The sequence below is a fragment of the Salirhabdus sp. Marseille-P4669 genome, assembly GCF_900240405.1.
Classification (GTDB): domain Bacteria; phylum Bacillota; class Bacilli; order Bacillales; family Alkalibacillaceae; genus OEQK01.
This window is the reverse complement of the sequence record NZ_OEQK01000002.1, coordinates 403,700-461,370: the sequence shown is the minus strand read 5'-3', so window position 1 is coordinate 461,370 and position 57,671 is coordinate 403,700. Positions and strand designations below refer to the sequence as shown.

Below are 57,671 nucleotides of genomic sequence, written 5' to 3'. Positions count from 1 at the left end.
GGTTCCGGAAATAATTGATCAAAACGAATCCCATCTTGGGCATGACGGATCTGTTTCATGATTTGTTCCATTCTTTCTTGAATCGGAATTTCTTGACGATGAACCCTTGTTTCAAGTGGTTGCTCCCATTTTTTCCGTTGAAAAAGCTTTTGCAAACTACCAATCAAATCAAAAATCGTTACCTCTCCATTATTTTCAACTACGATTTCTGTAGACTTGAATCTAGATAAATCAATAGGCGGTCTCGTATAAATATGATTTGCTTCCAACTCTCGATCCTTTAAAGATTGTGCTGCCTCTTTATACTTCCGATATTCTACAAGTCTTCTAACTAGGTCTTCCCGTGGATCCTCTTCGTATTCCAAATCGTCTTCTTCAATTTCTGGATTTGGCAGTAGCATCTGACTTTTGATTGCTAATAAAGTTGCAGCCATTACTAAATACTCACTAGCAATATCTAACTCTAATTGCTGCATCGTATGTATATAGAGCATATACTGTTCAGTAATCTGTGCTACTGGTATATCGTAAATATCAATTTCATATGAGTTAATTAAATGTAAAAGTAAATCTAATGGTCCTTCAAAAGCGTCTATTTTAACTTTATATACTTCGGTCATGACTCAAATCCTCTCTAACACCCAACAGAAAAAATATAGAACTGTTTATATTCGCCCATACAATTATAAACCACACAACATAACGTAGTACTGTAAGATTACAAAAGAAGATAACTATTTATTTAAAGGAGGATTTGCAAATGGGTTATGCTTATGGAGGCGGATTTGCGTTAATCGTTGTATTGTTTATATTATTGATAATTGTTGGAGCTACTTGGGGTTATGGCTACTAAATCCCAGGTAATGCGCTAAGCATATCCATGCTTAGCGCTTTTCTACTATTATAATATACCTTATATGATAAACTAAAGGGGAATTTTTAGCCAATTGGATAGAATTTCACACAAATAGGAGGATTTGGGATGTACGACAAAGCATACATAGAATATTTGGCACACTTTCATGGAACTCGTGATTATTTTGAATGTCATGAGGTTTTAGAAAAAAGATGGATGATGGACAGACCACTAGACCGTAATTCTATTTTTGTTGCTTTCATTCAATTAGCAGTTGCATTATACCATCAAAGGCGAGGAAATGATGTTGGTGCTCTGCGTTTACTCAAAAAAGGAATACAGAAATTTGAAATCCATGCATCTCAAGTAGCTTCTTACGGATTAGATCGAGATGCGTTCTTTGTATTGCTTTTCGCATTAAAAGAGGAGATGAAGTCTTGTCAGCCATATCAAAGTATACAATTGCCCATTCAAGACAAAAAATTAGAGCGTCTTGTTCAGAATTATTGTAAAAACCTTAGTTGTGAGTACCCTTCTATCAGCAATTTACATAATACAGACCTTGTCCATAAACACATCTTAAGAAAAAAGAAAAACGCTAAATAAAAAATTATCTAGCGTTTTCATAATCCTACTTCGTTACATTTTTTAACAAAGCCTTCTGTATTCTCATTTGCGCAAATGACATAGTCTTGACTATATTGAGTATAAATGGCGTCAATCATCTTTTTGCCAACACCTTGATTTCGATAAGATGGATTAACTGTTATATGCTGAATGACAACCTTGTTCTCATCGTCGATTCGAACACCAATAGCACCAAGCAACTCTTCCTCTTTCCAGAGAAATAATTGCCAATCTGGATTTGTTTCATATTCTTTTATCGTATGTGTTAATTTCCGGACATCTTTTTCATCCGGCATAAAAGAAAGTAACCCCATCGCTATTTTCTCAAAACTTTTTTTATATCTAATTAACATATAACTCCCTCTTTATTTGAAAACGAGACAGTCTTTAATCCTATGTCATCGTTTCCCTAAATTACGATCATCCAAGATTTTATTCCTTCATAGAAAGAATAAAACTCAATTCTATCATTATATATGAACAACAGCTATTGTTTATTATTTCCAATTTTTTGATAAACAAAACATACGATTTAGAAATTTATGCGATAAAAAACCAATAAATAAATCCCCAAGCTAAGCTTAAGCCTAGAATAATAAGAAATAATAGAATCTGCTTCTTTCTCATTATTATATTACCCCCAATAAGAAAACGTTTAATTAACTTACCCTAATAATTATAAAGGCTTTTTATCTTTATGCAAATTTTTCTTTTTGAACAACTCCAAACAGACATAACCGTCTGATTTTTTCTCTCCTATTTTAAATGGAATGATATTAATACTTGCTAACCACACATTAAAGAGAAAAGCAATATAAAAAATCTCTAAATCTATCAACAAACAAATCAAACCGAATACGATATTAAATATGGGTCCAGTAACTGAAATCAAGCAAAGTTCTCTTTTTGTATATGTATGCTCACGCTCATGTAAGGTGTGACCACCAATAAAAAACAACGTATGCACCAGGACGCGAAAACGGCCCCCCTGTAAGGAAAAGATTGGCTTCCCTGTTCCGATTGAAAATAGAATCCGATCCGAATGAACGAGATACGCCCCAAAAGCATGGCCCAATTCATGAAAAGTTATGGACAAAGGTGCTACAATAAACAAAAATAGGAATAATGTCCCCATAACAACCCCCTAACCATCCATTCGAATAAATAGAGGGAGCATGGTTGTAGGCTCCCTCTTATCGTACTAATTAAGCTTCAAATACCTTTACTTCCTTCATAACATCTCCATTAGACATTGCTTTTACTGTATCCATTCCAGATGTCACTTGACCAAATACAGTATGAACGCCGTCTAAATGAGGTTGTGGTTCATGTACGATAAAGAACTGACAAGAACCTGTATCTTTACCAGCATGCGCCATGGAAAGAGTTCCTTCAACATGACGATGAGGGTTTCCTTCCGTCTCACACTTAATTGTATATCCTGCTGAGCCAGTACCAGTACCTAGAGGACAGCCACCTTGACTTACAAACCCTGGAATAACACGGTGAAATGTTAATCCATCATAAAATCCCTCATTCGCTAGTTTTTCAAAATTTGCTACTGTGCCTGGAGCCTCGTTTGGAAACAAATCAAATTCCACTTTATCTCCAGATTCCATTACGATATATCCTTTTTTAGACATGTTAAGTCCTCCTTTATGTACAAATCAAAATAATCATACCATTATTATTACAGGAAAGTAAAATTTCAATAACTGCATAACAATAGCCAATTATAACAAGAAAATGCGGACTAAAATCAAGCTATGACTCTAGTCCGCACGTTCCCCATCTATACTATTTTTCATAAGGAATATCTAATCTTGTTAACTCATCAAATCGTTCTCTTTTTATAACTAACTGATCTTTTCCATCCTCAATAAAAACAACCGCCGCTTTTGGAAATCGATTGTAATGACTTGCCATGGAGTATCCATAGGCTCCGGTAGAACGTACTGCTAATATATCACCTGATTCAATTTCAGGGACATCGATATCCCAAATAAGCATGTCTCCTGATTCACAGCATTTTCCTGCTATCGATACTGTTTTCTCAATTGGTTTGTTCATTTTGTTAGCGACCACTGCATCATATTTTGCATTATATAAGGCAGGGCGAATATTGTCTGTCATTCCACCATCAACAGAGACATACGTACGTACATTTGGAATTTCTTTAATAGAACCAATTGAGTATAAAGTCATACCAGCATCACCAACGATTGCTCTTCCTGGTTCAATCCATATTTCTGGAATAGGCAAATCATGCTTTGTTGCCTGTGCTTTTACTTCATTAACTAATGACTCCACATATAGTGCAAGGGGCTTTGGCTCATCTTGTTCTGTATATCGAATACCAAATCCACCACCTAGATTTAAAACTGTAGGAACAAACCCATATTTGACATTCCATTCATGCAAAGCCTGATATAATTTTTGAACAGCCATTATGAAACCTGTCGTTTCAAAAATTTGTGAGCCGATATGACAGTGAAGTCCATTAATTTGTATATAGTCACTGTCCATTAGCTGAAGGAGCGCTTTTTCAGCTTGACCATTAGAAAGATCAAAGCCAAATTTGGAATCCTCTTGTCCAGTTAAAATGTAATCATGCGTATGCGCTTCAATACCAGGGGTTACACGAATTAATACATTCATCTTCTTATTTGCTTTTGCTAATAAGTGGTGTAACAAATCGATTTCATAAAAGTTGTCCACTACTATACAGCCAATATTGTTGTCTATAGCCATTTGTAGCTCTTCCATAGACTTATTGTTTCCGTGCATGTGTATTTTTTCAACCGGAAAATCAGCTTGAAGTGCCGTATACAATTCTCCTTGTGATACGACATCTAAGCTTAGACCTTCCTGTTTGGCTACTTGTAACATCGCAATGGATGAAAATGCCTTGCTCGCATAAGCAACTTCAAAGGTAACACCTAATTTTTTAAAGGTCTCCACAAATGCCCTAGCATTTTCTCGAATTTTATTAACATCATATACATATAAAGGTGTTTGGTACTTTTTCGTTAGTTCTATCGTATCAACACCACCGAATTGAAGATTGTTCGCATGTTCCGTCATACTATTCACCATTCTATTCAACCCCTGTATTTAATTGTATCTTCTTCATTCATAAGTTTATTACGTTAAATCTTTAACCGATTAAACTATTTTAACACAAAAGAGTTGCAATATTCATTAAAAATAAGGAATAAAAAGAGGCAGTTTTTCACTGCCTCTTTTGTTTATTGTAGTTTTAACTTAACACATAGAGAATTTTGATTCAATAATACATGTTTCTTACGGTTGTCGATAGTCATTTTGCGGTTTAACAATTCCTGGTCTACGTTTCGATAATGGAACAGATACTCGAAATAGGATTTGGACCATCCCATGTAAATCAAATGGAAGGAATGGCCACATGTATGGTGTGTTAAGAGATTTTGTTGCTACTAGTAAAAGCACAAACAGCGTCGAGCCAATGATAAATCCGTTCACACCCCAAAAAACGGTAATTAATAGTAATACCGTTCGTGCAATTTTATTTGCAACGCTTAATTCATAGCTTGGTGTTGCGAAAGCTCCTATGGCACTTATGGAAACATATAAAATCACTTCGGGCATAAACAAACCGACATCAATTGCAATTTGACCAATCAGTACTGCTGCAATTAACCCCATTGCAGTCGAAAGTGGGGTTGGGGTATGAATAGCGGCCATGCGGAGAAATTCAATTCCAATATCAGCCATAAGAATTTGTAAAAAAACTGGAATATTCCCTTCCTCATTCGGTCCTATAAATTCCAATCCTTGTGGTAATAATGTTGGATCCTCAACAAACAAAAACCAAAGGGGCAATAAGAATATAGATGCAAGTACTCCTAGGAAACGAATCCACCTTACGAATGTTCCAATAGCTGCAGATTGACGATATTCTTCTGCATGCTGAACATGATGAAAATACGTTGTTGGAGTAATAATCATACTTGGGGAAGTATCGACCATTAAAATAACATGCCCTTCAAATAAATGTGCCGATGCTACATCTGGTCTTTCCGTATACCTTACGAGTGGAAATGGATTAAATCCTTGGCTAATAAAAAATTCCTCTAATGTTTTATCGGCCATCGGCATCCCGTCAATGTCAATTTGCTCCATTTCGTTTTTTAACAATTTTACGAGTTCTGGGTTAGCCACGTCTTGAAGATACATTAAACATACATCCGTTTTGGAACGTTCCCCAACCTTCGTAATTTCCACTCGAAGTCTTTCATCACGTATTCGCCTTCTCGTTAATCCTGTATTCTCAATAATATTCTCTGTATATCCATCACGGGAACCACGAACTACCTTTTCTGTATCTGGTTCTTTCGGTCCACGACCCGGGTATTGACGAACATCTACAACTAGAGCTTCACTTACACCATCTATAAAAATAACAATTAAACCAGATAATAATTGATCAACCGCCTCATCCATATGCTTTACTTCTGTTACTTGTTGATGGACAAGCCGATTATAGACAATCTCTTTTAGTTTTTTCACATTCGATTCTTTATCGTTTATTTCAACGAGCATTTTAATAATTTGTACGATTACCGATGTATCACATAAACCAGTTAGATAGTATAGATGAACGTCTTTTTTTAAAATTTCGAGTTGGCGAAAACCAAGATCAAAGGATACACCAACCCCAACCCTTTCCTTCATATACGATTCTATTTCTTTAAGTGAATCTGGAACCTCTATTTTCTGTGATGTAGCCATAAACGAAAAACCCTTTCCATCTCTTATCCTTTTGGTTTAAAAAATACTGCAACTAGAAAGCCAAACAAGATTGCGGATGCAATTCCTGCTGATGTTAACTGGAAAATTCCAATAGCTAAACCAACAACACCGTGATCATCCGTGCTAGCTTGCTCCATTGCACCATGCAATAAGGAATGGCCAAAGCTGGTAATTGGAACGGTTGCACCAGCACCGGCAAATTCAATTAACTTATCATAAATATTAAAACCATCTAAAATAGCTCCTATGACAACAAAAGAAGACAATACATGTCCTGGTGTTAATTTTGCTATATCCAATAGTAATTGACCTATTACACAAATTGCTCCTCCGACAACAAAAGCCCAAACATAAATCACGATGATGTCAGCTCCTCTCGCATCAGCACCACACTGTGTGCAATACAAGGTATTGTTTCTTTTTGTTGAATCATTGTTGGACTATGCAGTGCACCTGTTGCAACAACCAATACCTTGGAAAGATTTCCTTTACGAAGCTCTGAGAGGATATGTCCATACGTAACAACTGCTGAACAAGCAGCACCACTCCCTCCAGCAAATACTGGTTGGTCACTATTGTAGATCATCACACCACAATCATTATGCACCTCATCAATGTTAATACCATCTTCTTTTAACATATCTTTTAGTACAGGACTGCCCACTCGTGAAAGATCACCTGTTAAGATTAAATCATAGTCATTAGGAGTTCTGCCTAAATCATTTAAATGGGTTTTAATTGTGTCATAAGCTGCAGGCGCCATCGCCGAGCCTAGATCAAAGGGATCTCCCATGTTATAGTCCATTATTTTTCCAATTGTTGCACTTTCTATTCGGATTAAACTCGGATTTCTAGAAACGAGCGCACTTCCAGCACCTGTAATCGTAGTTGTTGCCGTTTTAGGCTTTTGCCCACCATATTCCGTAGGATAACGAAATTGTCTTTCAGCAGTTGCATTGTGACTACTTACTGCCGCAATAGCATTATTAATAAATCCACCATCAACTAATGCACTTGCTACTGCTAATGTTTCCATCGATGTGGAACAAGCACCAAACATCGTTAGTATTGGAATTTGTAATGCTCTTCCTACATAATTAGTAGAAACATTCTGATTTAGCAGGTCTCCACTTAACATTAGGTCAATTTGATCTTTTTGTAGGTTTGCCTTTTGCATGCACAATTCAATTGCCTGCTGTAAAATTCTTCTTTCTGCCTTTTCCCAATTATCTTCATGGCAATGAAGCTCGTCATAAGTAATATCAAACGTTTCACTTAAAGGCCCCTGTGCTTCCATTGGTCCAGCAACTGTAGCAGATTCATTTAAGTATATCTTGTTTTCATAAAACCAGGATTGAATACCACGTTTTCTCAAGCTATTTGACCTCCTACATCACTGAGTTATTAACAAGCGAATAATACCAACGATATAAGCTGAAACGGTACCAAAAACAATAACCGAGCCCGCTAGTTTAAACATATTGCTACCAACACCTAAAACCAATCCTTCGCTTCTATGTTCTAGTGCTGCACTTGTTATTGCATTAGCGAATCCAGTAATCGGTACTGCAGAGCCTGCTCCTGCAAACTGACCTAATTTATCGTACACTCCAAATCCCGTAAGTAGGGAAGAAATTAATATCAAAGTAGATGCTGTTGGATTAGCTGCATCCTTTTTACTAAAGTCAAATACATTCATATAGAAATCCATTAGTAGTTGGCCAAATACACAGATTAGACCACCTACAACAAAAGCCTTTAAGCAATTAATTAGTAGATTCGGTTTTGGCTGATAGGGTTTAACAGCTTGTTTGTAATTTTGAGCAGTAAATTTTTTACCCATTTTAAATCCCCCTATTTATTTAACAAATACAATCCATTGAAATAGTGATCCAACTATTTTTCCAAATACAATCGCCATTAAAAAAATGAGCATTTGGCTTTCCATACCAATTCTTTTCGTAAGAAGGGGAAATACATTTAATACTTCCGTAAGCGCCGCAGCTAACATGCCAATAAATACGCCGTGAAATAGTCCCCATATCATTTCAAAAACAGCTGGTAAATGGAGTACCATCGCGCTAAATGATAAAAGTGTTCCAAACATTGCTCCGGCAATAACGCTAAACTCATAATACTGTATGGAATGTAGCGTTTTACTAAGTTGGACTAATCTTGGAATGATACCTAACACAGTTAAAAATGCGACAAATCCAGCACCGACCATAAGCCCAGAAGCGAATCCTATTATCGCCTCTAGTAGTTTAATCATCATTTTTATTTTTACTCATTTCATTTTCATGAATAATGACATAATGGTCTAAGTTTTGTTGATAGTTATGGATTTCTACTTCTAACGGGCTCGGTTCTTCATTAATTCGCTTTTTGAATACATGATTAAAGAACAAGATCATACCTAATCCTAACCCAAAAGAATAAGGAATTTGTAACCATAAAGGGTATGCTTCTGTTTTTCCTGTCAACATGAAATGTAACTTTTGTTGAACTTCCTGCATACTTACATCATAGTGAAAATTCATAATCGCCATTCCACTACCAATAAACAATAGAACCCATATAAACGATACGATGAATAGTTTCGGTTTCTTTTTTTGTGGAGCGATATAAGCAATGGTTTGATTAGGACCAACCGTTTGCACATCCAGATTTGGATGCTGAGACCTTATTTTTTCAATAACGGAAAAGACATCTAATACGACAATGTTTTTATCCTCTTCTTTTACTTGATAAATAAAGCTTCCTTCCAAAAGATTTTTCCAATGTTCATTTGCTGATATATACGCAATATCTTTAAGTAAGAGCTTTTTACCTTTTGGAATTTTTATTTTGTTTTTTAGCCTTAAGTAGATTTGATCCCCCATCTATATCCCTCCCTTAAAGACTTGTTTTACTTATTATGTGTCATGCAGGTTTTGTTCATGCAAAAAGGGTGAGGACTACTTTTTTAAAAGTAGTCCTCACCCTTTAAAGTAATTTTACGTTTTTAGTTGATCTCGAATATTATCCAATATTTTCTTTTCTAACCTAGAAACTTGAACTTGCGAAATATCTAATCGTTCTGCAACTTCTGATTGTGTTTGATCTTTGAAATATCGCAAATATATGATTAAACGTTCTCGTTCATCTAACGTACGTATTACCTCTTTAAGGGCAATTTTATCAAACCATTTAGAATCATCATCTGACATCTGATCTAATAACGTTATCGGATCCCCATCATTTTCATAAACGGTTTCATGGATAGAATGAGGCGATCTGGAAGCCTCTTGAGCAAAAACAATATCTTCAGGAGTAATCTCCAAAGCAGTTGCCAGCTCCTGAATAGACGGAGAGCGTCCGAGTTCCTTTGTTAATTCATCTCGCTTTTTACGAATTTTATTACCAGTTTCTTTAAGAGAACGACTAACCTTTATACTACCATCATCACGAATAAATCGTTGAATTTCACCGATAATCATAGGAACCGCATAGGTTGAAAACTTTACGTCATAGGATAAGTCAAATTTGTCAATTGATTTTAGTAAACCAATACAACCAATTTGAAATAAGTCATCCGCATCATATCCACGATTTAAAAATCGTTGAACGACAGACCATACGAGTCGAGTGTTTTTTTCCACTAACCTATCTCGTGCAGTCTGATCCCCTTGCTGACTATCAAATATCAATTTTTTTACTTCTTTATCAGACAATTGCTTATCCTTCTTGGACTGCTTCAAATCCACATCCATAGACATATCCCCTTAACTACACAAGGTTTGACGCTTTTTTAAAGTATTTTTTCAATCGTACGGTTGTACCCATTCCTTTTGCGGATTGAATCTCAATTTCATCCATGAAATTCTCCATAATGGTAAAACCCATCCCAGAACGTTCTAATTCCGGCTTAGAAGTATATAAAGGTTGTTTCGCTTCTTCTAAATCATCTATACCGATACCTTCATCCTTTATTTCTATATCCACAAATTGATCTTCTATCACACAATGGACGTACACTTTGCCGTCTGGATTATTTTCATAGCCATGTATAATTGCATTCGTAACAGCCTCTGAAACTACCGTTTTAATTTCCGTTAGTTCATCCATGGTTGGATCGAGCTGTGCTACAAAAGCAGCAATTGTTACCCGAGCAAAGGATTCATTTTCACTTAGCGCCGAAAATTCTACACGCATCTCATTTCTCATGATGCCACCCCCAAACTTTTCAGCGCATTTGCTTCATCCTCTGCCAAACGGACAATTTTAAATAATCCTGATAGTTCAAACATCCGTTTTACAACTGGGGAAACAGAACAAACTACCATCTCTCCACCGATTTCTTTTAACTCTTTATATCTACCTAAAATAACACCCAATCCAGAACTATCCATAAAACTTAACGTTTCCATATTTACGACAACATCTTTAATATCCGCTTTTTCCATTTCCTTTTGCCACTTTACTTTTAAACTTTCAGAGGTATGGTGGTCCAATTCTCCTGAAAGTCTAACTAATAACACATGATTTTTACTTTCAAAATGTACAGAAAGACTCAAAAGTATATGCCTCCTTTTTCTTATGCTACATTCGAGTCTTTCTACTTTTCCTTTACATTTTCCTGCTTGTTGACAAAAGTAGTGTGATTTCGTCGATAATTTTACTCATCATTTTTTACGATTGACTAAAATGTTTCATCGAACGCTTCATTAAAGTCCAAATACCCGCTTGTTCTACATTTTGTTGGACAACTAATGGGGTTTCAGATACTACCTTTCCGTTAACCTTTACCTTTAATGTACCAACCTGTTGGCCTTTCTTAATTGGTAGAGTTAGGTTTTTATCGTATTCAATAACCTCTTCCATATCACTAATTTCTTCACCATTTTTTATTAAAAGGGATACTTTGTCTTCTGTTACTACCTCTATTTTTTCATTTTCAGCTCGTAGCAGCTTTAGGTCATCTATAGTTTGATGTCTTTCATATACAGGCTTTGTATTATATTGGGAGAATGCATAATCTAACATCTTTGATATGTCTGTATTACGCTTCTTTGTCGTATCTACACCCATTGCTACCGCAATCACACGCATATCCTCTCGTTTCGCTGTAGCTGTTAAGCAATATTTTGCTTCACTTGTATAACCAGTTTTCAATCCATCTACACCTTTATAAAATTTGACTAGCTTATTTGTATTCACTAACCAAAACTCATCTTCTGTCCCTTTTCTTAAATAATCTTCATATATGCTCGTATATTTTGTAATCTCTTCGTACTTTAATAATTCTTTCGCCATCATTGCCATGTCGTGTGCTGTACTATAATGATTATCTGCAGGAAGTCCAGTTGTATTTACAAAATGCGTATTTTTAAGACCAAGATTTTTTGCTTTTTCATTCATCTTTTGAACAAATGCTTTTTCACTACCAGCTATACGCTCAGCTAGTGCAACAGAAGCATCATTACCTGATGCAACAGCTACACCTTTCAAGAGATCTTCAACTGTCATCTCTTCCCCAGCTTCTAAAAAGATTTGGGATCCTCCCATTGAAGCTGCGTATTCACTTACTCTCACTTTTTCATCCAATTTGATTTTTCCGTCTTCTAAAGCTTCCATAATTAAAATTAACGTCATTATTTTCGTCATACTTGCAGGAGGAAGTCTGTCATTGGATTTCTTTTCATATAAAATTTCTCCTGTATCTTTTTCAATCAAGATAGCCGACTTGGAATTTTCAGCTATATCCATTTGCTCTGTAGACTCTTCAGCATTAATAGGAAGAACTACAAATGTAAATAATAAACATTGTAATGAAATGAATGTTGCAATTTTCTTCATTAGTTTCCCTCCATTCCTATTGCTACATATTTTTTCCATGATTGCTTAAATTTATAAGTAATAAAGTGGATTATTTTTGGAATTGCATAAGATGGCGTCATGGCACCTATTACAAATTGCTATGTAAAAAGCTGTTTTCTTCGTTTTCATACTGTTTACAAAAAGTATTTTCCTGTTTAAATTAATCTCCCCAAATGAAAAAGCTGCAGGAAATCATAGATTTCCTGCAGCTTTTTATTAAAATTTATTGTTTTACAATCTCATGGATAAGTTTTGGTGGTTCCACCTTATTGGTCGTAACGGTTATATTGTTGTACAGCTTTTGTTTAATTGCTTCTACGTCGGGTTGGTTTGCATAAATTGTTATCATGGATTCACCTTTTTGAACAGGATCACCAATTTTTTTATTTAATACAAGTCCAACTGCTAAATCAATTTCTGATTCTTTTGTTGCACGTCCAGCCCCTAAAAGCATTGCAGCATTCCCAATTTCATCAGCTACAATTTCTTTAATATATCCATCTTCTTGGGCTTCTAGCTCAAATTTATACGAGGCTTGTGGGAGAAGATCTGGATTATCAACAATTTCTTCATTGCCCCCTTGGGATTTTAGGAAGGTTTTGAATTTATCCAGTGCTTTTCCGGAACGAATACTCTCTTCAAGCTTTGCTCTAGCATCTTCTAATGATGATGCTTTACCCGCTAAATAGACCATTTGACTACCTAATGTTAAGCTTAATTCCGTTAAATCTAAAGGCCCGTTCCCACTTAAAGTCTCAATCGCTTCTTTTACTTCTAGTCCATTACCAATCGCTCTGCCTAATGGTTGACTCATATCACTTATTACAGCCATCGTATTTCTTCCTACTCGATTACCGATAGACACCATTGCTTGTGCTAATTCTTTCGCGTCCTCTATATTTTTCATAAAGGCTCCTGCCCCAGTCTTTACATCTAGGCAAATAGCATCAGCACCTGCTGCAATTTTTTTACTCATAATGGAGCTTGCTATAAGGGGAATTGAGTTGACAGTTGCTGTCACATCTCTTAAGCTATATAGTTTTTTATCTGCTGGTGTTAAATTTCCCGACTGGCCAATGACGGCAACTTTGTTTTCGTTTACAAGTTTAATAAATTCCGCATTGTCTATTTCAACATGAAAGCCTGGAACAGATTCTAATTTGTCAATCGTACCACCAGTATACCCAAGCCCTCTGCCGCTCATTTTAGCAACGGGAACGTCTAAAGATGCAACTAAAGGCGCGAGTACTAATGTAGTCGTATCCCCTACTCCACCTGTAGAATGCTTGTCTACTTTAACGCCCGCTATAGAGGATAAATCAATTGTATCCCCAGAGTGGACCATAGCCATAGTCAAATTTGCTCTTTCCTCTTCTGTCATACCTTGAAAATAAATGGCCATACAAAAAGCACTTGCTTGGTAATCAGGTATATCTCCTTTTGTATAACCCGTTACAAAAAAATCAATTTCTTCTTTTGTTAATTCTTTACCATCTCGTTTTTTTGCAATAATATCATACATTCTCATATTGGGTTTCCCCCTATTTATTCTTCAGGAAGTGATTGAACAACATCTTTTACGAAATTTAAAAAGTCTTGTTTTACTTTCTCAGTCGTTTCCATAACCTCATCGTGCGTTAAAGGCTGATCTAAAATTCCAGCAGCCATATTCGATATACATGAGATACCTAATACCTTTAAACCAGTGTGATTTGCTACGATAACTTCTGGTACAGTGGACATACCAACAGCATCTCCACCTAGTGTACGGAGCATTCGTATTTCGGCTCCTGTTTCATAAGAAGGACCTGTATTACCAACATACACCCCTTTTTGAATGGAAAGGTTTAATTTCTTTGCACTCTTTTCCGCGTGTTGAATGAGACTACGATCATACGCCTCTGACATATCCGGAAAGCGCGCACCGAAAGTTTCATCATTTGGTCCAATTAATGGATTGTTTCCCATCATATTAATATGGTCTGTAATAATCATTAAATTGCCAGGCTCAAAGCTTTCGTTAATTCCGCCTGCAGCATTGGTTACAATGAGCTTTTCCACACCTAATTGCTTCATAACACGTACCGGAAAGGTTACTTGCTCCATGGAATACCCCTCGTAATAATGGAATCTTCCCTGCATCGCAACAACTTGTTTTCCTTGTAATGACCCAATTACTAATTGCCCTTTATGTCCAGCAACAGTGGATTTGGGAAAATGAGGTATTTCTCCATAAGGGATTTTAACCGCTTCTTCAATTTCATCCCCTAAAACACCAAGACCAGAGCCCAAAATCAAACCAATATTTGGTGTTTTTCCTGCTAATTTTGATTCAATGTACGATTTTGCTTCTTGTATTTTTTGTGCGTTCATTTTTTTGCTCCTAACTTATAGATCTTTTAAGAAACTTTCTCCGTATTTTGGCATTGTGACGCCATAGTTTTCTGCAACAGTTGCTCCGATATCAGCAAAGGTTTTACGTTGTGCTAATTCTTTACCTTGTTCAATACCTTTATAATAAACGATCAAAGGTACAAGTTCTCTCGTATGGTCTGTTCCGTGATGCACTGGGTCATTCCCATGATCGGCCGTAATAATTAATAAATCATCGTCTTGTAGCTTTTCTAAAACCTCTGGTAAACGCTGATCGAAAGCTTCTAATGCTTCGCCATAGCCTTTTGGATCGCGACGATGTCCATATTTTGCATCAAAGTCCACTAAGTTTAGAAAATTTAACCCTTTAAAGTCCTTATCCATTGAAGAAACGAGCTTATCCATTCCATCCATGTTATCTTTCGTACGGATTGCTTCTGTAACCCCTTCTCCATCATAAATATCCGAGATTTTACCTAAAGCAATAACATCTAACCCTGCATCTTTCATTTCGTTCATAACGGTACGACCAAACGGCTTTAAGGCATAATCGTGACGATTGGATGTACGTTCGAATGCACCAGGTTTACCGATAAACGGACGAGCAATAACACGTCCTACCATATACTTATCATTTTTCGTTAATTCTCTTGCAATTTCACAGATCCGATACTGTTCATCAATGGAAATGACTTCTTCATGAGCAGCAATTTGAAGAACAGAATCTGCAGAAGTGTACACGATAAGTGCACCGCTTTCCATATGTTCCTCGCCTAACTCATCTAGTATAGCTGTTCCAGAAGCAGGCTTATTTCCAATTACTTTCCTGCCTGTTTTCTCTTCTAACTCTTTCACTAAGTCCTCAGGAAATCCATCTGGAAATGTTTGAAATGGTGTTTCTATGTATAAGCCCATAATCTCCCAATGTCCTGTCATGGTATCTTTACCATTTGATGCTTCCCGCATCGTAGTATAATGTGCCATCGGTGTAGATGCCTTTTCAATTCCTTTAATTTCTCTTATATTACTTAATCCTAATTTCCCCATATTTGGCATTTGAAGACCATTCATATGCTCCGCTATATGTCCAAGCGTGTCTGCGCCTTTATCGTTAAATTTATCTGCATCAGGAGCTTCACCAATCCCTACTGAATCCATTACGATTAAAAATGTTCGATTAAATTTTTTCATCTGTAAATCCCTCCTATAGTATGACTTTCCCTATTTCTTCTCTTAGTATGTATGGACAATATATCATGATTCGATGGCTTTTGCGTTATGCTCTTGGATGAAAGTTTTTATAGACATCTTTAAGTCTTGCTTTTGTTACATGAGTGTAGATTTGAGTAGTCGAAATATCAGCATGACCAAGCATCTCTTGAACAGCACGCAAATCCGCACCATTTTCCAGTAAATGCGTCGCGAAAGAATGTCGTAGTGTATGTGGTGTTAATTCTTTTTTGATCCCTTTATCTTTTGCAATCGCTTTTAATATTTTCCAAAATCCTTGTCTAGACATTGGTCTACCATGATGATTTAAAAATACAGCTTCTTCCCTTTTCCCTTTTAACAATTTGCTGCGGGAATGTTCTAAGTAATTTTCAATGGCTTTTTGAGCATGTGATCCTAAAGGAATAATTCTTTCTTTAGACCCCTTACCAATACAGCGAACAAACCCCATTGTTAAATGCATATCATTCATTGTTAAGGATAACAATTCCGAAACACGGAGTCCTGTCGCATAAAGAACCTCTAACATCGCTTTGTTTCGAATCCGCAATGGATCGTTACCGCTTAAATCTAGTAACATCTCAACTTCATTACTAGACAATACCTTTGGTAGAGTTCTATTTTTCTTCGGTGTTTCAATATGTAAGCTAGGGTCATGATTCACATCATATTCTCGAATCAAAAACTGATGAAAAGAACGAATCGTTGATAGAATTCGAGCTATAGTTGAAACAGATCGATTTGCATCATATAAACTGTTTAGAAACTGCATAATGTGCACTCTTTGAACCTCTTTTACTTCTATTAATTCACATTTTTGTTGTAGAAATTTTGTATATTGTACTAAATCCCGGTTATAGGAGCTAACCGTATTTTGTGAGAGTCCCCGTTCGATCGATAAATAATGTAAATAGTCTTTCACTGCATGGTCCATTTCTTATTCCCCCAACCGAAAAAAGATAGATAGGCGATCTATCCAATTCATATCCTCCATCTCAAACACTTTCACAGCTTGTCCATCTGGCTCATCATAACGATGAAATTCATTATACTCTTCATGCATGAGTCGTAAACCATAGTAGAAAAATACCGTACATATAATAAAAATAACAAAAATTTTTGCGAACTCTTTAACATACTGAAACCATCTTGACATGGTCATATCCCCTTCATCAAAAAGATGTATTTAGTACAAGATATGCCATTTTAATCATGATTTATACTTTATTTTAACACTTTATCGAAGCTTCGAAAAATAGCTACCACGGTTTGTTCACACAAATGACGATTATGACAGAACAAGGACTAGCTCCGCTTGAGGAAAATAATAAAAACCTTTCTTCTTAACGAAAAAAAGGTTTTATAAACAAAGGATTATGAAGATTTTTCTTTCTTTCCTTGACAATTACGACATATTCCATGGAACGTTAATCGGTGGTCTTTTACTTGAAAACCCCAATCCTTTTCCACAATCTTTTCAACATCTTCTAATAAATCTTCTACGATTTCTTCAACTGACCCACAATCAATACAGACTAAATGATGGTGGAAGTGCTCTGCACCCTCTTTACGCAGGTCATATCTAGATACCCCATCACCAAAGTTTATCTTATCTACAACTTTTAACTCAGATAATAGCTCCAATGTTCGATATACCGTTGCCAATCCTATCTCAGGTGCTTTTTCTTTTACGAGGAGGTAAATATCTTCCGCACTTAAATGATCCTCTTCATTTTCTAGTAAAACGAGTACAGTTGCTTCTCGCTGCGGAGTTAATTTATAGCTTTGGGAATGTAACTGCTTCTTTATCTTTTCCAGTCGATGCTCCATCGTTCGTTCCTCCCTCGTAAATCCCACTTTCATTATAAGCAGACAGTAATATCCTGTCAAATTAAAATTATTATAAAGTGAGGGACATTTGTCGTTATAAAATTAGAATTATTTTAATGTAAGTATAACAAAATCACATATGATTATGCTACATTTTTTGCTATAAAGTCCAACCTACAACGAGACGCATTGCATGGGGAGAAACAAATGCTTCTACAACTGCTGCTACTAGGGCGACTCCTAATACCACTAAAAAAATCGTTCCATATTGTACGAAGTGTTTTTTCATCGGCAGCTTATATACTCGGGATGAAAAGAGTTTCTTTATTAAAAACAAGGAGAAAATCATTGCAAAACTACCTGCTATTAAATAGCCTGGAATAATAAAAATATTTTGTGGAGCAATGGAAGCTGTAGCTAACATAAGCCCTTGCCACCCTACTTGATTCACTAAAAATCCAACCGAAAATCCAATTACAATCCCTTTCATAAAGATAAAGATCCAAATTAATGGGATTCCAATAATCGATAGCCCTAATATAAAAATTAAAGATATATATTTGAAATGGTAGAAAAAGCTTTCCTGAAACAAATCCACCCCCGTAAGTAGGGTTCCCTCTTGAACATGCCCAAAAAATTGATGGAGGTAAAAATATAAATCTTGCTTCTGGATAAAGCTCATACTATTTACAATAACAGCACCAAATACAATTCCTACAATAAACAATATAAACATGAACATATAAATGCTACTATATTCTGAAACCTGTATTTTAGATCGAAAACTACTCTTTTTCTGTAGCATATTAATCCTCCATTCCAATTTGGTCTTTCTAGTATCTATTATTCTTTGCTTTGTTATTTCTACTCTATGAAAAAAGGCAAAAAAATAGACCAAAAGAATAGAGAGAATTTATTAATAAAAAAAAGAGAGAGATATCTGCTATATAAAAACTGCAGATATCCTTTTACTACTATGGTTTGTCCACCACTTTTCCATATTTTCCACCACCACCAGCCTGAAAGTTTAATTCTCCCTCTCTCATTTTTATTATCATTTGTACTAGTTTTTTTGAGCAAACCTTTTCTAATTGTTCCTTTGTTGCCTTATGAAGAATATACATTTCTGTACCAATTTGACTTAACATTTTTTCATACGTCTTTGGGCCAAGTGTTGGTAAGTATTCAAGTGGAGCGTGATGAATATAATTTGGTCGCTCCCGCTTAATTGGATGTTCCGCACGAAGCTCTTTAATCCGTTCTGAAACGCCCTTTATAATCGTTTTGTTACCACAGTGCTTACAAGGTTCTCCAAATGGCGTTGGTTGCAAACAATTCGCACATACCGTTGTATAATACTTCCCAAGTACAGGATTCATACCAAAGTTCGCAACAACTTTTCGTCCATTTTTATTGGATAGAGCGAGGCTGAGTTCTTGAAATGTAGGCTTAGTCATTCTAATTTTTTGATACTCTCTTGCGATTTTCTTTAATGAATGAGCATCCGAATTGGTTAGAAAGGTATATTCCCCAAGCTCCTCTATCTCATTTGCCATAGAAGTATCCGAACTTAAACCGAGTTCGACCGCATCTATTAAGTTGGGATTGAATACTTCTGTTAAGCTTTGATGGACTCCTTTGCCATAAAGACTTTTAAATGGCGTGAAAATATGTGCAGGGATAAAAAGGCCACCTAGATCCTTGACATATTCTTGAAGCTCCACGGCACTGCCATACATTCGTTGCGAGCTTAATGTAACATTGCTTACCCTCTTTTGAAACCATTGGGAAAAAGTGTGCATTTTTGCGATTGTAGGGACAAAACATAGAACATGTATGGGGCCTTTGCAATGTTGGTCATATATTTCAATCTCAGAGCCAAGTAAGAGAGTGACGTTTTCATACTGAACTCCACCCTCCTCTAATTCATATGCTTTTTTATCCCGTATTAACTGTTCTAATTCCTCTAGTACTTCTGGAACGTGTGAATCAATAATTCCGACCATATGGAGCCCTTTTCTAGCTGAAGCCTCTTTTAATATATTTGTTAACGTTAACGTTTTCGATGCCGTAATTTTAACAGGTCTCCCGCTTATCGTTCTTCCGATATGGATGTGAAGATCAACATAAAAGTCATGTAAGTCCATTTTCTACATTCCCTTGTTGTTTAAATAAAGAATGGCATAAGCCGTTTTTGCATCATAAATTTGTTTATCTGCTACAAGCTTATTGGCTTCCTCTAATGTGCATTCTCGTATTTCTACAAATTCATCCTCATCTTGGGGCAATGGGTTTTCTACCTTTATAAGGTCTTTCGCTATATAAATATGAAGCAACTCATCTGCAAACCCCGGGGATGTATAAAACGACGTAACATACGTTAAATGGTTTGTCGTATACCCTGTTTCTTCTTCTAATTCACGAATTGCGGTCACTTCTGGTTCTTCCCCTTTTTCGAGCTTTCCAGCTGGAATTTCAACAATACTTTGTTCTAATGGCTTGCGATATTGTTCTACAAGTAAAATTTTATCATCATTTGTAATTGGAATAATTGCAACAGCCCCTGGATGCTTCACCAACTCTCTTTTGGACTGTTTTCCATTAGGAAGTTCCACATCTTCATGCAAAACCTTTATGACTTTACCTTCAAAAATAGTTCTTGACTCAACTGTTTTCTCTTCAAATTTCTTCATCTTTTCACCTTCTACTATCTTTTAAGATAATAGTACCACACTTGAGATTTTTATCCTTTGCGGAAAACACCCATAAGACCTGCCATTAGTAGTAAAACGAAGGATAATATATAGAATAACGAAATACTTATAATGCCCCATATAGCAGATACAATCATAAGAATTCCACCCAACTTGTCTCTCTTTTTTACGACAACAGAGCCGATGATTCCGACGATGGAAGCAAATAAAGCAGATACCCCGAGACTGGAAACAGTAGTTGAACCTGTAAAAACCGCATCAATGGATCCTACAAACATAGCAAGAATAGAACTAAGCACCCCAAAAATACCACCAATTAATCCTAATATGAATTCCGTAATTCGTGCTGTATTAAAATTTTCTCCCATTCTTTTTCTCCTTTCTAATAAATGGATTCCGTGTCTTTATATAGATTGAATCAGAATTTACTTATCTATACTAAATTCGGGTTCTCAATTGCTTGTCATTCAAGCTCTTCTTTTCTACAATAAAAGGAAAATAGAGGGAGTGAAGACAATGAACAAACGCCAAATCGGCACATCTGATTTAGTCGTTTCCGAGATTTCTCTAGGCTGTATGTCGCTTGGAACAAACGAACATATTGCGTCCGAAATCATTGACCGTGCATTAGACTCGGGGATTAATTATTTAGATACAGCAGACTTATACGATCAAGGAATAAACGAATCGATCGTCGGAAAAGCCATTAAAGGGAAGAGAGACAAAGTAATTTTAGCGACAAAAGTAGGAAACCACTTTGAGCCTGGTAAAGAAGGTTGGTATTGGGATCCATCTAAAAAACATATAAAAAATGGGGTTAAAGATAGTTTAACGAGGTTAGGTGTAGATTATATTGATTTATACCAACTACACGGTGGTACGATTGAAGATCCAATAGATGAGACCATTGAAGCTTTTGAAGAGCTCAAACAGGAAGGAATCATACGATATTACGGAATCTCCTCCATTCGACCAAATGTCATTCGGGAATACATAACTCGTTCCAATATTGTCAGTGTCATGATGCAGTATAGCCTGTTAGACCGTCGGCCAGAGGAAAATGTGCTGGATTTGTTGCATGAGCATAACATTAGTGTCATTGCTAGAGGGCCAATGGCAAAAGGAATGTTAACAACAAATGGATTAGCACAGGTTGAAAAGAAAGGACAAAATGGTTATTTGGATTATAGCTATGGGGAATTAAAAGGGGTAGTGTCTCGGTTTTTGGAATTAGCAGAAGATCGAACTGCGAATGCATTAGCACTGCAATATGTTTTACAGCATCCAGCGCTAGCAACAGCTGTTTTTGGGGCAAGTTCAATCGAGCAGCTGGAAGCTAATTTACGTTATGGTCATAGTAAACCCCTAGATGATGACTTATATAAGGAGTTACAGGCCATCTCTAAGCCGAATGTTTATGATGCACATCGATAACGATGGAATGCAACACTTGTATATTAAACAAAAGCATGTGAAATGCAATTATGGTTTCACATGCTTTTCATAAACCTATTCCTCGCTCACTGCAACTATAACTTTTTCTTCTGCTTCTTCCCATCCTTTACATACATCGATCCATTCACTTGCATTCGAGTACGCAAATAATTCTTCTAGTGTTAGTTCGATAGCCGAGTTCGTACTACCACAGGCTGGGAAAAGCGTTTCAAATCGTTTCATGGATACATCTAAGTATACTTTCAACTCCTGCTTTAATCCAAAGGGGCATACACCACCGATGACATGTCCAGTTTGTTCAAGCACTTCATCAGGGGAGAGCATCCTTGCTTTAAAGCCAAAGGTCTGGCGAAATTTCTTGTTATCGATTTTGGCATCTCCTGCTGCTACGACTAAAATTGCTTTATTCTCCTCTCCTCTAAAAGAGAGTGTTTTCGCGATTCGTGCTGGTATTACGCCGATGGTCTCTGCAGCTTCCTGAACTGTTGCACTAGACGATTCAAATTCCATTATGTCCTGCTCACGATTCCACTGTTTAAAATGGGCTTTTACACTTTCCAATGACATTTGGATCACCTTCCATCTATGTATTGTTCTCCAAAGCTTAACACACTTTAACAAAATATAGCAATAAAGTATAGATTACGACGAAATGATCAAATATTTAATAGTAGTTTCCCTACACTTTGCCTGCTCTCAAGCAATCGATGGGCATTTTCTACCTCATTAAGTTGGAAAATCTCACCTATCTTGATGTTCAATTTTCCTGTAGCAAGTAACGGAATTACCTTTTCTGCTGTTGGTTTTACGAGATGCGGACGTAATTTGCGCATCGTGCCAAAGCTAAAGCCGAGAACAGAACGACAGCTATTATGTAGATCTTTCGATTGAAAATGACCAACTTCCCCACTCGAATTTCCAAATTGAACGATTCTGCCAAACGGAGCTAAACAGTGGAGACTTCTTTCAGAGACACTGCCAGCAACCGAGTCCAATATAACATTGGCACCTTCGCCATTCGTTAACTCATTTACGCTTCTAGCAAAGTCTACTTCCTTATAATTAATGACTTCATCCGCTCCTGCCTGAATCGCTACCTCTACCTTTTGCTCACTACCAACCGTACCAATGACTTTTCCCGCACCTAATATTTTTGCCATTTGGATTGCAGTCGTTCCAACACCACCAGCTGCCGCATGAATTAGAACCGTTTCTCCTTTTTCAATTCTAGCTATATGATGTAATAGCTTGTAAGATAGGAAGGAAACAATCGGACTAGCTGCGGCTGTTTCAAAGTCTAATTCGTCTGGTATAGGAAAGGTTAGCTCGGAGCTTGCCACTGCATACTCGGCATAGGATCCACTTTTCGGAAAGGAAATAACCCGGTCCCCAACCTTCAGATTCGAAACATTGGCACCCACCTTCTCAATTACTCCCGCAGCATCAATTCCAGGAATAAACGGTGTTTTCCCCTTCCCTTTCTTCCCTTGCCGCGCTTTAATATCAGCGAAGTTAACACTAGTTGCTTCCACACGAATTAATACATCTTCGTCTGTAATGGTGGGAATATCTATGTCCACATACTTCAGTACCTCTGGACCACCAAATTTTGATACAAGAATCGCTTTCATCCTATTCCTCCTCACTTTCACAAAACGCTGATGATCACACTGTAGATGCACTTTCCTAGTAAGTATTTTGAATTTTTTTACTACGGGATTATTATATCAAAACTCGTTCAAAAACACCCAGAATTCACCTTATTCACTCCGCATAATGCCCACCTACTAAGCCACTCCGATGAACCGCTGTTCCTGCTTTCGTGTAGGAAACCGCTCGAAGGAGAGCCGCACTTCCGTATTTGTTTCGAATTCCATCCATTGTATGGGCTAGTGCACGCTTCTTTTCTCGACCCTGGTCAAATAAATCGAGCTGCATATAGTCATCACTTGTGATGTTTGATAAGGAAATGGATAGTTGTCTAACGGTCTTCCCCTCATAAAATTGGTGAAATAGCTGCATACACACATCAAAAATATCGGCGGTGAGGTTTGTGGGCTCATCTATTGATTTCGAACGATAAAACCCACCCCCACCTTCATTTTTGCTATAGCTTAAGCCGAAGCTTACCGTACGACCTGCTTTATGAGCCTCCCGCGCTCGTTTTGCCACCTCTTCACACATTTCTAATACAACATAACGCACTTCCTCTGGATCCTTATAATCTCGCAGCAAAATTTGACTTTTTCCGAAGCTAATTTGCCCTTGCAAAATGGGCGCACCTAATTCGGATAGATCCACACCATTTGCATGGTAATACAATTGATTTCCCATGACCCCAAAAGCTTTTTCTAGCTTTTTTAGCGGATAGGTTGCAAGCTGTCCTACTGTCATAATCCCCATGCGATTTAATCTTCTTTCTAATCTTGAGCCTATCCCCCACATCTGACTTAACGGTGATACAGACCATAGTTTTTCTGGTACATCTTCATATGTCCATTCTGCTATCCCTTTCTTTTTTGCCTCTAAGTCTAAGCAAAGCTTCGACATTAACATATTTGGACCAATTCCAACAGCAGATGTAATTTGGAATGATTCTAAAATTTCATCCTGAATCATTTTTGCGAGCTCGTGTGGTGATCCCCAAATTCTTTCCGTCCCTGTTACATCTAAAAAGCTTTCATCAACACTATAAGTATGAATGGACTCTTTCGGTACATAGCGATTAAAAAGTCTAGTGATTTCAACCGATATTTCCAAATATAATTTCATTTGTGCCGTTACGATGACAATCCTCGGATCGTTCGGAATTTCATATAACCGATTCCCTGTTCGAATACCAAAATCTTTTTTTAATGCTGGTGAGGCTGCTAATACAACACTTCCAGACCGTTCTATATGCCCCACTACTGCAAGATGACAGGTCATTGGGTCAAGTCCTCTAGCAACAGCTGCACAGCTTGCATAAAAGCTTTTCATATCAATACAAAGAATTTTTCGCTTTGGAAACATTCCATAATCAATGGTTGGGTTACTCATTGCTATCCGCTCCTAAAAATCTGTTTATCTTATATTATGCGAATATACGTTCGTATAATCAAGTGTATTTTTTTCCAGAAAATGAAACATTGTGATTTGTAGGTTCGTAAATAAGAAAAGGAGGGGAAAAGATTGAAAAAATTTCTATCGTTTTTCATTACCATTCTCATTTTAATTGGAGCAAACTATTTTGCAGCAATGATATTTCAGCTAAAATTTATAGATTTAGCCTTTTTTATTGGTCTTATCGGTGCTGTTGTGATTCGATTTTTCAACTCATCAGGTGGATTTATGAGCAGAAAGTTAGACATGGAAATCCAAAGTCAGACAGGAATGAAAATGAACATGGAACAAAAGCATTACATACCAAATATCCCATTCCACGCATCCCTAACTTACACAATCATTGCAGCGATTTTGACCTTCCTGCAATACAAGGACTACTTTTTTAATTGATGAATTCCACATTTTTTTATATGATTATAAGAAAAGCGTAAGCACCTTAGCGGAACCCTAACAGGAATAGGATTTTTACGAATAGGGAATTAACTGAGGTGGTCGCTTAGCAAAACAAAAAAGGATAAGTGGAAGCGCCTTCTATAACTGGCAAACTTTTGCTATATCTTACTATAAAAAGAGGGTCAAGATGGAAAAATACTCACCGTACCGAACATTTACAAAAGACGAATGGGCAAAGCTTAGACTGAATACTCCCATGACATTAACAGAAGCAGAAGTAAAGGAATTACGAGGCGTCAACGAAACGATTTCCATCGAAGAAGTATCAAATGTTTATTTACCATTAACGAGGCTCATCAATTTATACATTACAGGATCTCAACAGCTCCATTCTGTTTCCGATATCTTTTTTGGAAAAACAACGAAGAAAGTCCCTTTTATTATTGGACTAGCCGGAAGTGTAGCTGTTGGAAAAAGTACAGCAGCACGAATTATTAAAGCATTACTTTCCAAATGGCCAAATCATCCAAAGGTTGAAATTATCACGACAGATGGCTATTTATATCCAAACAGAGTGTTGGAGCAACGGGATTTGATGAACCGCAAAGGATTCCCAGAGAGCTATAATACAAAAGCACTTATCGATACATTAATTCAATTAAAATCGGGAGCCAAAAAAGTCCAGGTACCAGTATACTCGCACCTGTACTATGACATTATCCCAAATGAGCATTACGTATTAAAACAGCCAGATATTGTCATTGTAGAAGGAATTAATGTCCTTCAACCAGCTCGAATGCAAAAGAAAACTCTTCCAAGTGTATTTGTTTCGGACTTTTTTGATTTATCTATTTATGTGGATGCGACAGAAGAGGACTTATTGAGATGGTATGTAGACCGATTCCAGAAACTAAAGAAAACTGCATTTAACAACCCAGAATCCTATTTTAATCGCTATGCGAGCTTGAATGAAGAAGAAGCCGAAGCGAAGGCAACAGAAATTTGGAATACCATTAACAAAGTGAACTTAGTAGAAAATATTAGACCAACACGAAATCGAGCGGATATTATTTTACATAAAGAAGAGGATCATATTATAACGAAGGTAAAGCTTCGGAAAATATAAACGACAGAAGACGTGTGATGGAATTCACACGTCTTCTGTCGTTTAACTTAAATGAAATATGGCAGGATAGCTGTAGGAGAATAATAAAAAAGGCAGTAAATCAAAGAAAGTACATCTTATTTCCAATTCCAGGCTGTATTTCTAAGCTGGAATGAAGCGCGAATTATAAAAAGAATTCGACGCGTGTTTTTACCTGAAAGACGAATAAAAATGCCCTTTTGACGCGTATACAGGATTTAGAAGAATAAATACCGAAAACAGATGAGTAACATTTCATTTTGGAAGAATATTTCCCTTTGAACGACGAGTATTTATACTTTTCTGTATTATTCTTTAGACTTTTCTCATTAATGCTAAGGCATTCTATTAATCGGTCCCTCACTCAGCCAGTAAAACGTACATTGATTTCTTATTCCGGTTCCTACTTGCTAGAAGAATATCCACCATACAATTATGTTCCTTGCTCGCATCACTTCTTCGAAAACTGCTTTCTAAACACTTTTTCAAACAAGCTTGGAAACAGTTGATATAACCTGCTACCGAACTCCATCCATTTTGGTAAGTTGATTTCACGAGTAGGTCGGTATAGTCTAGCCACTACTGTTCTCGCTACTTTTTCTGGATCAAGCAAATAGCGTTGAACTGCTTTTTCATAGCTTCCTGAAGGATCTGCGGTTTGAAAGAAGCTCGTTTTCACAGGACCTAAATTAACAGCAGTTACATAAATCCCTTTCTTCTCTACTTCCATGCGAAGTCCATTTGTAAAGCCTAAAACGGCATGCTTTGTAGATGCATAGCCTGCTGCTTTTGGTGTTGCCATTTTCCCGGCCTGTGATGCAATATTCACGATATGTCCTTCTTTCTTTTTTAGCATATGAAGCAAAAAGAACTGAGAAGCTTGAATAAGTCCATGCACATTTACAGCAAACATGTGTTCAAAATCACGATAATCCATCTCATCCACTTGTTGAAACACACCAAAGCCTGCGTTGTTGATAAGGACGTGAATGTGCCCAAAATCGTGAACAATAGACTCCATTGTTTGCTGCCACTGCTCCTTATTTCCTATATCACACACATAATAGGCGGATTTAATTGAAAGCTTTTCCTTTAGTTCCGCTGCTAGGCTCTTGAGCTTTTCTTCGGAACGGGCAACAAGAATTGGCATAGCTTTGTTCTCGGCAACCTGCCATGCCAACTGTTGCCCAATTCCGCTAGACGCTCCAGTTATGATAATGTTTTTTCCATTTAGGGACTTGTTCATATTGGTAACTTCCTTTAATTTGCAGTATAGACGTAAGCGTCCTCTTCTTTACTAATGTTTACTTTCCCAATCGATTCTAAGTAATCCAACTGCCCGACTGTCTCCGAAAGGGTTAACCCTAGTTGCGATTGGTATTTTGTCGGAAATAGCTTTTTCGTTGTTTCGTAAACAGTAAGCGGCTTATCCTGAAGGAGGTGATATACTTTATCCGCTCTTGCCTCTTGTTTTTGGAGTCGCTTATGAATAATATCTTGAACACCATGAAAAATAGGTCCATGTCCTGCATATACAGCATCTATTTCATAAGGAAGTAGTTTTTTTAATGCTTCCCTGTGCTCTAGTAATGGCTTTGGTCGAGGTAAATGTTGTTCATCAGGTGGCTCCAACAACGGATTTGGCGAAATGTGAGCAAGAACGTGATCCCCAGCTAACAAAGATTTATCTTTTCCATTGTAAAAAGATAAATGGCTTCGTGCATGGCCAGGCGTCTCGATTACCTGCCAGTCTGGATGCCCAGGAAGTGTATCATGTTCTTGTAAAAATCCAGTTAGCTCTCCGATTCCCCCGTATTTCAGTGTTCCCTTTAACGAATACTGAAACGATTTAAATTCATTCGGAATTCCAAAATCCCTATAGAGCTGTTGAAAAAAGTGTAAATAGTTCTCTAAAAATGTCTCATCCCTGCGCAACCAAGGCTGATTACGTTTATGACCATAAATTCCGTGAGCACAATCAAATCTATCCACAAATCCAGTATGATCTGGATGGTGATGAGTTAAAATTACTTGTTCAATATCCTCAGGAAGATAGCCAAAACCTTTCAATTGATTTTTAAAAATGTCCCAAGCCTCATCTGTACGAACCCCAGCATCAATAAGACTTAGTGTATCGCCTTTTACTAAATACACATGTACATCCCCTACCGGATATGGTGTCGGGATGGTCATTTGCATTAATTTTTCCGTCTTTATCATTTTGCATCCCTCTAATCAAATAAATGAATGGCTATTCATTTATTGTACCGCTAATTTTCGTTTTTGTCATTTTTTCCGTAAGAAAAAATGGCATGGATTGTCCTTCTTAATATCGTAGGTAGCGTTTCAAAGGAATAGGTTAGCTCCAATCTCTCTGTCCATTGATGAGCATCCTTGCCATATGGTCCAATATTTAATATTGGTACCGTTATGGGATTATCTACATCCCGTAAAATGTACCCCTTTTCATCTAGAGGCATATTTTGTTGCAGTAGGTCTATCCCCTCCGTTGACGTTTTCGGTCCGATAAAGCTTAAATCCGATAAGCCCGGGAAAAACTGGACTTTTTGCAGATGTAGATGCATGTCTTCCTTTACATAATGCTGTATGTCATTCGTTACCTGTTGAATTAAAGGATGATTATTTGAGGAAACTGCCGGATAAAAAGGCGGACTATAAAATAATACAATCATTGGTGCGAGATCCTTACATAAATTAGCCAAATCTTGTACTAGAATAGTAGAAAAATCTCGATCTCCATGATTCCGATTGCTAATTAGTAGATTTTGCCGTCGCAGTACCTCCTGTTCTCCGACACGTTCTACTGCTTTCTCATAAAGCTCTTCATATAATAAAATGTTTACCCTAACATTTGCATCATATTCTATACCGGAATGTGCCGAATAAATAGCAGCTTTTTGTTGATAATGTTCTTCTATATGTGTCGTTGCTCTTTTTGCTGCTTGTACTAACTTGTCCGTAATTTCCTTGATTCCTTGCTTCATATATAGCAAGTTATACATGGCGATTGCAGAAATTGGAGTTTGAACCGAATACTCCTCTTTTAGGTCCCGATTCATTAAGCTAATTGGTGGTGGTGTTGTTTCCTCTGCTACCTTTTCAATGAAGTCTTCATGAAGCTCTAATTCCTGATTTAAATAACTAATCATTACATTAGCATTCACTCCTGCAAATGGCTCCCCAACATGGGTTTCTTTCCCGTAACAATAAAATCCAGGTAACAATTTACCAATAGAACCAGTATACATATATAAGTTCTCTTCACCAGGAAATTTTCGAAAAACAGGCTCCGTTTGCAAACATGTAATATAGTTTATGTTAAACTGCTGCTCGAAGCGCTTTAAAACCGGTAAAACCTCTAACATACCAGACGAATTTGCTTCTTCATCTGGAACGGCAACTAATAAAACATTACCGTCAAACTCACCATGAATCGCAGCTTCGAGCAGGCTTAAATTTAGGGTAATCCCTGCCTTCATATCCATCGAGCCTCTACCAAATAACCAATCTCCTTTTTGCAAATCCTCTTGTACCTCTTTTGGCAATAGATGTGGATCTCTTTTAAAGGTTTCGGTTAATTGTTTTGGATGAAATGCGAGATTTACAAAGGAACCATAATCTTCTACATCCACTACATCTACATGACCTAATAAGATAATCGTATCTTTAACGCTAGGATTTTTTCGAACAAATGCTGTTAATAGCTGTCTTCCATCCTTAAGAGGCTGCAATGCTAGATGCGTTGGATTCGCTTGAAAATACTCATACTCAGAAAGAAGATGATGCATATACTGGACAATTTCAATCTCTCCATCAGTCCCTGTAATACTAGGTATTTCAATTAGTGAGCATAATAGATTCGTTAACTGCTCCTTCGACTGCCATTTCATGGATTCGTTACTCCCTTCTACTCATTGACTTTTTCGCTAAAATCTTCCACAATCATGATGAATATACAAAGGGGTGGAAATGTGACAACAAAAATTTATGCCCATCGTGGTGCAAGTAAATATGCTCCTGAAAATACAATGCCTGCTTTTCAATTAGCATTGGAAATGAAAGCAGACGGTATTGAAACAGATGTTCAATTAACGAAAGACGGGGTTCCGATTTTAATTCACGATGAAAAATTAAAAAGAACAACAAATGGAACAGGATTGGTTCAAGATTATACGTTAGAAGAATTAAAGGAACTGGATGCCGGAAGCTGGTTTTCTAAATCGTACCAAGGCACAAAGCTCGTAACATTAGAAGAATTGCTACAATGGATCAAACCAACCTCTTTATTTTTAAACATTGAATTAAAAAACAACATCATTGATTATGAGAATCTTGAGAAAATTGTTTATAATTTAGTTGTAACATATGGGATGCTTGGTCGTACAGTCTTTTCTAGCTTTAATAAAAACAGTATTAGAAGATTGCATAAACTAGACAAGAACGTGAATGCTTGCTTCTTAACTTCTAGAAAAATTCGTCGGCTAAAACATTTCCTACGTTCCATTGGTGCTACTGGCGTTCATGCAAAATATCGATTGATAAATACCGATTTTGTGTCCGAGTGCAAAAGGCATGGATTTGATTTACGTGTGTATACGGTAAATAAGCCCTTTTCGATTGTACGGTGTTATCAATTAGGCTGTACTGCGATCTTTACAGACGTTCCTGATGTCGCCTATGATTTATATGAAAAGTTACCGCTAGAAACAAAATATAAACGGAAGAATCCATTTCGCAGAAGGTGAGTTAGTTTGCCCTTCTGCTTTAATATGCTATTGTAAAAATAAATCGAAAAAAATGGAGGATAACTATATATGACAGCTAAATTATTTACACCATTTACAATAAAAAACGTAACCTTTAAAAATCGCATCGTCATGTCACCAATGTGCATGTATTCTGTAGAAACAGAAGACGGAATGGTAAAACCATTTCACCTAACTCATTATGAAAGTCGTGCAGCAGGTCAAGCTGGATTAATTATTGTTGAATCAACAGCAGTTACACCTGAAGGCCGGATCTCCCCACAGGATTTAGGGATATGGAGTCATGCGCATGTAGAAGGATTCAAGAAAATCAATGAAGGTGTCCATCGCCACGGGGCCAAAAGCGGCATCCAATTAGGGCATGCTGGTAGAAAAGCAGCTGTACAAGAAGAAATATTCGCACCTTCTGCACTTTCATTTAGTGATGCCTATAAAACGCCTAAAGAAATGACAATTGAAAAAATACAGGAAACGATTGGTGCATTCAAATCGGGAGCAAAGCGTGCAAAGGAAGCTGGTTTTGATGTCATCGAAATTCATGGTGCCCACGGATATTTAATCAATCAGTTTCTATCCCCATTAACAAATAAACGAACAGACGAATACGGAGGATCTACCGAAAATCGCTACCGCCTATTAAGGGAAATTATTGAAGCTGTTCAAGAAGTATGGAGTGGACCGCTGTTTGTTCGTATTTCCGCAAATGAGTACGGTGAAGGCGGTAATACGATAGAAGATATGCTCTATTTTGCTAAAGAAATGCATAAACAAGGTGTCGATTTAATAGATTGTAGCACTGGCGGGGTTGTACCAGTAAAAGTGAAATCTTACCCAGGATATCAAGTGAACTATGCCGAAATAATTAAAAAGGAAGCAAATATTCCAACTGGAGCTGTTGGTCTCATTACAAGTGGTCTACAGGCAGAGGAAATTCTTCAAAACAATCGCGCAGATTTAATATTTATTGCTAGAGCCTTTTTACGTAATCCCTATTGGCCGAAACAAGCCGCAGATGAATTAAAGGTAACGATCGAAGGACCAGAGCAATATAAGCGAGGTTGGAACGTATAAGTATAAACTCTCCCAACAGCCAGGAGGATTAAAAATGGAATTGTATTTTCTCGGAACTGGTGCAGGAGTTCCATCTAAAAATAGAAATGTATCATCTATCGCCCTACAACTACTTCAAGAACGAGGAACAGTATGGTTGTTTGATTGCGGAGAAGCGACCCAACACCAAATATTGCACACATCCATAAAACCAAGGAAAATCGAAAAGATCTTTATTACCCACTTACACGGAGACCATATTTTTGGTTTACCTGGTTTACTTGGTAGTAGATCTTTTCAAGGGGGAACAGAGCCAGTAGAAATTTATGGACCGATTGGTATTCGTCATTTTGTGGAAACCGCTTTAGAAGTTAGCCAAACCCATTTAAAATATGAGGTGCATTTCATTGAAATAAATGAGGGACTCCTTTTTGAAGACGAGCAGTTTAAAATCTATACGAAAAAACTGCAGCACGGAATCGATTCTTATGGCTATCGAATAGAGGAGAAAAATAAAATTGGCGAGCTAATGCCGGAAAGATTAAAAGAAGCTGGAATTAAGCCTGGACCGATTTATAAGGAAATTAAGGAAAATCCACAGATTACACTGGCAGATGGAACCATTCTTTATCGAAAGGATTTCGTCGGGCCACCTAAACAAGGGAATGTCGTAACCATTTTAGGAGATACCCGTTTTTCTAAAGAGCATATACCGTTTATCCAAGACTCCAATATACTTGTACACGAAGCAACATTCGGTGCGAATGACGAGCATTTAGCCTATGAATACTATCATTCCTCCGCTAATCAAGCCGCACAATTAGCTTTAGCTGGTAAAGTGCATAAGCTTTTATTAACCCACATATCCTCTAGATATCAAGCAGAGGATATGCAACCAATAGTAGAAGAGGCACAAAAAGTATTTCCTAATACGGTATTCGTTCAGGATTTTGATCGTGTTCAAGTATAAGAAGGAGTGATTAATATGGATATTCCAAAAAAAGTACGTGCTCAAAAGGAATGGTTTCATAGTGGTAAAACATTACCATATACATTTCGGAAGCAACAGCTAGAGCGGTTGAAAAAAATGCTCAAAACATATGAAGCAGAAATGTATGCAGCCTTAAAAAAGGATTTAAATAAGTCCGAATACGAGGCCTTTTCAACAGAGATCGGTATCTTATATTCCGAGGTATCGGATGCTTTAAAAAAGTTAAACAGATGGATGAAGCCTGATAAAGTGAAAACACCTATTTCTCATACCGGTTCCAAAAGCTATATCTACAAAGAACCTTATGGTGTTACGTTAATTATTAGTCCATGGAATTATCCACTTAATTTAACAATTGCGCCATTAGTGGGGGCAATTGCAGCTGGTAATTGTGCTGTTATTAAACCGTCTGAATTTACGCCAACTGTATCAAAGCTGCTATCTATCATGATCAAGGAAACCTTTGATGAAAATTACATTACGGTTGTGGAAGGAGAAAGAGATGTAAGCGAAGCCCTTCTAAATGAAGAGTTTGACTATATCTTCTTTACCGGAAGCCCCCAGGTTGGAAAAATTGTAATGGAGAAGGCAAGTAAATATTTAACTCCTGTAACCCTTGAATTAGGCGGTAAAAGTCCATGTATTATTGATAAAGATGCTAAGCTTGATCTTGCGGCAAAACGGACGGCATGGGGTAAATTTATCAATGCTGGGCAAACGTGTATTGCCCCCGATTATTTACTTGTACACGAGGATGTAAAGACTGCTTTTCTTGAAAAACTAGATAAAGCTATAGCAGATTTATATGGTCAAGATCCGCTTCAAAATGAAGAATATACGAAAATCATAAATGGACGTCATTTTAACAGATTAAAAGACTACATGAATGACGGTCGAACCGCAATTGGTGGAAAAGTGGATGAGGTAAGTCAAAAAATTGCTCCAACAGTTGTCGAGGATATAACATGGGATCATCCGGTAATGAAGGATGAAATTTTTGGACCTGTATTACCGTTACTTACCTTTTCCAATTTGGATGACGTAAAAGAACATATTTTAAAGGCACCAAAACCTCTTGCCCTTTACTATTTTTCAGAGAATCGAAGGAATCAAGATTGGATAATTGAAAACATTCAATATGCAGGTGGTTGCATAAACGATACTATTTTCCATTTCGCAAACCCTTATCTCCCATTTGGTGGTGTTGGAACGAGTGGTATGGGCGCTTATCATGGAAAAGCATCCTTTGACTCCTTTTCTCATCATAAAAGCGTACTCAAGCAAACAACAGCATTTGATATGGCCATTCGTTATCCGAATTCAAAGCGAGGCTTGAAGATTATTAAGCGGATTATGAAGTAATGATGGGAGTGCATAAGATAGAGATTATAGTAGGATAATCTAAGAAGGATACGGAGCTAAGATTTTCTCAGAACTTATTGTTGATGTACGTAAAGAACTAAAATAAAAATTTCAAGAAAGTCTTTGAACAATTAAGTCAAATCATGCAAATAAATACGAATTCATGTTATAATATAGGTGAAAAGTCATAGAATAGAAAAAACCGTTCTATGCTGCAACATAGAACGGCTATAATAGACCAACCCTATCAAGAGGGGAAGGCACAGTAAGAGATAATCCCTCACTGCCTCGCAAAAGCACATGAGGGATTATTTATTGCTTTTTTCAGACATGATAAATGCTATTAACGTTCCGAATGAAATCATCAGAGTTAACACATCTTTCACATCCATAGCTATCACCTCCTCTCTTGGGATACATCCCAAAAGAAAAAGTGTGCCTTATCCCTCATGTGAAGCTTGTCTATTATAAAATATATTATACCACAACACGAACGTATGTTTCTATCCTTCGCTTTAATTTACATTTACCAGACTAGAGTACTTATTCAAAAATTCCCTTTACCACAGTTTTTGTATCCTTCACCATTTGTCTACCTTTCGCACACACATGTTGTATTTCAAGACTAATCCAAAACAGCAATCTCTACATCATATAAGAAACCCAATGGACAATAGTAACTTTCCATTGGGTTTCTTAATTATTTCTTATTTTTTAATTTTGCTAGAGCCTCTGCTAGTGCTGGATTTGTGAATTCTTCATTCTGTTTTTTCATATATTTTTGTACATCTCTTTTCGAAACTTTCCCTTGCTTTTCCTTCTTTTTCCTTGCTTCAAATGTAGAAAGCTTTTCACGATGTCCACAGCTACACGTAAAGATTTGTCCTTCTCCTTCACCACGCAACTCTAATCGTTTATGACAATTTGGACATCTTGCATTTGTCTTTTTCGCCACATTTTTCCTATGGCCACAGGACCTATCTTGGCAAACGAGCATCTTTCCTTTTTTGTTGTTAATTTCTAGCATTAACTTACCACATTCCGGACATTTCGTACCCGTAATGTTATCATGTTTAAATTTCGTATCTCTGCCTTTAATCTCGCTTACAATTTCTTTCGTATATTGTTTTATTTCTTCGATAAATGTTTGTTTGTTTAATTTTCCTTCTGCAATATTGGATAGCTTTTGTTCCCACTCAGCAGTTAAAGCTGGAGATTTTAAGTCAGCAGGGACAAGCTCTAAAAGCTGTCTTCCTTTATGGGTTAGATAAAGGTATTTTCCTTTTTTCTCCATGTATTGACTATTAAATAGTTTTTCAATGATGTCCGCTCGCGTTGCAACCGTTCCAATACCACCAGTATTGTGGATGGTTTTTACTAAATGCTTATCTTCTCCATCCATAAACTTTACTGGATTTTCCATCGCTTGAAGTAAATTTCCTTCTGTAAAGTATTCTGGTGGCTTTGTTTCACCTGTAGTTAGGACTACTTGAATGTTGGAAATGCGATCGCCTACTTGCAGTGCAGGTAACTGTTGCTCGTCTTTCTCTGCATCATCATTAGAATCTCCACGATTAAAAACCTGTTTAAAGCCTTGCTTTACAATTTTTCTTCCCTTCGCTTCAAAGCGCTCATTACCAATTTGAGCCGTTACTTTAATTTGTTCATATTCAAATGGTGGATATAATACTGCTAAGAAGCGTCGGACTACTAAATCGTATATTTTTCGTTCTTGGTCATTTAAATCTGGTAAATACACTTTTTCTTCTGTTGGAATAATAGCATGGTGATCTGTTACTTTTTGATCATCTACAAAGCCTTTATGCACTTTAATCGTTTGCTTTAATAGTGGTTGTGCTAGTTTCGTGTATTCATCTACACTACACGCCTTAATACGATCTTTAATCGTCGGAACAATATCAGATGAGATATAGCTAGAATCTGTTCTCGGATAGGTAAGAACTTTATGTTGTTCATATAACCTTTGCATGATCGATAAGGTTTGTTTACCGGAATAGCCAAAAATTCGGTTGGCATCCCTTTGTAACTCTGTTAAATTATAAAGCTTAGGTGCAAAGCTTTTCTTTTTGTTGGCTTCGACATTGGTAATCATAAGCTCTTTATTACGGATTTCTTCGATTCTCTTTTCGGCGTTTTCTTTCGTAAAGGTTCGATTGGATTTCGTCTTGGAATCAAACCACGTTAAGGAAAATCCTTTATTAGTGTTAGCCTTTATGCCGTAATAGGTTTGTGGCTTAAAGCTTTTAATCTCTGCTTCTCTTACAGCTAACATGGCCAAGGTTGGGGTTTGCACACGACCACTGGATAATTGTGCGTTGAACTTTGTAGTAAGTGCACGAGTCGCATTTAAACCTACGTACCAATCCGCTTCTGCCCGAGCAACAGCGGATGCATATAAATTTTCATATTGCTTACCATTCTTTAATTGTTTAAAGCCATCCCGTATCGCTTTATCGGTAACAGAGGATATCCATAAACGTTTTATTGGTTTAGTTGTCCGTACTTTTTCTAAAATCCAACGAGCTACTAGCTCCCCTTCTCTGCCGGCGTCTGTTGCAATAACAATTGCACCAACATCTTTTCGTTGTAGCTGCTGTTTTACAGCGCTAAATTGCTTACCTGTTTTCTTCATAACTACTAACTTTAAAGGTTTCGGAAGCATTGGTAAATCTTCTATTTTCCATTGTTTATATTTATCATCGTAGGCTTCTGGGTCCGCTAATGTTACTAAATGACCAAGAGCCCACGTTACAATATAATCTTTTCCTTCATAAAATCCGTTTCCTTTTTTCGTACATTTTAAAACTCTTGCAATATCTCTTCCTACAGAAGGCTTTTCTGCAAGTACTACTGTTTTACTCATGTAAACATCCTTTCATAGGGTAATACTGACCCATACTTATTTATTTTAGCTTACTATTTGGGATTTAGCCAGAAAGGACACAGGAAGTAAGCTTTCCGAATACGTTAACAGTAACAAAGGAATTACAATTCATTATCATTTTTATTACCACTCTCCCTTAAATGAATGTGTAAAAGTTAATAATTAGGAAAGAATGCTATACTAGCTGAAAGGAGGTCATCCCTAATGAGAAAATTGGCTTATGTAATTGGTACATTGCTTATCGTAATAGCCTTCGTCTATGGATACAATAACAACATGAATAATAATGAGAGCGTAGAAAAAGTAGATGATCCAAAAGCGATCGAAACAGCTGGACATTCATACGTACAAAAAGACAGCTCTCTGTTAGTTGAGAGGCTAGATGAAGTATTACGTACACTCGAAAAACTAGAAAAAACAGTATCCGATTCTCCTATCGATGTGAAAGCAATTCATAAATCAGGAAGTTTATTAGAGGAAAAATGGGATGTCATCGAAAAACAAGTAGAAGAGATAGATAAAGCTAGTTATATGTATATTGAAGAAACGCTTTATCCTTTAATTGCAGAAGCAAAGAAGGACAGCCCTAATGTAGAAAACATGAAGGCATTAATGAAACAAACGCAGGAAAGACTTATAAAGTTTAAAGAGGAAGTAGCAACGTAGAGTAGTCCTTTTTTCGTGGAGTTTTGTCTAATTAGACAAAGCTCTTTTTTTACGCTTATTTAAAAATGATTGGAACATTTTTATTTACACTCCGATATTTATGCATTATAATAAATCGTAATCATTACTATTTAGGTATTACATAGTACAAAAAGGGAGAGAAAACATGTTACGTAAAAATACGTTTATTTTTGGTCTTTCTTTACTGATGATTTCAACAGTAGTTGGCTGCAAAGCACTTGAGAAAAACACCTCCACTGACACAGAAAGCCAAAAAGTTAAAATTTATACAACCATTTATCCTTTAGCTGATTTCACACAAAAAATAGCTGGCGATCTGGTTGATGTAGAAAGCATCATACCCTCAGGGACGGATTCCCATACGTTTGAGCCGTCGTCTAAACAAATGATTGAAATCGCACAAGCAGATGCCTTTATTTATAATGGATTCGGTTTGGAACCCTATGCAGAGACAATAACGGATGCACTTCATAAAGAAGATACGCTCATGATCGAAGCTACAAAGAGTGTTGAAACCATTCAGCATGAACACAATCATGCTGTAGAGGTTTCTACTGATTTACATGAAGAGGAAGAACATGACCTCGAACATGCGGAGGAGTCTACTTCTTTTGATTATGATGATCATGGCCATAGCCACGGAGATATGGATCCACACGTTTGGCTTGATCCCTATCGTTCCATAACCGTTGCTTCTAACATACGTGATTCTTTAGTAGAACTTATGCCTGAAGCAGAAGACACATTCAATCAAAACTTTGAAGCATTGAAAAAGGAATTAGAAGCACTAGACAAAGAGTTTCATACTTTAATAGAATCGAAGGAAAATCCACAAATGATTGTATCACATGCAGCATATGGATATTGGGAGGAGGCATATGGAATTCAACAAATTGCAATTACTGGAATTTCACCAACGGATGAGCCTTCCCAGAAGGAATTAGAAGAAATCATTAAACTAGCCAATGATTTGGAGATATCTTATCTTATATTCGAGAAAAATGTCTCCCCAAGTGTCGCTCGTGTTATCCAGGATGAAATACAAGCCGAACCACTTTACCTTAACAACCTTGAAACATTAACGGAGGAAGATATGGAAAATGGAGAGGATTATTTTAGTTTAATGCGGAAAAATTTAGAAACATTGGATTTGGCACTAGATTAAAACAACTACTAAGCAAATGCTGGCATGAATGTTATGCCAGCTTTATTAATTCCCAAACACAAGCTTTACTTAAAAAACTCCTCATCCAAAATCGAGTACAATTTTAAATCATGATGTTTTCCTTTACTAAACAAACCTTTTCTAATGGTTCCTTCATAGCTCATGCCAATTTTTTGCATTACACGCTCGGAACCAATATTGTCTTGTAAACATCGTGCCTCCATTCGAACTAGGTTTTTCTCCCTACTTTTTCTTTTTAAAATCATCCAAATAATCCTTTTGAAAACTCGTAGATATAAAATCGGTGTCATCTGTTACTTTACTTTTAACGAACAGATTCTTGCCGTACTTTTCATTCAGTTTATCTACAGCTTCATATAACTTCTCATTTTTCGCTTCGTTCTCATACGTAAATAAGTCAAGCTGTTGGGTTAATTCATCCTTTTCCACTAGGTTTGTTGCTGTAACTCCTAACAGTCGAATTGCTTTTTGATTCCAGTTCGCATGAAACATCTCTTTCGCAATGAGAAAAATATCCTCGCTTATCTCGACATAGTCACTCAATTGTTTGCTACGGGTAATGGTTTTCCTGTCAAAGTAGCGAATGGAAATTTGGATATTTTCAGCGACTACACCTTTACGCCTCATCCTGTTTGCCACTTTTTCTGATAAAGATGCTAATAACTTTTCAATTTCTCTCTCATCGGTTGTATCGTATGGTAGGGTTTGGGAATTGCCGATGCTTTTAAAGTCACTAACTGCCTCTGGATCGACTGGGCGGGGATCATAGCCATTCGCTCTACTATGAAGACGCTCTCCGTTTATTCCAAGTAATGCTTTAAGCTCGTAAACATCCGTATTCGCTAAATCCCCAATTGTCTCAATATGAATATTGCGCAGCTTTTGAGCCGTTTTTTCCCCAACTCCGTACATTTCATGTATAGGTAATGGCCATAGCTTAGTTGATAGCTCCCGTTTTCTAAGGACGGTTATACCAAGTGGTTTTTTCATATCTGAAGCCATTTTTGCTAAAAATTTATTGGGAGCAATGCCAATACTACACGGTAGGTCTAATTCATTTTTTAGTCGTTTTTGTATGCTTTCTGCGATTTCAATTGGTGTTCCCAAATGGGCACATTCCGTAATGTCCATATATCCTTCATCTATGGATACAGGCTGCACATATGGGGTTATATCCGCTAAAATTTGGAACATATTACTCGATGCCTCGCGATAACGGGGAAAATTCGGTGTCATGACAATTAAATTAGGGCATAGCTTTCTAGCTTGCCATAAGGGCATTGTCGTTTTTACACCCTTTGCCCTTGCTTCATAGCTGCTCGTTACGACAATTCCTTTACGTTCTTCAGGATTACCTGCAATCGCTAACGGTTTTCCCTTTAAATCTGGGTTATAGGCAGCTTCCACAGATGCATAGAAACTATTCATATCAACATGAAAAATGATCCGACCCTTCGTAGGAAATCGTTTCGACATATTAACACCTTTTTCTAATGGAACGTTCGTTCTAATATAGTATAAATAGTTTATCATAGAATCCTTCTATTTTATAGGTTACACTCTTTTTAGGAAAATTCTTATGTGACAAAATATAAAAATAACTCTATAATTAGTTGATAGTATCCAAAAACATACAAATTTTACATCATATTAGGAGGATGTCACCATGAGTAATGTCGATACCATGCGGAATATGCATACGGCTAAAAAGAATACCTTAATGACAGGAACCATGTCCGTTTCACTCGTTGCAGGATTGGGATTAGCTATTACCCAAAGCAACTATTTTTCCGCAAGTATATATGGAACCGAATTATTGTTATTATGGGGTTCTTATTTCATACTTCAAACCATGCTAAAAAAGGCAACTATATTACCTTATCTATTGGTTATCATTGCATATGGCATGTGTTTTATAAGTATCGTATTTGATAGTAGTAGTGTTTCGTTATTATTTATTTTATCCTTTTTAACCGTTTTTTCTGCTATCCACTTAGATACAAAAATATTTCTAGAAGGATATATACTAGGATTCATTGTCCTATTCACTAATCAATTTTTAGCAGTTGAATTTAAAGCTGTTCTTCAAGCGTATTTTCCGACGTACTTACTTGTTTATTTATTAATAGGTGTTATTTTCTTTGTCATCATGCACTTAAATAAAAAGAAGGATTTAAAAATACAGGAGCTTGTTCGAAAATCTGAAGAAGAAGCGGCAATCAAGGAAGTGCAAAAGCAACGATTAGAACAAAACGTAGCTACTATTGTAGAAAACATTTCTACGATTAATGAGCATTTACAAATCAATGTGAAATCACAAAGTGAAATGTCTGCCACTATTAATGAAATTTCTGCAGGAAGTCAGTCTCAGACGGAGCAAATTGCAGATATTTCTAGTAATACAAGTCTTACGAAAATGAATATGGAAGAAGTTGAAAAGAGTTCTGTTGCTCTGTATGAAGAATCTAGCGAGGCCAAAAAGCAAACATATGAAGGGAAGGAAAAGATTGAAGAGCTTTCAAACAACATTTCCCATTTAGAAGCAATCATACAAGACTTATATGTTTCCTTTAACGAGCTTACTAAAAAAATTGAAGAAACCAATACATTTGCGGATTCGATCAAAGATATTACCGATCAGACAAATTTATTAGCATTAAATGCTTCTATAGAAGCTGCTAGAGCTGGTGAATATGGAAAAGGATTTGCAGTTGTTGCAGAGGAAATTCGAAAATTAGCAGTCGTAACAGGACAAACAACGGAAAAGATAACGAATAATCTTCTTTCCCTTAATCAAAGTAATGAAAGAGCAATTGAACAAATGGAACAAAGTGAATCTACACTCAAAAATAGTGTAGCTTCCACCTATCAAGTTGCAAATTACTTCAACCATATTACCGGTACCCTTGATGAGTTAAATGGAGGATTAGAAAACTTTACACAATTAGCAAATAATGTCTTAATTCAAACGAATGGTGTAGAAAGCTCTACGAACGATCTTGCCACTATAATCGAGGAAACGTCTGCAAGTCTAGAAGAAATAAATGCAACGGTGGACACGCTAAATAATGACAATCAAAAACTTTCTACGTTAATGGAAGCGACAGCATCAGAAGCATTAGCAATCAAAGATAATTTTAAAGAAAATAAATAATTAGTAAAATGCATGCTACTAAAAAATAGTAGCATGCATTTTTTAAGTCTTAGTTTGCAACCTCTTTCATAATGGATGCGATGAGTTCTGCCACTTTTACGAGCTCTTCAATTGGCATTTTCTCATCTGTTGTATGAATCTCTTCATAGCCTACAGCTAAATTGACAGTAGGAATACCAAGTCCTGCAATCACATTTGCGTCACTACCACCACCACTTTGACGAAGTGCAAAGGTGCGGCCAATCTGTTCTACTGCTTTTTTCGCAATTTCCACAACTTGTTCTCCTTCTTGATGTTTAAATCCAGGATACATGACTTTAACATCTACATCTGCACTTCCGCCCATTTCTTTAGCTGTTTCTTCAAATGCTTCTTTCATTTTTTGTACTTGCGCTTCCATTTTTTCAGGTACTAGCGATCTTGCTTCTGCTAATATTTCTACATAGTCACAAACAACGTTCGTTGCTCCACCACCTTCAAAGCGTCCAATGTTCGCAGTGGTTTCTTCATCAATTCGGCCTAATGGCATTTTGGCAATTGCTTTTGCAGCCATAGTGATGGCAGATATACCCTTTTCTGGTGCTACACCAGCATGTGCCTTCTTCCCAATCACTTTCGTAAAGATTTTAGCCTGTGTAGGTGCAGCAACTACAATATCTCCCACTTTACCATCACTGTCTACTGCATAGCCATATTTCGCTCTTACTAAAGATGCATCCAATGCTTTCGCACCAACTAGTCCAGACTCTTCCCCAACTGTAATGACAAATTGAACATCACCATGTTCGATATTGTTTTCTTTTATGTTTCGAATTGCTTCGAACATAGCTGCAAGGCCAGCTTTATCATCAGCACCTAGTATTGTTGTTCCATCAGATACAATGTAGCCATCGCGAATAGAAGGTTTAACACCTACACCTGGAGCAACCGTATCCATATGGGAAGTGAAGTAGATGGTATCCACATTGTCTTTATTACCTTTTAACGTACAAACTAAATTATTTGCCCCAAATCCAGTCTGTTCTTTTGCATTGTCTTCTTGAATTTCTAAGCCAAGGTCTGTAAATTTTTTCTTTAACACTTCCGCAATTTTCGCTTCGTTTTTTGTTTCTGAATCAATTTGAACTAGCTCTAAAAATTCATTTACTAACCGTTCCTCATTGACTTTTGCCATGATGATTCCTCCTTATGTATATACATTAGTATGTTCACAGAAAACGCGAATATAGTCAATAAAGTAAACTTATAATGGAATATTTCCATGTTTTTTTCGTGGTCTTTCTTCTTTTTTATTTTTCAACATATCCAAGGAACGTATTAGTGCCTGCCTCGTTTCTCGTGGATCAATCACATCATCCACCATTCCTAGGCTAGCTGCAACATATGGATTGGCGAATTTTTCTCGATATTCTTGAATTTTTTCTTGTCTCGTTTGCTCTGGATGCATGCTTTCGTTTATTTCTTTTGCGAAAATAATATTTGCTGCACCTTCTGGACCCATTACGGCTATTTCTGCATTCGGCCATGCATAAACAAGATCTGCTCCAATCGATTTACTATTTAATGCAACATAAGCCCCGCCATATGCTTTTCTTGTGATTACTGTAATTTTCGGTACAGTGGCTTCCGAATACGCATAAAGAATTTTGGCACCATGGCGAATAATACCACCGTGTTCTTGCTTTATCCCTGGGAAGAAGCCTGTTACATCCTCAAATGTAATGAGTGGGATATTGAAACAATCACAAAAACGAATAAAGCGAGATGCCTTATCACTAGAGTCTATATCTAGACCACCTGCTAAATATTTAGGTTGATTACAAACTAATCCAACCGTTTGGCCTTTTATACGAGCGAATCCTACAACGATATTTTTTGCAAAGTCTGGGTGAATTTCAAAGAAGGAATGACGATCAACAACTTCCTCAATAATGACTCTTACATCATAAGGACGAATTGGATCAAATGGTATTAAATCGGTTAAATTCGGTAAATAATCATCTTGATCTTCATCTACCGGTACGATAGGGGTTTTCTCTTCGAAGTTATTCGGTAAATAGCTAATTAATTTTTTCACATAATCTAGTGCTTGCTCTTCGTTCTTTGCCTTTAAATGGGCATTACCGCTTTTCGTATTATGGACAGATGCTCCTCCTAAGTCCTCAGAAGATATTTTCTCACCAGTTACGGTCTCAATAACCTTTGGACCTGTAATAAACATTTGGGAGGTTTCTTCTACCATAATGACAAAATCGGTTATCGCTGGAGAATAAACCGCTCCACCTGCACTAGGTCCCATAATAACGGAAATTTGCGGAATCACACCAGAATAAATAGAATTGCGATAAAAAATATGACCGTATCCATCTAATGAAGCCACGCCCTCTTGAATACGTGCTCCACCAGAATCATTTAACCCGATAAAAGGGGTTCCATTTTTTGCTGCAAGGTCCATAACGGCTGCGATTTTCTTCGCATGCATTTCCCCTAATGCCCCACCAAACACCGTAAAGTCTTGAGCAAAAAGATAAACATCTCGACCAGCTATTTTCCCATAACCTGTAACAACACCCTCACCAGGAGCAGGTTTGTTGTTCATTCCGAAATCGTGCGTACGATGCTCCATAAATGGATTTAATTCCACAAATGAACCGTTATCGAGTAAATATTCCATTCGCTCACGGGCAGTCATTTTTCCTTTTTCCCGCTGTTTTTGGATTTTGTCATCTCCACCACCTAGCTCTACTTGACGACGTTTATCATAAAGTTCATTAATGCGATCAAATATGTCCAAGTCTTATTCCTCCCCTTTATATTCACAAAGTTCATATAATACTCCATTGGCTGCTTTAGGATGGAGAAATGCAATTTTTGAATCATGTGCCCCAGGTTGTGGTGTATCATGAATGAGCTCTACCTTTTGCTCTTTATAATATTTTAATCTTGCTTCTATATCCTCTACCTCAAAAGCAATGTGGTGAATGCCTTCCCCTCTTTTTTCAATATATTTATAAATCGTTGATTGTTCATTTATCGGTTCTAATAATTCAATAGAGGTATCACCAATTTTCAAAAAGGCTACTTTAACACCTTCTGTAGGTACTTCTTCAACACGAGATAAGTGTAAACCTAATACGTGATGATAAAAATGAATGACATCATCAATTGATTTAACAGCAATCCCAATGTGAGCAATTCGTTTAGGAGATTGAGCTATCGATTGACTTGAAGGTGTTATCAATTCTTTTATATAAGACGCTATTGCATCGGTTGTTGAGCCAGGAGTAAATACTTTTTTAATCCCTCTTTCCTCTAGATATGGGATGTCCTCGGCTGGGATAACTCCTCCCCCAATAACGAAAATATCATCTGCATTTCTCTCCCTTAATTGCTCTACAACTTTCGGAAATAATGAACGATGTGCTCCAGAAAGGGAAGAAAGGCCAATGACGTCCACATCCTCCTGTATAGCAGCCTGTGCAATTTGTGCTGGTGATTGACGCAAACCAGTATAAATAACCTCCATCCCATGGTCTCTAAGAGCCTGCGCAATTATCAAAGCGCCACGGTCGTGGCCATCTAGTCCTGGCTTAGCAACTAATACTCGTATTTTCTTATCCATTCTATCACTCTCCCCTCGTTGATTATCCGATATATTCCCCAAATTGTTTACGTAATACATTACAAATTTCACCAACAGATGCATACGCTTTCACTGCATTTAAAATGTATGGCATTACATTTTCCGTATTGGAGCTTGCTGCTTTTTCTAACGCTTGTAAGCTTTGTTGAACCTCTTCTATGTTCCGTTTTTCTTTTCGTTGGGATAACGTATGAATTTGTTCTATTTCCAGCTGTTCATCTACTTTTAATAGGTCTGGATTGATTTCTTCTTCCACTTGGAATTTATTCATTCCTACTACTATGTCTTCCTGACTCTCCATTCGTTTTTGGGCTTCATAAGCTGCCTGATGAATTTCCCGCTGCATGTATCCATCTTCAACCGCTTGCACAGCACCACCAATATCAGCTATTTTTTCTAAATAACGCTTAATTTCTTCTTCCATTTCATTCGTTAATGTTTCTATATAATAAGAGCCACCAAGAGGGTCCACTGTATCTGCTACACCACTTTCATTAGCAATAATTTGCTGAGTACGTAGGGCAATTCGAGCAGACTCTTCGGTCGGTAACGCCAATGCTTCATCCCTTGAATTTGTATGGAGACTTTGCGTACCACCTAACACTGCAGCAAGCGCTTGCAAAGTTACTCGAACAATATTATTATCAGGCTGTTGAGCCGTTAAGGTCGATCCTCCTGTTTGGGTGTGAAAGCGTAGCTTCCAGCTTTTCGGATCTTTAGCACCAAAATGTTCTTTCATGATTTTTGCCCAAATTCTTCTAGCAGCTCTAAACTTTGCAATTTCTTCAAAGAAGTTATTATGCGCATTAAAGAAAAAGGCAAGCCTTGGTGCAAATCGATCTACTTCTAATCCCTTTTCCAGAGCAGCATCCACATAGGCCATCCCATTCGCTAATGTAAAAGCTACTTCTTGGACTGCCGTAGAACCAGCCTCACGAATATGATAGCCAGAAATACTGATTGTGTTAAATCTCGGAACATGCTCCTGACAATATTCAAAAATATTCGTAATTAACCGCATCGATGGCTTCGGTGGGAAAATATATGTTCCTCTAGCAATATATTCTTTTAAAATGTCGTTTTGAATGGTACCCGTTAGCTTCTCCTTTGGAACACCTTGCTTCTCCCCTACTGCTATATACATGCATAATAAAACAGATGCTGGTGCATTTATGGTCATGGATGTACTCACCTTATCGAGTGGAATTCCATCAAATAAATCCTCCATATCGTGTAACGTATCAATTGCAACCCCTACTTTTCCAACTTCTCCTTCTGCCATAGGATCATCGGAGTCATAACCGATTTGTGTCGGTAAGTCAAAAGCAACAGATAATCCAGTTTGACCTTGGTCTAACAAATATCGAAAACGTTTATTCGTTTCTTTCGCTGAACCGAAGCCTGCATACTGTCGCATTGTCCAAAATCTACTCCGGTACATGGTGGGTTGTATACCCCTTGTATATGGATATTGCCCTGGAAATCCTAAATTTTCGACATATTTTTCTGTTTTTTCATCTGGTTCATATAACGGTTCAACCACAATATCAGAGCTTGTGGTAAAGGTTTGTTTTCGCTCAGGAAATCGTTTGAGATTCTTTTGAACATCATGGCTCCACTTATCCTTTGCACTATTATATTTGTCCATCTGTTTTTCTACCTCCTTGAAGTCTCTCTAAACTATTTACATTCGATAAAAAGAGTAATTATTCCTACCAATTTATTCAATAAAAATATAAACTTGTCCTAATCTTTGTTTCCTTGTAAAATATGTATAGAAGTAATGGAGGGGGATTTTGAACGATGGCGAATCAGAAGAAGAAAAAGAATAACATTTCTGCTCAACAAAAACCAAGAAAATCGAAACGACAAAAACGTATTCAAATAGTAGTTTGGTTGATGATTTTATCCATGCTTGCGAGTGTCTTTTTAGCAGGAGCTTCCATGTTCTTATAATATATTTAAGTCATAAAAGAAGGCAATGCACGATTATCTGCATTGCCTTCTTTTTATATATCACTCTTTTTAAAAGTACGTTTAATGATTAAGTATTGCTCCATTTCATTAAGTAGAGTAAATAAGTTTGCTCTTGATTCGAATTCTTCTCTCGTTTGCGGCAATTCGTTTGACCGAAAAGCTTCCCGCATTTCTTTTAATTTATTAAGGTAAAGAATCGCGGTATTTCCCGGATGAATACCATCTGCTAGGTTCTCGATAAACGTTGCCATTTCCTTTGATTGTTTATTAACTGTTGTAATTCGGCTAATAAGCGCAAGCATTCGTTCCAGTATTTCAAACTGTTTCGTCCTCATTTGAAAATAATGATAATAAGGGTGATGATCTCGTAAAAGGTGGTTTTCGATATCTCGATACGCGAGACCTTTCGCACGATCCAACAATTCAGCAGTTTCCGGAAATTCTTCACCTGACCATTTGTCATCTCCTGTAGCTAAAAATCTAGCCATTTCTTTTAGAATTTTACCGAAATTTTCTTCAACCTTTTGCTGCACAATACGTAAATCATGCTCTAAGCTTGGCATATACAAATTAAATAGTAAGGCTGTACCTAACCCAACAACAATCAATACAAATTCATTTATAACTAAATTCAGGGTAATATGTTGAGATCCATACAAATGTAAGATGATAACAGAACTCGTCACAATTCCTTCTGTTACATTTAGCTTAACAGTTGTTGGAATAAAAATTAATAATAAAAGAGCAATCGATATAGGATGATAGCCAAGTAATTCAAATATTATAAAGGAATAAACAATTGCCGTCATACAAGCTGCAAAACGGTACCATGCATGAAGTACAGACTTTTTTCTTGTTGTTTTTATACATAAAATGGTTAATATACCAGCTGATATATAGTTTTCCAAGCTCAACAATTGGGCTATAAATATAGCTACTGGTGTCCCTAATGCTGTTTTCAGCGTTCGATACCCAATTTTCAAAATGGTTGTCTCCCTTTAACACGTGTTAAAGAAAGTATATGATTTTTTTCGTGTTTTTAAAAGAGAAAATTTTCATCTCTCTATTTTGCTTTGCTAAAGGGGAGCAGATGTTAAGGAAAATAAAAAAACATGTAATTTTCATAAGAAAATTACATGTTCCATCCATTAAACTTCTTCACAATATTCATCAAATAGATTTTGTAGCTTGTTCACTACTTCATGTGCTTCTGAAGATTCAATCTCATGACGCTCTACCATTTTTACAATCTTACCGTCTTTTAATAATGCAAAAGATGGTGAAGATGGCGGATAACCTTCAAAGTACTCTCGAGCACGAGCAGTTGCATCTTTGTCTTGTCCAGCGAATACTGTATATAAATGATCAGGACGCTTATCATAATTAATAGCATTTGCAGCTGCAGGTCTTGCAATACCACCCGCACAACCACATGTAGAGTTTACCATTACTAATGCAGTCCCTTTATTTTTTAATGCCTCATCTACTTCTTCTGGTGATGTTAGCTCTTCATAGCCAGCACGAGTAATTTCTTCTCTTGCTTTTCCAACTAGGTCTTCCATATAAAGACTGAAATCCATCAAACATAACCCCTTTATGAAAATGTATTTGTATTCACATCTTATCAACTTTTACCTATTTGTTCAAATTATAGGCTTATTTTAATCGTTTTCACAAAAAAAGAAGCAGACCCATAATTGGTGTCTGCCCTAACCTTCCATTAACTCTGAGTATTCTCGGAATTATTACCCATTCCTCCACCTAAAATACCTGCTAGAGGTGCAAATTTAGATACAACATTGCCCATTTTATTACCCTTTTTCATACTATAATATGCTGCTGCTCCAATCCCAACGGAAGCAAGTACAGGTAACCAAGTTCGATTCCTTTGCATCCCTATTCACCCCCTCTGTTACAGTTTCCCCACCTTTGTTTAAAACATTTTCATAATAACGATTAAGTTCCTGTATGTTTTGTGAAAATAAGGAAAAGTACGAGCAAGGATTTCGCCCGATATAAAAACTGTGCATTTTGGAGAAAGTTTGGAGAAGTTTTTTCGAGAATGAGGCGTAGTTAACTACTTTAAATTGCAAAAATGTTATAAGCCAAAAACGGAAGTGTCATTTCCATTTTCGGCTTATTTCAATCTCTTGAATTAATATACAGATGTATTGTCTTTTGACATATTTTCTAATATTTTTTTTACTCGTTTTAAAAACTGACCACAAATAAGCCCATCTAAAATTCGGTGGTCTAACGATAAACAAATATTAACCATGTCACGAGCAGCAAACATTCCATCAATAATAACAGGACGTTTCACAATGGATTCAATTTGTAAAATTGCTGCTTGTGGGTGGTTGATAACACCCATTGATTGGACCGAACCAAAGGAACCGGTATTATTCACCGTGAAAGTGCCACCTTGCATGTCAGCAGAAGATAACCCACCACTTCTAGCTTTATTTGCCAACGTAACAATATCCTTCGCAATACCTTTAATGCTCTTCTCATCCGCATTTTTTATGACAGGTACGAAAAGCTCTTGGTCTTTAGCCACTGCAATGGAAAGATTAATATCTTTACGTTGAATAATCTTATCTCCAGCCCATGTACTATTTAATTGCGGGTATTCCTTTAATGCTTGTGCGACCGCTTTTACAAAGAATGCAAAGTATGTTAGGCTAAATCCTTCTTTTTGCTTAAATTCCTGTTTCATACTATCTCGAAGTTCTACTAGGTTTGTAACATCTACCTCAACCATCATCCACGCATGTGGAATTTCCGTTTTGGATCGAACCATATTTTGAGCAATTGCTTTCCGAACACCTGTTACCGGAATTTCAATATCACCAGTTTCAGCTGTAGGAGCCTTAGCTCTTAAAGGTGCTGATTGCTTCACTGGTTCTGAAGCCGTTTCCTGTTGAACAGATGTTGGTTTATCGGTCGTTGGTTTCGGAATGTTACCACTATCGATAATTGCTTCTATATCTTTTCTCGTAATTCTTCCTCCACGACCAGAGCCATTTACGTGCGTTAAATCAATATCATGCTCTTGTGCAAGACGTAATACTGCAGGGGAAAACCGTTTTTTCATCGGTTGTTCTTCCTTCTCAGATACTGCTTCTTGCTCAGTATTGGTTGAATCCGTTGGTTCACTTGAAGCCTTAGACTCATTGCTACCTTCCACTTCTATGTAGCACATTAATTCTCCAACAGCTATTGTTTCGTCCTCTTTCGCTACAATTTCTTTTATAATTCCCGAAAAGGATGATGGTACCTCTGCGTTAACTTTATCCGTTAACACTTCAGCTATTGGATCATATTTATTTACCGTATCCCCTTCTTTGACTAACCAACTGCTTATTGTTCCTTCTGTTACACTTTCACCAAGCTGGGGCATTGTAATTTTTTCAATAGCCATTTAAGTCCCTCCTTTGTTGGCATAAGCTTTTCTTACTTATTAAAATTCAGCTAATTCACGCATTGCTTTTTCAATTTTATCTGGATTCATCATAAAAAACTTCTCCATTGGTGGTGCGTAAGGCATTGCAGGTACATTCGGACCAGCCAATCTACTTACTGGTGCATCTAAATCGAACAAGCAATTTTCAGCAATTATGGCAGAAACTTCACTAATGATGCTTCCTTCTAAATTATCTTCTGTTACTAATAATACTTTTCCTGTTTTCTTTGCTGCATCCACGATTGCTTCTTGATCTAGTGGGTAAACGGTTCGTAAATCTAAAATGTGAGCAGAAATACCTTCCTCTGCTAATTTTTCAGCAGCTTGTAGTGCAAAATGAACACAAAGACCATACGTAATTACTGTAATATCGGAACCTTCGCGTTTGACATCGGCCTTACCAATTGGAAGTACATAATCATCCTCTGGTACTTCTCCTTTTAATAAACGATAGGCACGTTTATGTTCAAAAAATAGAACTGGATCATCGTCGCGAATTGCCGCTTTCAGTAATCCTTTTGCATCATATGGTGTTGATGGCATAACAATTTTCAATCCTGGCTGATTTGCAAATACAGATTCTACGGATTGGGAGTGATATAATGCTCCATGAACACCACCACCATAAGGAGCTCTTATCGTTATCGGACAATTCCAATCGTTATTAGAACGATAGCGAATACGGGCTGCTTCTGAAATAATTTGATTCACCGCTGGCATGATAAAATCTGCGAACTGCATTTCTGCAACCGGTCGCATTCCATACATTGCCGCACCAATTCCTACTCCAGCAATGGCAGATTCAGCAAGTGGCGTATCGAGTACTCGATCTGCCCCGAACTCATCATATAAGCCTTCAGTGGCTTTAAATACGCCACCTTTTTTACCAACGTCTTCCCCTAAAACGAACACTTTTTCATCTCTTGTCATTTCCTCTTTTAAAGCTTGTGTTACTGCTTGAATATAGGACATTACAGGCATCCATTTTCCCCTCCTTACTTTCCGTAAACATATTTCATTGCGTCTTCTGGTTGTGCATATGGTGCATTTTCAGCATAATCGGTAGCTTCATTAATCACTCGATTCACTTCATCATGAAGAGCTTTCTCGATTTCCTCTGTCAGCACACCCGTTTCTTTTAAATAAGCAGCAAACGTGAATAAAGAATCCTTCTTTTTCGCTTCCTCTACTTCTTCTCTTTCCCGGTATGCTCGGTCATCATCATCACTTGAGTGAGCTGTTAAGCGATAAGATACACTTTCAATTAAAGTAGGTCCTTCCCCATTTATTGCACGTTCACGAGCAGCTTTTACAGCTTCATATACCGCTAATGGGTCATTTCCATCTATTGTAAATCCAGGCATACCATAAGCTATTGCACGATCGGATACATTTTTGGAAGCAACTTGACGATCGTACGGTACAGAAATAGCATATTTATTATTTTCAACCATCGTAATAACTGGTAATTTGTGAACTCCTGCAAAATTCAACCCTTCATGGAAGTCCCCTTGGTTAGAAGAACCTTCCCCTAAGGTTACAAAGGATACAAGCTTTTCGTTTTCCATTTTGGCCGCTAGTGCTACTCCTACTGCATGTGGCAATTGTGTTGTTACTGGAGATGAGCCTGTCAAAATGCGATTTTTCTTTTGACCAAAATGCCCTGGCATTTGGCGCCCACCTGAGTTAGGATCTTCCGCTTTCGCAAACGCAGATAACATTAACTCTGTTGGTGTCATTCCAAATGTAAGCACAACTCCCATGTCACGATAATACGGAGCAACATAATCGATGTCTCGATTCAAAGCAAAAGCTGCTCCAACTTGAGAGGCTTCCTGTCCTTGACAAGAAATAACAAATGGTATTTTACCAGAACGATTTAATAACCACATACGTTCGTCAATTTTTCTAGCTAAAAGCATCGTTTTATACATTTCCAATACGTCTTCATTCGATAATCCTAACGCATCATGTCGGTTTTCCGTCATATGAATCTCCCTCCTTAATTACCCGTGAATTTGTTTTCCATCAACAGCTAAAGCCGCTTCCCCAATTGCCTCTGATAATGTTGGGTGTGGATGAATACTCTGTGCAATTTCCCAAGGCGTAGCATCTAAAACTTTTGCTAGTCCTGCTTCGGAAATCATGTCTGTTACATGAGGACCAATCATGTGTACACCAAGTAAATCATTTGTATTTTTATCGGCAATTATTTTTACAAAACCATCAGATTCCCCATACACAAGTGCTTTACCAATCGCTTTAAATGAAAACTTTCCAACCTTAACGTCGAAGCCTCGATCTTTTGCTTCCTGCTCTGTTAAACCAACTCTCGATACTTCAGGATTGGAGTAAATACAAGTTGGAACTTCCGACGTTTTCATAGGATGTGGATTTTCACCAGCTATATGTTCCACGGCGATGATTCCTTCATGAGAAGCTACATGAGCAAGCTGTAATCCACCAATTACATCACCAATTGCGTAAATATGGGATTCCTTTGTTTGATAAAATTCATTGGTTTGAATAAAGCCTTTTTCTACTACAATATCTGTATTTTCTAGCCCAATGTTGTTCACATTGGCAGAACGTCCAACAGAGACAAGCATTTTTTCAGCTTCAAAGGATTTCTTCTCCCCTTTTTTATCTGCCTCTATGCGAACGCCGTTATCCTTTAATAATGTTTCAGGCAATACTTTTGTACTAGTAGAAATCTTTATTCCTTTTTTCTTTAACAATCGAGTCATTTCTTTAGAGACTTCATGATCTTCTGTTGGTAAAATACGATCTAAAAATTCAACTACAGTAACCTCTACTCCAAAGTCAGATAGCATTGATGCCCACTCTATACCAATTACTCCACCACCAACAATAATGATGGAGCTTGGTAAACTTTCTAACTGTAACGCATCATCTGAAGTTAATACAAAATTACCATCTACCTCCAATCCTGGTAACGTTCTTGGACTGGAACCTGTTGCAACAATTACATTTTTGGGAAGTAACATTGCATTTTCTTCCCCACTATTTAACTCTACCGAGATTGTCCCTGGCATAGGTGAAAAAATACTAGGCCCTAAAATACGGCCAAATCCATTATATATATCAATCTTACCTTTTTTCATTAAGCCTTGAACACCTTTATGAAGCGTATCTACAATTTTCTGCTTTCGCTCTTGGACTTTAGCGAAATTCACTTTAGGCGTAGAGACTTCAACACCGAAATCATTTGCTTCCATCGTTTGCTTAAAAACCTCTGCACTCCTTAAGAGTGCTTTAGATGGGATGCAACCTTTATGAAGGCACGTACCGCCTAAATCCCCTTTTTCTACAACTGCCGTTTTTAGACCAAGTTGTGATGCGCGAATTGCTGCTACATAACCACCTGTTCCCCCACCTAAAATGACTAAGTCGTATTCTTCAGCCATGTAATCATCTCCTTTCTTAAAAAACATCCCTATTTGGATATTCCTTAGGTTCTTCTTCATTTTGTAATACTCTTAATGTGCCTTCAGCCAACGCTTGCAGCTCATTTTCGCCTGGATATATGAATACATCCGCAATCCATGAAATTCGGTTTCGTATAAGATTTACAAATTCAGAACCATATGCTAGACCGCCTGTTAATACAATGCCATCTACGTGGCCCTCTAGAACCACACTCATACTACCGATTTCTTTCGCGACTTGATAAGCCATTGCTTCAAAAATGAGCTTTGCTTGTTGATCACCTTGAGCAATTTTTTGCTCGACCTCTAAGGCATCATTTGTATGCAAATAGCCCATTAAGCCACCATGACCGACAATTTTTTTCATGATTTCATCGTAATAATATTCACCACTAAAGCACATGGCCACTAAATCACCAACAGGTACTCCTCCAGCACGCTCTGGTGAGAAGGGACCATCTCCATGCAAACCGTTATTAACATCAACAACCCGACCTCGTTTATGGGCACCAACCGTGATGCCTCCACCCATATGGGCTACAATTAAGTTCACATCTTCATATTTCTGATTGATGTCTTTTGCAGCTCTTCTTGCAACAGCCTTTTGGTTTAATGCATGAAATATACTTTTTCTTTGGAGCTCAGGAATACCTGATACTTTTGCAATTTCGTCCATTTCATCAACAACTACAGGATCTACGATAAAAGAAGGAATATTTAGCTGTGACGCTATTTCATGGGCTAAAATACCACCTAAATTCGAAGCATGCTGCCCATTATACCCTTGATATAAATCCTTTAACATTTCTTCGTTTACAATGTATGTGCCACCTTCAATCGGTCTTAACAAGCCACCCCGACCACATACAGCATCCAATTTAGATATATTGATTCCTTCATAATCTAGCGTTTCCAAAATTACTTTTTTCCGAAAATCATATTGATCCATAACCGTCGCGAATTGATCGGTTTCTTGAGAAGAATGCCGAATGGTTTTTTCTAAAAAACAGGTATCATTTTCAAATACACCAATTTTAGTTGAAGTTGATCCAGGATTAATTACTAAGATTCGATAATTTCTTTGTTGCAATGTTTAGCTCCTCCATACTCTCCCCACGCACTTATCTACGGGACAAAATGTGGTGCCCGTTTTGTAAAAATGTACTTCTGGAGTTTTTTAAGCTTTCAATTCTTTCTTCTGCCATCCGGTCAGCAGCTACATTTGTAGGTATGTTATCTCGTTTCGAAATTTCAAACACCTTTTGAATATTATCGTAAATGGTTTCAATTTGTTTCATCGCACGTTCACGATTATAACCATATAGTTCATCCGCTACGTTAATAACACCACCTGCATTGATTACATAATCTGGAGCATATACAATACCATTTTCAAATAATACGTCACCATGTCTTGCTTCTGCTAACTGATTATTCGCAGAGCCAGCAATTACTTTTGCCTTTAGCTTCGGAATGGTTTGATCATTTACTGTTGCACCTAGTGCACAAGGTGCATAAATATCGCATTCCACATCATAAATATCATCAGGGTCTACCGCTTTTGCACCAAAATCTTCTACTGCGCGTTGAACCGCTTCCTTATTAATATCTGTAACAATAAGCTTTGCGCCTTCTTCGTGTAAATGTCTGCAAAGATTATATGCAACATTCCCTACACCTTGTACTGCCACTACTTTTCCTTCTAGGGAATCGGAACCAAATGCTTCTTTTGCTGCAGCTTTCATTCCACGATATACGCCAAATGCCGTAGCTGGAGATGGGTTACCTGAAGAACCGAATGCTGGTGAAATTCCAGTTACATAGTTTGTTTCTTGGTAAATAATATCCATATCTTGAACAGTCGTACCAACATCCTCAGCTGTTATATAACGACCATTTAATCCCTGGATGTATCGACCAAATGCACGGAATAAAGCTTCACTTTTATCCTTTTTCGGGTCGCCAATTATTACCGTCTTTCCACCGCCAAGATTTAATCCCGCCGCAGCATTTTTATATGTCATACCTCTTGCAAGTCGAAGGGCATCAATAACCGCTGCCTCTTCTGATTCATATGTCCACATACGAGTACCACCTAATGCTGGCCCAATTGTAGTATCATGAATTGCAATAATTGCTTTTAGTCCTGAGTTTTTGTCTTGGCAAAACACCAATTGTTCATAATCATAGCTTTCCAAATATTTAAAAATTTCCATTATAAAGTCCTCCTTTTAATTTTCAACGGTTGTTAGTAATGATAAAATTAGTGAATATAGCTTACTTTCATGAGAATCGGCTCGTGATGTTAGTACAATCGGAGCACTTGCCCCACTAACTACGGCTGCCACTTTCGCATTTGCAAAATAAATAAATGATTTATAAAGGGCATTTCCAACCTCTATTTCCGGAACTAATAAAATATCCGCATTTCCCGCAACCTCTGATTCTATCCCTTTATCAAGAGCAGCTTTACTTGATACTGCATTATCAAATGCTAAAGGTCCATCGACGATACAGTCTGTAATTTGACCTCTTTTTTGCATTTGGGTTAAAAGAGCTGCATCCACAGTAGCTTGCATACTTGGATTCACAACTTCAACTGCCGCTAAGGCTGCCACTTTCGGTACATGTACACCA

General features: G+C 37.1%; 61 protein-coding genes and 1 pseudogene (2 of these 62 running past the window's edge). 13 read left to right on the top strand and 49 right to left on the bottom strand.

The window, feature by feature from the left end:
* Positions 1-620, bottom strand: the 5' portion of a protein-coding gene (locus C1A05_RS05355; protein WP_102027150.1) for a segregation/condensation protein A. Its footprint begins 121 nt before the window's first position; 620 of the gene's 741 nt are visible here — the first part of the coding sequence; it begins with the start codon at positions 618-620; its stop codon lies beyond the left edge, outside the window.
* 140 nt (positions 621-760) lie between these two features.
* On the opposite strand from C1A05_RS05355, the gene C1A05_RS05350 reads away from it, so the two are divergent.
* Both C1A05_RS05350 and C1A05_RS05345 read left to right on the top strand, forming a co-directional pair.
* Positions 761-853 carry a YjcZ family sporulation protein gene (locus C1A05_RS05350; protein WP_145997288.1) on the top strand — a complete coding sequence of 31 codons (93 nt, stop codon included), beginning with the start codon at positions 761-763 and terminating at the stop codon, positions 851-853.
* Between the two features lie 129 nt (positions 854-982).
* Positions 983-1,462 (top strand): DUF309 domain-containing protein, encoded by a 480-nt coding sequence (locus tag C1A05_RS05345; protein WP_102027148.1) that lies wholly within the window; start codon positions 983-985, stop codon positions 1,460-1,462.
* A 17-nt stretch (positions 1,463-1,479) separates the two neighbouring features.
* Here C1A05_RS05345 and C1A05_RS05340 read toward each other — a convergent pair whose 3' ends face one another.
* The 24 genes from C1A05_RS05340 to C1A05_RS05225 all read right to left on the bottom strand — a co-directional run bounded on the left by C1A05_RS05340 (position 1,480) and on the right by C1A05_RS05225 (position 20,648).
* Complete coding sequence (locus C1A05_RS05340; protein WP_102027147.1) at positions 1,480-1,836, bottom strand: GNAT family N-acetyltransferase; 357 nt, start codon at positions 1,834-1,836, stop codon at positions 1,480-1,482.
* A gap of 323 nt (positions 1,837-2,159) precedes the next feature.
* A complete protein-coding gene (locus tag C1A05_RS05335; RefSeq protein WP_102027146.1) occupies positions 2,160-2,618 on the bottom strand; it encodes a site-2 protease family protein in 459 nt (152 codons plus the stop codon).
* 70 nt (positions 2,619-2,688) lie between these two features.
* Positions 2,689-3,126 (bottom strand): peptidylprolyl isomerase, encoded by a 438-nt coding sequence (locus tag C1A05_RS05330; RefSeq protein ID WP_102027145.1) that lies wholly within the window; start codon positions 3,124-3,126, stop codon positions 2,689-2,691.
* Positions 3,127-3,280: 154 nt separating this feature from the next.
* Positions 3,281-4,579 (bottom strand): diaminopimelate decarboxylase, encoded by a 1,299-nt coding sequence (gene lysA / locus C1A05_RS05325; RefSeq protein ID WP_102027144.1) that lies wholly within the window; start codon positions 4,577-4,579, stop codon positions 3,281-3,283.
* A 207-nt stretch (positions 4,580-4,786) separates the two neighbouring features.
* The gene (locus C1A05_RS05320) at positions 4,787-6,253 is read right to left on the bottom strand and encodes a spore germination protein (RefSeq protein WP_102027143.1); all 1,467 of its coding nucleotides are present in this window, start codon (positions 6,251-6,253) and stop codon (positions 4,787-4,789) included.
* Between the two features lie 23 nt (positions 6,254-6,276).
* On the bottom strand, positions 6,277-6,633 hold the full coding sequence (spoVAE, locus tag C1A05_RS05315) for a stage V sporulation protein AE (protein WP_102027142.1): 357 nt from the start codon (positions 6,631-6,633) through the stop codon (positions 6,277-6,279).
* The gene (gene spoVAD / locus C1A05_RS05310) at positions 6,630-7,649 is read right to left on the bottom strand and encodes a stage V sporulation protein AD (RefSeq protein ID WP_102027141.1); all 1,020 of its coding nucleotides are present in this window, start codon (positions 7,647-7,649) and stop codon (positions 6,630-6,632) included. Before spoVAD ends, spoVAE begins: the two co-directional genes overlap by 4 nt.
* A gap of 18 nt (positions 7,650-7,667) precedes the next feature.
* Entirely contained in the window at positions 7,668-8,117 is a 450-nt protein-coding gene (gene spoVAC, locus C1A05_RS05305) for a stage V sporulation protein AC (protein ID WP_102027140.1), read from the bottom strand.
* A gap of 15 nt (positions 8,118-8,132) precedes the next feature.
* The gene (locus tag C1A05_RS05300; RefSeq protein ID WP_102027139.1) at positions 8,133-8,549 is read right to left on the bottom strand and encodes a stage V sporulation protein AB; all 417 of its coding nucleotides are present in this window, start codon (positions 8,547-8,549) and stop codon (positions 8,133-8,135) included.
* Positions 8,539-9,156 (bottom strand): stage V sporulation protein AA, encoded by a 618-nt coding sequence (locus C1A05_RS05295; protein WP_102027138.1) that lies wholly within the window; start codon positions 9,154-9,156, stop codon positions 8,539-8,541. The genes C1A05_RS05300 and C1A05_RS05295 overlap by 11 nt, the downstream gene beginning before the upstream one ends.
* A gap of 114 nt (positions 9,157-9,270) precedes the next feature.
* Positions 9,271-10,026, bottom strand: coding sequence for an RNA polymerase sporulation sigma factor SigF (sigF, locus tag C1A05_RS05290; protein WP_102027137.1), 756 nt, complete (start codon positions 10,024-10,026; stop codon positions 9,271-9,273).
* Positions 10,027-10,042: 16 nt separating this feature from the next.
* Positions 10,043-10,480, bottom strand: coding sequence for an anti-sigma F factor (gene spoIIAB, locus C1A05_RS05285; protein ID WP_102027136.1), 438 nt, complete (start codon positions 10,478-10,480; stop codon positions 10,043-10,045).
* Entirely contained in the window at positions 10,477-10,830 is a 354-nt protein-coding gene (gene spoIIAA / locus C1A05_RS05280; protein WP_102027135.1) for an anti-sigma F factor antagonist, read from the bottom strand. The genes spoIIAB and spoIIAA overlap by 4 nt, the downstream gene beginning before the upstream one ends.
* A gap of 115 nt (positions 10,831-10,945) precedes the next feature.
* The gene (locus C1A05_RS05275) at positions 10,946-12,112 is read right to left on the bottom strand and encodes a D-alanyl-D-alanine carboxypeptidase family protein (protein WP_102027134.1); all 1,167 of its coding nucleotides are present in this window, start codon (positions 12,110-12,112) and stop codon (positions 10,946-10,948) included.
* Between the two features lie 244 nt (positions 12,113-12,356).
* Entirely contained in the window at positions 12,357-13,661 is a 1,305-nt protein-coding gene (locus C1A05_RS05270; protein WP_102027133.1) for a pyrimidine-nucleoside phosphorylase, read from the bottom strand.
* Between the two features lie 17 nt (positions 13,662-13,678).
* Positions 13,679-14,506, bottom strand: a complete 828-nt coding sequence (locus C1A05_RS05265) for a purine-nucleoside phosphorylase (protein ID WP_102027132.1) — start codon at positions 14,504-14,506, stop codon at positions 13,679-13,681.
* A gap of 15 nt (positions 14,507-14,521) precedes the next feature.
* Positions 14,522-15,697, bottom strand: a complete 1,176-nt coding sequence (gene deoB / locus C1A05_RS05260) for a phosphopentomutase (protein WP_102027131.1) — start codon at positions 15,695-15,697, stop codon at positions 14,522-14,524.
* Between the two features lie 85 nt (positions 15,698-15,782).
* Positions 15,783-16,670, bottom strand: a complete 888-nt coding sequence (gene xerD / locus C1A05_RS05255; RefSeq protein WP_102027130.1) for a site-specific tyrosine recombinase XerD — start codon at positions 16,668-16,670, stop codon at positions 15,783-15,785.
* A 3-nt stretch (positions 16,671-16,673) separates the two neighbouring features.
* Positions 16,674-16,892 carry a DUF4227 family protein gene (locus C1A05_RS05250; RefSeq protein WP_102027129.1) on the bottom strand — a complete coding sequence of 73 codons (219 nt, stop codon included), beginning with the start codon at positions 16,890-16,892 and terminating at the stop codon, positions 16,674-16,676.
* A 218-nt stretch (positions 16,893-17,110) separates the two neighbouring features.
* A complete protein-coding gene (gene fur / locus C1A05_RS05245) occupies positions 17,111-17,566 on the bottom strand; it encodes a ferric iron uptake transcriptional regulator (RefSeq protein WP_102027128.1) in 456 nt (151 codons plus the stop codon).
* 160 nt (positions 17,567-17,726) lie between these two features.
* Entirely contained in the window at positions 17,727-18,371 is a 645-nt protein-coding gene (gene spoIIM, locus C1A05_RS05240; protein ID WP_102027127.1) for a stage II sporulation protein M, read from the bottom strand.
* A 169-nt stretch (positions 18,372-18,540) separates the two neighbouring features.
* Entirely contained in the window at positions 18,541-19,713 is a 1,173-nt protein-coding gene (locus C1A05_RS05235) for an endonuclease Q family protein (protein ID WP_102027126.1), read from the bottom strand.
* 3 nt (positions 19,714-19,716) lie between these two features.
* Positions 19,717-20,259, bottom strand: a complete 543-nt coding sequence (locus tag C1A05_RS05230) for an NUDIX hydrolase (RefSeq protein WP_102027125.1) — start codon at positions 20,257-20,259, stop codon at positions 19,717-19,719.
* A gap of 50 nt (positions 20,260-20,309) precedes the next feature.
* Positions 20,310-20,648, bottom strand: coding sequence for a DUF4064 domain-containing protein (locus C1A05_RS05225; protein ID WP_102027124.1), 339 nt, complete (start codon positions 20,646-20,648; stop codon positions 20,310-20,312).
* Between the two features lie 148 nt (positions 20,649-20,796).
* Here C1A05_RS05225 and C1A05_RS05220 point away from each other — a divergent pair, with 148 nt between their 5' ends.
* Positions 20,797-21,714 (top strand): aldo/keto reductase, encoded by a 918-nt coding sequence (locus tag C1A05_RS05220; RefSeq protein WP_102027123.1) that lies wholly within the window; start codon positions 20,797-20,799, stop codon positions 21,712-21,714.
* A 75-nt stretch (positions 21,715-21,789) separates the two neighbouring features.
* Here C1A05_RS05220 and C1A05_RS05215 read toward each other — a convergent pair whose 3' ends face one another.
* From C1A05_RS05215 to C1A05_RS05205, 3 genes are all read right to left on the bottom strand, one after another.
* Positions 21,790-22,302: a YbaK/EbsC family protein gene (locus C1A05_RS05215; RefSeq protein ID WP_102027122.1), complete on the bottom strand. Its 513-nt coding sequence runs from the start codon at positions 22,300-22,302 to the stop codon at positions 21,790-21,792.
* Between the two features lie 89 nt (positions 22,303-22,391).
* A complete protein-coding gene (locus C1A05_RS05210) occupies positions 22,392-23,366 on the bottom strand; it encodes a quinone oxidoreductase family protein (RefSeq protein ID WP_102027121.1) in 975 nt (324 codons plus the stop codon).
* Between the two features lie 133 nt (positions 23,367-23,499).
* A complete protein-coding gene (locus C1A05_RS05205) occupies positions 23,500-24,774 on the bottom strand; it encodes a DNA polymerase IV (protein ID WP_102027120.1) in 1,275 nt (424 codons plus the stop codon).
* A 132-nt stretch (positions 24,775-24,906) separates the two neighbouring features.
* Between C1A05_RS05205 and C1A05_RS05200 the strand changes: the two genes are divergently transcribed.
* Together C1A05_RS05200 and coaA are read left to right on the top strand one after the other, a co-directional pair.
* The gene (locus tag C1A05_RS05200) at positions 24,907-25,230 is read left to right on the top strand and encodes a hypothetical protein (RefSeq protein WP_102027119.1); all 324 of its coding nucleotides are present in this window, start codon (positions 24,907-24,909) and stop codon (positions 25,228-25,230) included.
* 190 nt (positions 25,231-25,420) lie between these two features.
* Positions 25,421-26,359, top strand: a complete 939-nt coding sequence (gene coaA / locus C1A05_RS05195; protein WP_102027118.1) for a type I pantothenate kinase — start codon at positions 25,421-25,423, stop codon at positions 26,357-26,359.
* A gap of 469 nt (positions 26,360-26,828) precedes the next feature.
* On the opposite strand, the gene C1A05_RS05190 is transcribed toward coaA, so the two are convergent.
* Genes C1A05_RS05190 through C1A05_RS05180 form a run of 3 tightly spaced genes read right to left on the bottom strand, consistent with a single transcriptional unit; the run spans position 26,829 to position 30,288 of the window.
* A complete protein-coding gene (locus C1A05_RS05190) occupies positions 26,829-27,623 on the bottom strand; it encodes an SDR family NAD(P)-dependent oxidoreductase (RefSeq protein WP_102027117.1) in 795 nt (264 codons plus the stop codon).
* A gap of 14 nt (positions 27,624-27,637) precedes the next feature.
* Complete coding sequence (locus C1A05_RS05185) at positions 27,638-28,597, bottom strand: MBL fold metallo-hydrolase (protein ID WP_102027116.1); 960 nt, start codon at positions 28,595-28,597, stop codon at positions 27,638-27,640.
* A 50-nt stretch (positions 28,598-28,647) separates the two neighbouring features.
* Positions 28,648-30,288 (bottom strand): M20/M25/M40 family metallo-hydrolase, encoded by a 1,641-nt coding sequence (locus C1A05_RS05180; RefSeq protein ID WP_102027115.1) that lies wholly within the window; start codon positions 30,286-30,288, stop codon positions 28,648-28,650.
* An 81-nt stretch (positions 30,289-30,369) separates the two neighbouring features.
* Here C1A05_RS05180 and C1A05_RS05175 point away from each other — a divergent pair, with 81 nt between their 5' ends.
* The 4 genes from C1A05_RS05175 to C1A05_RS05160 all read left to right on the top strand — a co-directional run bounded on the left by C1A05_RS05175 (position 30,370) and on the right by C1A05_RS05160 (position 34,567).
* Positions 30,370-31,143, top strand: a complete 774-nt coding sequence (locus C1A05_RS05175) for a glycerophosphodiester phosphodiesterase (RefSeq protein WP_102027114.1) — start codon at positions 30,370-30,372, stop codon at positions 31,141-31,143.
* A gap of 69 nt (positions 31,144-31,212) precedes the next feature.
* Entirely contained in the window at positions 31,213-32,235 is a 1,023-nt protein-coding gene (gene namA / locus C1A05_RS05170) for an NADPH dehydrogenase NamA (protein ID WP_102027113.1), read from the top strand.
* 34 nt (positions 32,236-32,269) lie between these two features.
* Positions 32,270-33,184 (top strand): ribonuclease Z, encoded by a 915-nt coding sequence (gene rnz / locus C1A05_RS05165; RefSeq protein ID WP_102027112.1) that lies wholly within the window; start codon positions 32,270-32,272, stop codon positions 33,182-33,184.
* Positions 33,185-33,199: 15 nt separating this feature from the next.
* A complete protein-coding gene (locus C1A05_RS05160) occupies positions 33,200-34,567 on the top strand; it encodes an aldehyde dehydrogenase (RefSeq protein ID WP_102027111.1) in 1,368 nt (455 codons plus the stop codon).
* Positions 34,568-34,875: 308 nt separating this feature from the next.
* On the opposite strand, the gene C1A05_RS18525 is transcribed toward C1A05_RS05160, so the two are convergent.
* Positions 34,876-34,959, bottom strand: a complete 84-nt coding sequence (locus C1A05_RS18525; RefSeq protein ID WP_373419466.1) for a putative holin-like toxin — start codon at positions 34,957-34,959, stop codon at positions 34,876-34,878.
* Positions 34,960-35,267: 308 nt separating this feature from the next.
* Positions 35,268-37,451, bottom strand: coding sequence for a DNA topoisomerase III (locus C1A05_RS05155; protein ID WP_102027110.1), 2,184 nt, complete (start codon positions 37,449-37,451; stop codon positions 35,268-35,270).
* A 225-nt stretch (positions 37,452-37,676) separates the two neighbouring features.
* Between C1A05_RS05155 and C1A05_RS05150 the strand changes: the two genes are divergently transcribed.
* Positions 37,677-38,138, top strand: coding sequence for a hypothetical protein (locus C1A05_RS05150; protein ID WP_102027109.1), 462 nt, complete (start codon positions 37,677-37,679; stop codon positions 38,136-38,138).
* A gap of 166 nt (positions 38,139-38,304) precedes the next feature.
* On the top strand, positions 38,305-39,324 hold the full coding sequence (locus tag C1A05_RS05145) for a metal ABC transporter solute-binding protein, Zn/Mn family (protein ID WP_102027108.1): 1,020 nt from the start codon (positions 38,305-38,307) through the stop codon (positions 39,322-39,324).
* Between the two features lie 65 nt (positions 39,325-39,389).
* Here C1A05_RS05145 and C1A05_RS05140 read toward each other — a convergent pair.
* Both C1A05_RS05140 and C1A05_RS05135 read right to left on the bottom strand, forming a co-directional pair.
* Positions 39,390-39,560: pseudogene (locus C1A05_RS05140) on the bottom strand (GNAT family N-acetyltransferase); the annotation flags it as partial.
* A gap of 7 nt (positions 39,561-39,567) precedes the next feature.
* On the bottom strand, positions 39,568-40,821 hold the full coding sequence (locus C1A05_RS05135) for a DNA polymerase IV (protein WP_102027370.1): 1,254 nt from the start codon (positions 40,819-40,821) through the stop codon (positions 39,568-39,570).
* A gap of 190 nt (positions 40,822-41,011) precedes the next feature.
* On the opposite strand from C1A05_RS05135, the gene C1A05_RS05130 reads away from it, so the two are divergent.
* Positions 41,012-42,499 (top strand): methyl-accepting chemotaxis protein, encoded by a 1,488-nt coding sequence (locus tag C1A05_RS05130; RefSeq protein WP_102027107.1) that lies wholly within the window; start codon positions 41,012-41,014, stop codon positions 42,497-42,499.
* A 49-nt stretch (positions 42,500-42,548) separates the two neighbouring features.
* Here C1A05_RS05130 and C1A05_RS05125 read toward each other — a convergent pair whose 3' ends face one another.
* The 4 genes from C1A05_RS05125 to C1A05_RS05110 all read right to left on the bottom strand — a co-directional run bounded on the left by C1A05_RS05125 (position 42,549) and on the right by C1A05_RS05110 (position 47,790).
* On the bottom strand, positions 42,549-43,673 hold the full coding sequence (locus tag C1A05_RS05125; protein WP_102027106.1) for a M20/M25/M40 family metallo-hydrolase: 1,125 nt from the start codon (positions 43,671-43,673) through the stop codon (positions 42,549-42,551).
* A gap of 69 nt (positions 43,674-43,742) precedes the next feature.
* Positions 43,743-45,293: an acyl-CoA carboxylase subunit beta gene (locus tag C1A05_RS05120; RefSeq protein ID WP_102027105.1), complete on the bottom strand. Its 1,551-nt coding sequence runs from the start codon at positions 45,291-45,293 to the stop codon at positions 43,743-43,745.
* Positions 45,294-45,296: 3 nt separating this feature from the next.
* Positions 45,297-46,121 (bottom strand): methylmalonyl-CoA epimerase, encoded by an 825-nt coding sequence (gene mce / locus C1A05_RS05115; protein ID WP_102027104.1) that lies wholly within the window; start codon positions 46,119-46,121, stop codon positions 45,297-45,299.
* A gap of 22 nt (positions 46,122-46,143) precedes the next feature.
* Positions 46,144-47,790: an acyl-CoA mutase large subunit family protein gene (locus tag C1A05_RS05110; protein ID WP_102027103.1), complete on the bottom strand. Its 1,647-nt coding sequence runs from the start codon at positions 47,788-47,790 to the stop codon at positions 46,144-46,146.
* A 155-nt stretch (positions 47,791-47,945) separates the two neighbouring features.
* Here C1A05_RS05110 and prli42 point away from each other — a divergent pair, with 155 nt between their 5' ends.
* The gene (gene prli42, locus C1A05_RS05105; protein WP_102027102.1) at positions 47,946-48,098 is read left to right on the top strand and encodes a stressosome-associated protein Prli42; all 153 of its coding nucleotides are present in this window, start codon (positions 47,946-47,948) and stop codon (positions 48,096-48,098) included.
* A gap of 53 nt (positions 48,099-48,151) precedes the next feature.
* On the opposite strand, the gene C1A05_RS05100 is transcribed toward prli42, so the two are convergent.
* From C1A05_RS05100 to yqiS, 10 genes are all read right to left on the bottom strand, one after another.
* The gene (locus C1A05_RS05100) at positions 48,152-49,105 is read right to left on the bottom strand and encodes an aromatic acid exporter family protein (RefSeq protein WP_102027101.1); all 954 of its coding nucleotides are present in this window, start codon (positions 49,103-49,105) and stop codon (positions 48,152-48,154) included.
* A 162-nt stretch (positions 49,106-49,267) separates the two neighbouring features.
* The gene (locus C1A05_RS05095) at positions 49,268-49,699 is read right to left on the bottom strand and encodes a BrxA/BrxB family bacilliredoxin (protein WP_102027100.1); all 432 of its coding nucleotides are present in this window, start codon (positions 49,697-49,699) and stop codon (positions 49,268-49,270) included.
* A gap of 140 nt (positions 49,700-49,839) precedes the next feature.
* Positions 49,840-50,013, bottom strand: a complete 174-nt coding sequence (locus C1A05_RS17970; RefSeq protein ID WP_159462002.1) for a hypothetical protein — start codon at positions 50,011-50,013, stop codon at positions 49,840-49,842.
* Between the two features lie 261 nt (positions 50,014-50,274).
* Positions 50,275-51,543, bottom strand: coding sequence for a dihydrolipoamide acetyltransferase family protein (locus C1A05_RS05090; protein WP_102027099.1), 1,269 nt, complete (start codon positions 51,541-51,543; stop codon positions 50,275-50,277).
* A 39-nt stretch (positions 51,544-51,582) separates the two neighbouring features.
* Positions 51,583-52,566: an alpha-ketoacid dehydrogenase subunit beta gene (locus C1A05_RS05085; RefSeq protein WP_102027098.1), complete on the bottom strand. Its 984-nt coding sequence runs from the start codon at positions 52,564-52,566 to the stop codon at positions 51,583-51,585.
* A 14-nt stretch (positions 52,567-52,580) separates the two neighbouring features.
* On the bottom strand, positions 52,581-53,573 hold the full coding sequence (locus C1A05_RS05080) for a thiamine pyrophosphate-dependent dehydrogenase E1 component subunit alpha (protein ID WP_102027097.1): 993 nt from the start codon (positions 53,571-53,573) through the stop codon (positions 52,581-52,583).
* An 18-nt stretch (positions 53,574-53,591) separates the two neighbouring features.
* Positions 53,592-55,013: a dihydrolipoyl dehydrogenase gene (gene lpdA, locus C1A05_RS05075; protein WP_102027096.1), complete on the bottom strand. Its 1,422-nt coding sequence runs from the start codon at positions 55,011-55,013 to the stop codon at positions 53,592-53,594.
* A gap of 16 nt (positions 55,014-55,029) precedes the next feature.
* Positions 55,030-56,124 carry a butyrate kinase gene (gene buk / locus C1A05_RS05070; RefSeq protein WP_102027095.1) on the bottom strand — a complete coding sequence of 365 codons (1,095 nt, stop codon included), beginning with the start codon at positions 56,122-56,124 and terminating at the stop codon, positions 55,030-55,032.
* 31 nt (positions 56,125-56,155) lie between these two features.
* Entirely contained in the window at positions 56,156-57,250 is a 1,095-nt protein-coding gene (gene bcd, locus C1A05_RS05065) for a branched-chain amino acid dehydrogenase (protein WP_102027094.1), read from the bottom strand.
* 15 nt (positions 57,251-57,265) lie between these two features.
* Positions 57,266-57,671, bottom strand: partial view of a phosphate butyryltransferase gene (gene yqiS, locus C1A05_RS05060; protein WP_102027093.1) — the final stretch only. Its footprint extends 497 nt past the window's final position; only the last 406 of its 903 coding nucleotides appear in the window; the start codon falls outside the window, past its right edge; its stop codon occupies positions 57,266-57,268.

Coding starts and splice junctions, on each gene's coding strand:
- C1A05_RS05270 (WP_102027133.1), bottom strand. CDS start 13,661: ATGAGAATGTATGATATTATTGCAAAAAAACGAGATGGTAAAGAATTA.
- C1A05_RS18525 (WP_373419466.1), bottom strand. CDS start 34,959: ATGGATGTGAAAGATGTGTTAACTCTGATGATTTCATTCGGAACGTTA.
- spoIIM (WP_102027127.1), bottom strand. CDS start 18,371: ATGCTACAGAAAAAGAGTAGTTTTCGATCTAAAATACAGGTTTCAGAA.
- prli42 (WP_102027102.1), top strand. CDS start 47,946: ATGGCGAATCAGAAGAAGAAAAAGAATAACATTTCTGCTCAACAAAAA.
- spoVAC (WP_102027140.1), bottom strand. CDS start 8,117: ATGGGTAAAAAATTTACTGCTCAAAATTACAAACAAGCTGTTAAACCC.
- C1A05_RS05125 (WP_102027106.1), bottom strand. CDS start 43,673: ATGGCAAAAGTCAATGAGGAACGGTTAGTAAATGAATTTTTAGAGCTA.
- C1A05_RS05110 (WP_102027103.1), bottom strand. CDS start 47,790: ATGGACAAATATAATAGTGCAAAGGATAAGTGGAGCCATGATGTTCAA.
- C1A05_RS05135 (WP_102027370.1), bottom strand. CDS start 40,821: ATGTCGAAACGATTTCCTACGAAGGGTCGGATCATTTTTCATGTTGAT.
- C1A05_RS05210 (WP_102027121.1), bottom strand. CDS start 23,366: ATGAAAGCGATTCTTGTATCAAAATTTGGTGGTCCAGAGGTACTGAAG.
- namA (WP_102027113.1), top strand. CDS start 31,213: ATGACAGCTAAATTATTTACACCATTTACAATAAAAAACGTAACCTTT.
- C1A05_RS05335 (WP_102027146.1), bottom strand. CDS start 2,618: ATGGGGACATTATTCCTATTTTTGTTTATTGTAGCACCTTTGTCCATA.
- C1A05_RS05090 (WP_102027099.1), bottom strand. CDS start 51,543: ATGGCTATTGAAAAAATTACAATGCCCCAGCTTGGTGAAAGTGTAACA.
- spoIIAB (WP_102027136.1), bottom strand. CDS start 10,480: ATGAGAAATGAGATGCGTGTAGAATTTTCGGCGCTAAGTGAAAATGAA.
- C1A05_RS05080 (WP_102027097.1), bottom strand. CDS start 53,573: ATGACGGAAAACCGACATGATGCGTTAGGATTATCGAATGAAGACGTA.
- rnz (WP_102027112.1), top strand. CDS start 32,270: ATGGAATTGTATTTTCTCGGAACTGGTGCAGGAGTTCCATCTAAAAAT.
- C1A05_RS05295 (WP_102027138.1), bottom strand. CDS start 9,156: ATGGGGGATCAAATCTACTTAAGGCTAAAAAACAAAATAAAAATTCCA.
- C1A05_RS05235 (WP_102027126.1), bottom strand. CDS start 19,713: ATGGACTTACATGACTTTTATGTTGATCTTCACATCCATATCGGAAGA.
- C1A05_RS05160 (WP_102027111.1), top strand. CDS start 33,200: ATGGATATTCCAAAAAAAGTACGTGCTCAAAAGGAATGGTTTCATAGT.
- C1A05_RS05190 (WP_102027117.1), bottom strand. CDS start 27,623: ATGAACAAGTCCCTAAATGGAAAAAACATTATCATAACTGGAGCGTCT.
- bcd (WP_102027094.1), bottom strand. CDS start 57,250: ATGGAAATTTTTAAATATTTGGAAAGCTATGATTATGAACAATTGGTG.
- C1A05_RS05345 (WP_102027148.1), top strand. CDS start 983: ATGTACGACAAAGCATACATAGAATATTTGGCACACTTTCATGGAACT.
- C1A05_RS05320 (WP_102027143.1), bottom strand. CDS start 6,253: ATGGCTACATCACAGAAAATAGAGGTTCCAGATTCACTTAAAGAAATA.
- C1A05_RS05155 (WP_102027110.1), bottom strand. CDS start 37,451: ATGAGTAAAACAGTAGTACTTGCAGAAAAGCCTTCTGTAGGAAGAGAT.
- C1A05_RS05340 (WP_102027147.1), bottom strand. CDS start 1,836: ATGTTAATTAGATATAAAAAAAGTTTTGAGAAAATAGCGATGGGGTTA.
- xerD (WP_102027130.1), bottom strand. CDS start 16,670: ATGGACCATGCAGTGAAAGACTATTTACATTATTTATCGATCGAACGG.
- C1A05_RS05095 (WP_102027100.1), bottom strand. CDS start 49,699: ATGGATTTCAGTCTTTATATGGAAGACCTAGTTGGAAAAGCAAGAGAA.
- C1A05_RS05225 (WP_102027124.1), bottom strand. CDS start 20,648: ATGGGAGAAAATTTTAATACAGCACGAATTACGGAATTCATATTAGGA.
- C1A05_RS17970 (WP_159462002.1), bottom strand. CDS start 50,013: ATGCAAAGGAATCGAACTTGGTTACCTGTACTTGCTTCCGTTGGGATT.
- C1A05_RS05145 (WP_102027108.1), top strand. CDS start 38,305: ATGTTACGTAAAAATACGTTTATTTTTGGTCTTTCTTTACTGATGATT.
- C1A05_RS05205 (WP_102027120.1), bottom strand. CDS start 24,774: ATGAGTAACCCAACCATTGATTATGGAATGTTTCCAAAGCGAAAAATT.
- C1A05_RS05275 (WP_102027134.1), bottom strand. CDS start 12,112: ATGAAGAAAATTGCAACATTCATTTCATTACAATGTTTATTATTTACA.
- lpdA (WP_102027096.1), bottom strand. CDS start 55,013: ATGGCTGAAGAATACGACTTAGTCATTTTAGGTGGGGGAACAGGTGGT.
- C1A05_RS05330 (WP_102027145.1), bottom strand. CDS start 3,126: ATGTCTAAAAAAGGATATATCGTAATGGAATCTGGAGATAAAGTGGAA.
- mce (WP_102027104.1), bottom strand. CDS start 46,121: ATGGATAAGAAAATACGAGTATTAGTTGCTAAGCCAGGACTAGATGGC.
- C1A05_RS05085 (WP_102027098.1), bottom strand. CDS start 52,566: ATGCCTGTAATGTCCTATATTCAAGCAGTAACACAAGCTTTAAAAGAG.
- coaA (WP_102027118.1), top strand. CDS start 25,421: ATGGAAAAATACTCACCGTACCGAACATTTACAAAAGACGAATGGGCA.
- C1A05_RS05230 (WP_102027125.1), bottom strand. CDS start 20,259: ATGAAGAAATTTGAAGAGAAAACAGTTGAGTCAAGAACTATTTTTGAA.
- C1A05_RS05300 (WP_102027139.1), bottom strand. CDS start 8,549: ATGATGATTAAACTACTAGAGGCGATAATAGGATTCGCTTCTGGGCTT.
- C1A05_RS05185 (WP_102027116.1), bottom strand. CDS start 28,597: ATGATAAAGACGGAAAAATTAATGCAAATGACCATCCCGACACCATAT.
- sigF (WP_102027137.1), bottom strand. CDS start 10,026: ATGGATGTGGATTTGAAGCAGTCCAAGAAGGATAAGCAATTGTCTGAT.
- C1A05_RS05250 (WP_102027129.1), bottom strand. CDS start 16,892: ATGTCAAGATGGTTTCAGTATGTTAAAGAGTTCGCAAAAATTTTTGTT.
- C1A05_RS05220 (WP_102027123.1), top strand. CDS start 20,797: ATGAACAAACGCCAAATCGGCACATCTGATTTAGTCGTTTCCGAGATT.
- lysA (WP_102027144.1), bottom strand. CDS start 4,579: ATGGTGAATAGTATGACGGAACATGCGAACAATCTTCAATTCGGTGGT.
- C1A05_RS05180 (WP_102027115.1), bottom strand. CDS start 30,288: ATGAAATGGCAGTCGAAGGAGCAGTTAACGAATCTATTATGCTCACTA.
- fur (WP_102027128.1), bottom strand. CDS start 17,566: ATGGAGCATCGACTGGAAAAGATAAAGAAGCAGTTACATTCCCAAAGC.
- C1A05_RS05265 (WP_102027132.1), bottom strand. CDS start 14,506: ATGAACGCACAAAAAATACAAGAAGCAAAATCGTACATTGAATCAAAA.
- C1A05_RS05150 (WP_102027109.1), top strand. CDS start 37,677: ATGAGAAAATTGGCTTATGTAATTGGTACATTGCTTATCGTAATAGCC.
- C1A05_RS05215 (WP_102027122.1), bottom strand. CDS start 22,302: ATGTCATTGGAAAGTGTAAAAGCCCATTTTAAACAGTGGAATCGTGAG.
- C1A05_RS05350 (WP_145997288.1), top strand. CDS start 761: ATGGGTTATGCTTATGGAGGCGGATTTGCGTTAATCGTTGTATTGTTT.
- C1A05_RS05130 (WP_102027107.1), top strand. CDS start 41,012: ATGAGTAATGTCGATACCATGCGGAATATGCATACGGCTAAAAAGAAT.
- deoB (WP_102027131.1), bottom strand. CDS start 15,697: ATGAAAAAATTTAATCGAACATTTTTAATCGTAATGGATTCAGTAGGG.